Source organism: Stenotrophomonas rhizophila, assembly GCF_007667275.1.
Classification (GTDB): Bacteria; Pseudomonadota; Gammaproteobacteria; order Xanthomonadales; family Xanthomonadaceae; genus Stenotrophomonas; species Stenotrophomonas maltophilia_AE.
This window is the reverse complement of record NZ_VDQT01000003.1, coordinates 395543-453213: the sequence shown is the minus strand read 5'-3', so window position 1 is coordinate 453213 and position 57671 is coordinate 395543. Positions and strand designations below refer to the sequence as shown.

45 protein-coding genes and 2 tRNA genes (2 of these 47 running past the window's edge) are annotated in these 57671 nt (G+C 66.9%); 25 read left to right on the top strand and 22 right to left on the bottom strand.

Annotation, left to right across the window (positions count from 1 at the left end; genetic code table 11):
• From FSZ13_RS12615 to FSZ13_RS12595, 5 genes are all read right to left on the bottom strand, one after another.
• A protein-coding gene (locus tag FSZ13_RS12615) for a DUF1592 domain-containing protein (protein ID WP_145480171.1) crosses the window boundary here: on the bottom strand, window positions 1-497 show its beginning. 3634 nt of this gene lie to the left of the window's left edge; 497 of the gene's 4131 nt are visible here — the first part of the coding sequence; the start codon lies at window positions 495-497; its stop codon lies beyond the left edge, outside the window.
• A 74-nt stretch (window positions 498-571) separates the two neighbouring features.
• Entirely contained in the window at window positions 572-2050 is a 1479-nt protein-coding gene (locus FSZ13_RS12610; protein ID WP_145480169.1) for a DUF1552 domain-containing protein, read from the bottom strand.
• Window positions 2047-6192, bottom strand: coding sequence for a DUF1592 domain-containing protein (locus FSZ13_RS12605; protein WP_145480167.1), 4146 nt, complete (start codon window positions 6190-6192; stop codon window positions 2047-2049). Before FSZ13_RS12605 ends, FSZ13_RS12610 begins: the two co-directional genes overlap by 4 nt.
• A gap of 115 nt (window positions 6193-6307) precedes the next feature.
• Window positions 6308-7138: an amidohydrolase gene (locus FSZ13_RS12600; protein WP_145480165.1), complete on the bottom strand. Its 831-nt coding sequence runs from the start codon at window positions 7136-7138 to the stop codon at window positions 6308-6310.
• Entirely contained in the window at window positions 7138-8286 is a 1149-nt protein-coding gene (locus FSZ13_RS12595; RefSeq protein ID WP_145480163.1) for a pyridoxal phosphate-dependent aminotransferase, read from the bottom strand. Before FSZ13_RS12595 ends, FSZ13_RS12600 begins: the two co-directional genes overlap by 1 nt.
• A gap of 53 nt (window positions 8287-8339) precedes the next feature.
• On the opposite strand from FSZ13_RS12595, the gene ccmA reads away from it, so the two are divergent.
• The 9 genes from ccmA to FSZ13_RS12550 all read left to right on the top strand — a co-directional run bounded on the left by ccmA (window position 8340) and on the right by FSZ13_RS12550 (window position 15207).
• Window positions 8340-9014: a heme ABC exporter ATP-binding protein CcmA gene (ccmA, locus tag FSZ13_RS12590; protein ID WP_145480161.1), complete on the top strand. Its 675-nt coding sequence runs from the start codon at window positions 8340-8342 to the stop codon at window positions 9012-9014.
• On the top strand, window positions 9011-9706 hold the full coding sequence (gene ccmB, locus FSZ13_RS12585; protein WP_145480159.1) for a heme exporter protein CcmB: 696 nt from the start codon (window positions 9011-9013) through the stop codon (window positions 9704-9706). The genes ccmA and ccmB overlap by 4 nt, the downstream gene beginning before the upstream one ends.
• Before the next feature lie 84 nt (window positions 9707-9790).
• Complete coding sequence (ccmC, locus tag FSZ13_RS12580; RefSeq protein WP_145480157.1) at window positions 9791-10567, top strand: heme ABC transporter permease CcmC; 777 nt, start codon at window positions 9791-9793, stop codon at window positions 10565-10567.
• Complete coding sequence (gene ccmD, locus FSZ13_RS12575; protein WP_145480155.1) at window positions 10564-10749, top strand: heme exporter protein CcmD; 186 nt, start codon at window positions 10564-10566, stop codon at window positions 10747-10749. Before ccmC ends, ccmD begins: the two co-directional genes overlap by 4 nt.
• Window positions 10746-11207: a cytochrome c maturation protein CcmE gene (gene ccmE, locus FSZ13_RS12570; RefSeq protein WP_145480153.1), complete on the top strand. Its 462-nt coding sequence runs from the start codon at window positions 10746-10748 to the stop codon at window positions 11205-11207. The genes ccmD and ccmE overlap by 4 nt, the downstream gene beginning before the upstream one ends.
• A complete protein-coding gene (locus tag FSZ13_RS12565) occupies window positions 11208-13127 on the top strand; it encodes a heme lyase CcmF/NrfE family subunit (protein ID WP_145480151.1) in 1920 nt (639 codons plus the stop codon).
• Window positions 13128-13131: 4 nt separating this feature from the next.
• The gene (locus FSZ13_RS12560; protein WP_145480149.1) at window positions 13132-13737 is read left to right on the top strand and encodes a DsbE family thiol:disulfide interchange protein; all 606 of its coding nucleotides are present in this window, start codon (window positions 13132-13134) and stop codon (window positions 13735-13737) included.
• A 67-nt stretch (window positions 13738-13804) separates the two neighbouring features.
• Window positions 13805-14209, top strand: coding sequence for a cytochrome c-type biogenesis protein (locus FSZ13_RS12555; RefSeq protein ID WP_145480371.1), 405 nt, complete (start codon window positions 13805-13807; stop codon window positions 14207-14209).
• A complete protein-coding gene (locus tag FSZ13_RS12550) occupies window positions 14203-15207 on the top strand; it encodes a tetratricopeptide repeat protein (protein ID WP_145480373.1) in 1005 nt (334 codons plus the stop codon). The genes FSZ13_RS12555 and FSZ13_RS12550 overlap by 7 nt, the downstream gene beginning before the upstream one ends.
• Before the next feature lie 68 nt (window positions 15208-15275).
• On the opposite strand, the gene FSZ13_RS18820 is transcribed toward FSZ13_RS12550, so the two are convergent.
• A complete protein-coding gene (locus FSZ13_RS18820; protein ID WP_145480147.1) occupies window positions 15276-22175 on the bottom strand; it encodes a calcium-binding protein in 6900 nt (2299 codons plus the stop codon).
• Between the two features lie 48 nt (window positions 22176-22223).
• Complete coding sequence (locus FSZ13_RS12540; protein ID WP_145480145.1) at window positions 22224-22958, bottom strand: hypothetical protein; 735 nt, start codon at window positions 22956-22958, stop codon at window positions 22224-22226.
• A 550-nt stretch (window positions 22959-23508) separates the two neighbouring features.
• On the opposite strand from FSZ13_RS12540, the gene metX reads away from it, so the two are divergent.
• Both metX and FSZ13_RS12525 read left to right on the top strand, forming a co-directional pair.
• Window positions 23509-24621 carry a homoserine O-acetyltransferase MetX gene (gene metX, locus FSZ13_RS12530; protein WP_145480141.1) on the top strand — a complete coding sequence of 371 codons (1113 nt, stop codon included), beginning with the start codon at window positions 23509-23511 and terminating at the stop codon, window positions 24619-24621.
• Between the two features lie 3 nt (window positions 24622-24624).
• Window positions 24625-25239: a DUF1294 domain-containing protein gene (locus tag FSZ13_RS12525; protein WP_145480138.1), complete on the top strand. Its 615-nt coding sequence runs from the start codon at window positions 24625-24627 to the stop codon at window positions 25237-25239.
• A 41-nt stretch (window positions 25240-25280) separates the two neighbouring features.
• Here FSZ13_RS12525 and FSZ13_RS12520 read toward each other — a convergent pair whose 3' ends face one another.
• The 4 genes from FSZ13_RS12520 to cydD form a co-directional block, all read right to left on the bottom strand.
• Window positions 25281-26843: an arylsulfatase gene (locus tag FSZ13_RS12520; protein ID WP_145480136.1), complete on the bottom strand. Its 1563-nt coding sequence runs from the start codon at window positions 26841-26843 to the stop codon at window positions 25281-25283.
• Window positions 26844-26961: 118 nt separating this feature from the next.
• A complete protein-coding gene (locus FSZ13_RS12515) occupies window positions 26962-28032 on the bottom strand; it encodes an outer membrane protein assembly factor (RefSeq protein ID WP_260844170.1) in 1071 nt (356 codons plus the stop codon).
• Between the two features lie 248 nt (window positions 28033-28280).
• Window positions 28281-29951: a thiol reductant ABC exporter subunit CydC gene (cydC, locus tag FSZ13_RS12510; RefSeq protein ID WP_145480132.1), complete on the bottom strand. Its 1671-nt coding sequence runs from the start codon at window positions 29949-29951 to the stop codon at window positions 28281-28283.
• Window positions 29948-31678, bottom strand: a complete 1731-nt coding sequence (gene cydD / locus FSZ13_RS12505; protein WP_145480130.1) for a thiol reductant ABC exporter subunit CydD — start codon at window positions 31676-31678, stop codon at window positions 29948-29950. The genes cydC and cydD overlap by 4 nt, the downstream gene beginning before the upstream one ends.
• Before the next feature lie 228 nt (window positions 31679-31906).
• Between cydD and FSZ13_RS12500 the strand changes: the two genes are divergently transcribed.
• From FSZ13_RS12500 to FSZ13_RS12450, 11 genes are all read left to right on the top strand, one after another.
• Window positions 31907-33496, top strand: a complete 1590-nt coding sequence (locus FSZ13_RS12500) for a cytochrome ubiquinol oxidase subunit I (RefSeq protein ID WP_145480128.1) — start codon at window positions 31907-31909, stop codon at window positions 33494-33496.
• A gap of 15 nt (window positions 33497-33511) precedes the next feature.
• Window positions 33512-34666 (top strand): cytochrome d ubiquinol oxidase subunit II, encoded by a 1155-nt coding sequence (gene cydB / locus FSZ13_RS12495; RefSeq protein WP_145480126.1) that lies wholly within the window; start codon window positions 33512-33514, stop codon window positions 34664-34666.
• 93 nt (window positions 34667-34759) lie between these two features.
• Window positions 34760-34873: a cytochrome bd-I oxidase subunit CydX gene (gene cydX, locus FSZ13_RS12490; RefSeq protein WP_145480124.1), complete on the top strand. Its 114-nt coding sequence runs from the start codon at window positions 34760-34762 to the stop codon at window positions 34871-34873.
• Between the two features lie 79 nt (window positions 34874-34952).
• Window positions 34953-35029 (top strand) — tRNA-Pro (locus tag FSZ13_RS12485).
• 139 nt (window positions 35030-35168) lie between these two features.
• Window positions 35169-35245 (top strand) — tRNA-Pro (locus FSZ13_RS12480).
• 194 nt (window positions 35246-35439) lie between these two features.
• Entirely contained in the window at window positions 35440-36648 is a 1209-nt protein-coding gene (locus tag FSZ13_RS12475; RefSeq protein ID WP_145480121.1) for a CynX/NimT family MFS transporter, read from the top strand.
• A gap of 369 nt (window positions 36649-37017) precedes the next feature.
• On the top strand, window positions 37018-39054 hold the full coding sequence (pgaA, locus tag FSZ13_RS12470; RefSeq protein WP_145480119.1) for a poly-beta-1,6 N-acetyl-D-glucosamine export porin PgaA: 2037 nt from the start codon (window positions 37018-37020) through the stop codon (window positions 39052-39054).
• Between the two features lie 10 nt (window positions 39055-39064).
• Window positions 39065-40954 carry a poly-beta-1,6-N-acetyl-D-glucosamine N-deacetylase PgaB gene (gene pgaB, locus FSZ13_RS12465; RefSeq protein ID WP_145480117.1) on the top strand — a complete coding sequence of 630 codons (1890 nt, stop codon included), beginning with the start codon at window positions 39065-39067 and terminating at the stop codon, window positions 40952-40954.
• 7 nt (window positions 40955-40961) lie between these two features.
• Window positions 40962-42209 carry a poly-beta-1,6-N-acetyl-D-glucosamine synthase gene (gene pgaC, locus FSZ13_RS12460; RefSeq protein WP_145480115.1) on the top strand — a complete coding sequence of 416 codons (1248 nt, stop codon included), beginning with the start codon at window positions 40962-40964 and terminating at the stop codon, window positions 42207-42209.
• Window positions 42206-42679, top strand: coding sequence for a poly-beta-1,6-N-acetyl-D-glucosamine biosynthesis protein PgaD (gene pgaD, locus FSZ13_RS12455; protein ID WP_145480113.1), 474 nt, complete (start codon window positions 42206-42208; stop codon window positions 42677-42679). Before pgaC ends, pgaD begins: the two co-directional genes overlap by 4 nt.
• Window positions 42680-42767: 88 nt before the next feature.
• Window positions 42768-44057: an OmpA family protein gene (locus FSZ13_RS12450; protein WP_145480111.1), complete on the top strand. Its 1290-nt coding sequence runs from the start codon at window positions 42768-42770 to the stop codon at window positions 44055-44057.
• Window positions 44058-44093: 36 nt separating this feature from the next.
• On the opposite strand, the gene FSZ13_RS12445 is transcribed toward FSZ13_RS12450, so the two are convergent.
• The 11 genes from FSZ13_RS12445 to FSZ13_RS12395 form a co-directional block, all read right to left on the bottom strand.
• Window positions 44094-45338 carry a glutamate-5-semialdehyde dehydrogenase gene (locus FSZ13_RS12445; RefSeq protein WP_145480109.1) on the bottom strand — a complete coding sequence of 415 codons (1245 nt, stop codon included), beginning with the start codon at window positions 45336-45338 and terminating at the stop codon, window positions 44094-44096.
• Window positions 45339-45466: 128 nt separating this feature from the next.
• Window positions 45467-46618: a glutamate 5-kinase gene (gene proB, locus FSZ13_RS12440; RefSeq protein ID WP_145480107.1), complete on the bottom strand. Its 1152-nt coding sequence runs from the start codon at window positions 46616-46618 to the stop codon at window positions 45467-45469.
• A gap of 13 nt (window positions 46619-46631) precedes the next feature.
• Window positions 46632-46892 (bottom strand): YciI family protein, encoded by a 261-nt coding sequence (locus FSZ13_RS12435; RefSeq protein WP_145480105.1) that lies wholly within the window; start codon window positions 46890-46892, stop codon window positions 46632-46634.
• Window positions 46893-46951: 59 nt separating this feature from the next.
• On the bottom strand, window positions 46952-48247 hold the full coding sequence (gene argH / locus FSZ13_RS12430) for an argininosuccinate lyase (protein WP_145480103.1): 1296 nt from the start codon (window positions 48245-48247) through the stop codon (window positions 46952-46954).
• Window positions 48248-48259: 12 nt separating this feature from the next.
• A complete protein-coding gene (gene argC / locus FSZ13_RS12425) occupies window positions 48260-49228 on the bottom strand; it encodes an N-acetyl-gamma-glutamyl-phosphate reductase (RefSeq protein WP_145480101.1) in 969 nt (322 codons plus the stop codon).
• A complete protein-coding gene (locus FSZ13_RS12420; RefSeq protein ID WP_145480100.1) occupies window positions 49225-49824 on the bottom strand; it encodes a GNAT family N-acetyltransferase in 600 nt (199 codons plus the stop codon). Before FSZ13_RS12420 ends, argC begins: the two co-directional genes overlap by 4 nt.
• Window positions 49825-49828: 4 nt before the next feature.
• Window positions 49829-51157, bottom strand: a complete 1329-nt coding sequence (locus FSZ13_RS12415; protein ID WP_145480098.1) for an acetylglutamate kinase — start codon at window positions 51155-51157, stop codon at window positions 49829-49831.
• Between the two features lie 72 nt (window positions 51158-51229).
• Window positions 51230-52318, bottom strand: coding sequence for an acetylornithine deacetylase (locus FSZ13_RS12410; protein WP_145480096.1), 1089 nt, complete (start codon window positions 52316-52318; stop codon window positions 51230-51232).
• A gap of 84 nt (window positions 52319-52402) precedes the next feature.
• The gene (locus FSZ13_RS12405; protein WP_145480094.1) at window positions 52403-53596 is read right to left on the bottom strand and encodes an argininosuccinate synthase; all 1194 of its coding nucleotides are present in this window, start codon (window positions 53594-53596) and stop codon (window positions 52403-52405) included.
• Between the two features lie 90 nt (window positions 53597-53686).
• Window positions 53687-54697: an N-acetylornithine carbamoyltransferase gene (locus FSZ13_RS12400; protein WP_145480092.1), complete on the bottom strand. Its 1011-nt coding sequence runs from the start codon at window positions 54695-54697 to the stop codon at window positions 53687-53689.
• 327 nt (window positions 54698-55024) lie between these two features.
• Window positions 55025-55585, bottom strand: a complete 561-nt coding sequence (locus FSZ13_RS12395; RefSeq protein ID WP_145480090.1) for a hypothetical protein — start codon at window positions 55583-55585, stop codon at window positions 55025-55027.
• Window positions 55586-55780: 195 nt separating this feature from the next.
• Here FSZ13_RS12395 and cysS point away from each other — a divergent pair, with 195 nt between their 5' ends.
• The 3 genes from cysS to FSZ13_RS12380 form a co-directional block, all read left to right on the top strand.
• The gene (gene cysS, locus FSZ13_RS12390) at window positions 55781-57151 is read left to right on the top strand and encodes a cysteine--tRNA ligase (RefSeq protein WP_145480088.1); all 1371 of its coding nucleotides are present in this window, start codon (window positions 55781-55783) and stop codon (window positions 57149-57151) included.
• A 73-nt stretch (window positions 57152-57224) separates the two neighbouring features.
• Complete coding sequence (locus FSZ13_RS12385; protein ID WP_145480086.1) at window positions 57225-57668, top strand: SufE family protein; 444 nt, start codon at window positions 57225-57227, stop codon at window positions 57666-57668.
• Window positions 57665-57671, top strand: the 5' portion of a protein-coding gene (locus tag FSZ13_RS12380) for an MFS transporter (RefSeq protein ID WP_145480084.1). 1247 nt of this gene lie beyond the right edge of the window; 7 of the gene's 1254 nt are visible here — the first part of the coding sequence; it begins with the start codon at window positions 57665-57667; the stop codon falls past the right edge of the window. Before FSZ13_RS12385 ends, FSZ13_RS12380 begins: the two co-directional genes overlap by 4 nt.

Genomic DNA, 57671 nt, shown 5'->3' with positions numbered 1-57671 from the left:
TCCATCGGCGCGCCGACGCTGTTGCTGTCCAGGATCAGCACATAGTTGCACTGCTTCAGTTCGTCGACGACGACAGTCTGCCCCCAGCTGCCCTTGATCGGGTGGACATCGGCGCCGCACTGGAGCTTGCCGGTGATCTCGCCAGTGGCCTCGCCGCTGCCGTACTCGATGTTGGACGGCAGCTCCAGGGTAATGCGGTTCTCCTGCGGATCGGGATCGGGGCCCATGCAGGCGCCAAGGTGCGTCCAGGTGGTATCCCAGAATGGGTTCTGCCCATCCGGCTCGTAATCATCCTGGTTGCACCAGGCAGCGTGCCCGTGGCACTCGTAGCGCTGCCCCAGGTTCTGCACCGTATCGCCGATGACGTAGCCGCTGTCCGGCGCCCACTGTGGGTCATCACAGGCCATCTGGACCGGACCGGACCCGCCATCTTCCCGGCGGCAACCACCCAACGCGAGCGCCAGCATGAGCGCCGCCACCGCTAACCAGGATTTCATGGTATTCCCCACCCGTCGAATTCGACCCCCGTTGAATTCATGCCTCATGCCGCACCCGCGCTGCGTCAGGCGATTCAGCCGATCCCCCTGAAAATCCCGCTGACCGGGGGAAGGCTGTAACCCGAGGCCACCCCCATCGACTGCGCGACCGTCGTCCAGATCCGCTCCAGGCTGACGTGCTCGCCCAGCCAGTCGCTTCGGTCACCCTGGTCGCCGATATGGATGAAGCGGCCGTTGTTGCTGTTGCCGACGTTCAGCCCGTGCGACCGGGTGCCGCCGATCATCACCAAGGGCATGTCCAGGCTCGTCTCCGGTCGGCCGTCAGACAGCTCGCTGGTGACAACGACCAGGGTGTGGTCCAGCAATGAATCCTCCGGTACGTCCGGATCCGGGTGCCGGGCCAGGTCATCCAGCAGCGTCTTGAGTCGGTTGACGTACCACACTCGCGACTGCTGCCACATGATGCGCTTTTCGTCCGGACCGCTGCCGCGGTTATGGTGGGCAGCCTCGTGCGCATTGTCGGTGAACGTCGGCCCGCTGCCGTCACCGTAGGGATCGAAATAGATCGCCTGGTTCTCCGAACTGGCGCCGACCTGGAAGGTGGCCACCCGGGTCGCACCGCAGGCCAGTGCGGTCGCCAGTACGCTCGACGTGGCAGCCAGCACATCCGCCCTGCGCTTGTGGTCTTCGAGCCACGACTGCTCGAACTCCGGCAGCGTGGGGTCGCAGCCGGGGCCCGGCTCCACCGGGCCGCCGTCCAGGTCGTTCTGCACCTGCTCGATGGCGTCCAGGTGCGACTCCAGCTTCTGCCGCTCGCGCGGCGACATGCCTTCCTTGAGCTCGCGCAGGTCGGCCAGGGCCGGGTCGAACACGTGCTTGCCACCACTCCGGCTGCGCCCGGCCTGGTCGGGGAACAAGCTTGCAAACAGGCGGTGCGGGTTGCTCTGCATGTCCCGGATCGCCGTGCCTCCTCCGGAATAGGACACCCGAAAGTTTGGGTTGTGGGTAATGTGGCCACAGAACACAGCCTTCTGCGTGGCTGCATAGTTCGACAGCTTCTGCCCGATGATGTGGTCGATGCTGGCATGCGCCTTGTTGTTGTCACGCAGGCATGACGTCCATCCGCTATGCGCTTCGTAGTTTGTCCCCAGGGAGGTGCCACGGATGTAGAGCGACCGCGAGCGGTAAGGCTCCAGCTCACTGCTCAGCATCGCCAGCAGGGGGCCCTCCACATCCAGCCCCAGCGATCGATAACTGTTGTTGCCCACTTCCCCATCCCACGGATGCCAGATCTGGCGATCGTTCGGGTTGCTGGGCGCTTCCTGGTCCGGCGTGGTGTTGTTGAGATTCAGGGTCCCCAATCCATCGGCCAGGATTACGAACACCACCTTGGGCTTGCCGCCCTGCAGCGCACCCTTCAACTCGCGCCCGTCCACCGCCCAGCGGGCCAGCGACGTGCGGTTGAGGTAGTACGCCCCTGCACCGAGGGCGCCCAGTCCGCCCGCAGCGGCCAGACCCAGCAGCAATCTACGGCGGGACACTGAAATGCTCATTTCGCGTTCTCCTGGTCCTTGCGGCGGTTCATCGTTTCAGCGGTCAACAGCGTGGTCGCCAGCCTGCGCACGTCGCCGTCCTGCAACAGCGTGTCGCGCGCACGGGTGATGGTCCCCAGGCTGTTCCTGTCCGGCCGGGCACCCATCGCGTAGCGGTAAAAACCGCTCGCCAGGCACAGCATGGCCTCTTTGTTGCCTGGGACGTGCTCGGCGATGTCGCGGACGTCATCGATGCGGTCGATCCAGTTGCCGCCGGCGTTGTCGATGAACGGGCCGGAGGCATCGATGGGCACGTGCTGGTCGGTATACCCCTCGTTGATGGCCAGTTCCGTCTCGCGCAGCTTTGCGGTCTGGTCGTAGTTCTCCATCGATGCGCCCGTGTCGTTGAAGAACTTGTGGCAGCCCCAGCAGGTGCCGTGCGACGCAGTCGGGCCGGTGTTGATCTGCCACTTCTCGCGCTCGCCGATCGGCCGTTCCGGGTACGGATCGGGATCCGGGCGCAGGGCATTGGCAGCGAACGACTGGCAGAACAGGCTCTGCCGGATGGTGAAGCCACGCATGACCAGCGAGGTGGAGTGGTTGTTGGCGTACTTGACCGGGAACAGCCCCGCGTTCAGCACGCCGCCGCGCCAGCGCGCATGTTCGTGAGAGAGCACCACCTTTTTCAGCGCGCTGCCGGTGACCCCACCGATGGCGTAGTGGCTGGCCAGTTCGGCATTGAGGAACGTATAGCCGGGATTGAACGCCTCGCGCACCGTGCCGGAACCGGTGTGGAAATTCTCTTCCAGGGTCATCCGGAACTCATCACGCATTGCCGCGATCATTGGCGCGTCCAGGCCTGGCCGCGGGGAAATGGGAACGCCCGGGGCCAGGCCGGCGTAGTACGACACGAACCGGGTCAGTTGCTGCGCCGCGCGTGGGTCGAGCAGCATGTTGGAGATGACCCGCTGCACCTGCCCTTCGGTTTCCAGCTCGCCATTCTCCGCCGCAGCCAGCAGCGCGTCATCGGGCGTGGTGCCAAGCAACGTGAACGACAAGGCGGTGGCACGCTCGAACGGGCTCAGCGTGAACAGGTCGCCTTCCGCATCCTTCACCCCCATCTCCGAGCGATACAGGAAAAAAGGCGAGGCCAGCATGGCCAGTGCAACGCTGCGCACGCCGCGCGCGCCCCCGGCCGAGGGCTGGTTGTACACCTCCAGGTAGCGAAGCTTCTCGCTGTCCGACAGCGGACGCCGGAACATCTTCCGGCCCAGCGCCGAAACGAAAGCGTCGGCCCGGCTGCCGAAGCGTGCGGCCAGCGCCTGCTCGTCGATGGCGTCATGCACCATCAGCGACACGTCGTAGTACCGGCGCACGTCCTCGGCGGTAAACGTGCTCGCGATGCCCTCGACCGGATAGATGAAGTCCGGTCCGTCGGCCTTGTCTTCGGGGAGCGCTTGCAGATCGACCCTTACGCCCAGTACATCGTCAACTGCGTTTGCATACTCGGTGCGCGCCAGCATGCGAAGCTGTCGTGGCCCCGCCTGCAGGCCGGGCCTGCTGTATTCGCGCCAGGTCGTGTCGACAAGGTAGCGCGCCACTTCGGACGCGCAGACCCCGTCACAATGCGTGCCGTTGGCGGTCATGTTGCCGGTCATGCCGGCGACCTTTTCCTCGAGCGCGTCGATGTTGTTGACCCAGCGGTTCGCCTTCAGCGGATCGTCCCAGCTCTCCTCGGAGTGGCATGCCACGCAGCTGTTTCCATCCTTCAGCAGGACCTGCTCACCCAGGTCGGCCACGGCCTTGTACGCGGCCGTACGGGTGAGTGGCGGGGTGTCATGGTCCACCTGGAAGCGCTCGCGCATCGGCTCCGGATAGGCCTTCTCGGTGTACGGGTTGTGCAGGACGTAGTCGCCCGTTTCCAGCTGGACCTTCGACTCGCCCGCCCAGGGTACAGCGACGGGGAGCCAGGCCTGGTTGCCCTTGCGCAGCATCACCGTCCAGTGCTGGGCCAGCGCGCCGGCCGGCCTGGCCGGGGCGACGAGGGTCAGCTCGACCTTGACGTCGGGTTTCTCGACGTACTTCGCGGCGATCTCGGCCTCGCCTGACTCGCCAAGCGTGGCGCTCATCTCGCGCTGTTCGGGCACCCACTCATCGAACGGCTTCCACTCCACCCTGTAGTCGCCGGGCGGCATGCCGTCGAGCACCAGCTTCCCGCCCCAGGCGACGCTGAAGTCGCGACGCTCCCCATCCGGGCCGGTCAGGAACCCGACCACCGGCAGGTGCCCGATATCCGGCGAGGGCGCTGCGGGCGCAGTCAAGGTCAACGTCGTGTCGGGCAGCGCGTTGTCGTCATGGCTGACGCGATAGATGACACCGGCCACATCGTCGGACACCAACACCGAGCCGTCGGGCATCTCGTAGAACTCGACCGGGCTGCCCAGGCAACCGTTTTCCTGCATGCAGCCCGACGGCGTGGTCGGTCCGGAGCCCCGCCACCCCTGCACCAGCGGAATGGACGATTCGACCGTGTCGCCCGCCAAAGCAAGCAGGGTGATGTTCATGCCCGGGCGCTCATCGGTGCCCTTGCTGTGCACCGCTACCAGCATGTGTTCCCTGCCTGCGCGCGGCGGGTAGCCATTCCAGAAGCGCACGCCCAGTGGCGCGAAATTGCTGCCGAACGCGTACGCCGGCGGCGTGTAGTCGCCCGGCCTGATCTCCGACGGCGCCTTGTCACTGAGGATGGCGCCCTGCGGAATCCGCAGCGCGTCCAGGTCTTCCCGGCGCTCCCACTCCGATTCGGTTATGCCGATGGTGTCCGGGCCGAACACATAGGGCGCACCAAAATGCTTCGGTTCCGAGGCGGCATCGATGACGTTCAACTCATCGTCGTTGTCGAAGCCATCGCGATTGTTGTCGCCAAACCAGAGCTTCCCGGTCGCCGGATTCCAGTCCAGCCCGCCCGCATTGCGTACACCGCGCGCAAGCACGTCGGCCTTGCCGGTCGCCGGGTCGACCCGCATCACCGTGCCGTAGCGCGGATCCTTGATGGTCACGCAGACATTGCAGGGAATGCCGACTGCCGTGTACAGGTGCGCGTCGGCCGGGTCCATCGAATTGAAGTACAGCGGATGCTTCTGGTGGTACCACCGCCACGGCGGCACATCCGGCATCGGGAACGGCGTGTCGCTGGCGGGGAAGCGCCAGAGCTCCTCGCCCTGCAGCACGCCATCGCGGTACTTGCTGTCGATACCGGCCACGCGGCGCAGGCTGCCGGTGGTCGCGTAGTACAGCGCGCCGTTGCGATACGCGACCCCATGCGGCTCTTCCAGCCCGGTGGCAATCACGTAGGTGGCCGTCGCCCGGGTCTTCTCGGGGTTCAACTCCAGCGCGTACAAGGTTTCCGCACGCCGATTGGCGGTGTTGCCCTCGCCCACGGGCTGGTCGGCCCAGTGCGGAATGGAACTGCTGCCCACGTAGAGCACGGTCCGGTCGTCGTTGAGCGCCATCTGCCGCGGCTGGTCCAGCCCGGACGCGAACAGCTCGACCTTCACGCCGGGCAGCCCCTTCAGCCGGGCCGGATCCGGCAGCCGGCGGAAGCGCGGCTTGAACAGGATGTTCTGGCCCCGCTGCTCGGTCACCCGGATGACCCGGCCGGTATCCATCGATGCGCCGATGGCGTTGCTGTCCATGATCAGCACGTAGTCGCACTGCTTCAGGTCATCGATGACAACGGTCTGGCCCCAGCTGCCCTTGACCGGATGGACGTCGGTGCCGCACTGGAGCTTGCCGGTGATGTCGCCGCTGGCCTCGCCGGTGCCGAATTCGATGTTGGTCGGCAACTGCAGCGTGATGCGGTTGCCCGGCGGATCGGGATCGGGCCCGCCCGTGCACGCGCCCAGGTGCGTCCAGGTTTCTTCCCAGAACGGGTTCTCGCCATCGGGCTCGTAGGGCGCCTGGTTGCACCAGCCGGCGTGGCCGAAGCACTCGTAGCGCTGGCCCAGGTTCTGCACCGTGCTGCCGATGACGTAGCCGCTGTCCGGCGCCCACTGCGGGTCGCTGCAGCTGGGCTCGAACGCGTCGGACTCATCGTTCTTTCGGCAGCCACCCCATACCAGCACGAGCGCCAACAACAGCGCGATCAACGCCATCCAGGCCTTCATCGGAGGTCCCCGGCTCTTGAATTCGACCCCCGTTGAATTCAGATTCCACGGCCTGTCTAGGGCGCACTGGAATTGGGCGCAACCATGCACCCCGTCCTATTAAGACGGGGTGAAGTCAGCCCTGCTGGACCGGTCCGCCCAAGGTAAATGCATCGGCGTCGAGCATCGCCGGGAAGCGCGCACGGTGCGCGGCCAGCGCGGCGGCGGAGACCGTGGTGGTCACCACCTGCTCGCAGCTGCGGGTTTCCACCTGCGGCTGCCCGAGGAAGTCGATCACGGCGCTGTCGCCGTCGTACTGCAGCGCGTTGCCATCCACGCCGACGCGGTTGACCGCCGCCACGTAGCACAGGTTTTCGATCGCGCGTGCGCGCAGCAGGGTCCGCCAGGGATAGGCGCGTGCCGCCGGCCAGTTGGCCACGAAGATCTGCAGGTCGAAGTCCAGGTCGTCGGCCCGCTCGACGTTGTAGCGGTTGCGGCAGAACACCGGGAAACGCAGGTCGTAGCAGACCAGTGGATTGATCCGCCAGCCTTTCCATTCCACCGTCAGGCGCGCGTCGCCGGCCGCATAGCGCAGGTGTTCGTCGCCGTAGCGGAACAGGTGGCGCTTGTCGTAGTACTGCAGGCCGCCGTCCGGCGTGGCCCACAGCAGGCGGTTGTACACGCCCTCGCCCACCCGCAGCTGCACGCTGCCGGTGACCGCCGCGTCCAGCCGCGATGCCTGCTCGCGGATCCAGGCCACGGTGGGACCGTCCATCCCTTCGGCGCGGAAGATCGCGTCGTTGGAGAAGCCGCTGGTGAAGGTTTCCGGCAGGATCACCAGGTCGGTCTGCCCGGCCAGCGGTGCCAGCAGTTCGCCATAGTGGGCGCGGTTGCCCTCCGGGTCGTGCCAGCGGGTGTCGCCCTGTACCAGGCTGATCCGCAGGTCGAGACGCTGCGCGGCCGCCATCACAGCGCTTCCAGCCGTGCGATGGCCGCATCCAGGGTCGCGTCGTTCTTGGCGAAGCACAAGCGCACGATGCGCTGGCCCTGCGGCGGGGTTTCATAGAACGGCGACAACGGAATGGCAGCCACGCCCTTTTCGACGGTCAGCCATTTCACGAATTCATGGTCCGGCAGGTCGCTGATCGCCGAGTAGTCCACCAGTTGGAAGTAACCGCCCGGCACCGGCAGCGGCTGCAGCCGCGTGCCGAGCAGCTGTTCGCGGAAGCGGTCGCGCTTGGCCTGGTAGAACGCGCCCAGTTCCAGGTGGTGTTCCGGCTCGTCGCGGATCATCGCGGCAAAGCCGTACTGGGCCGGGCCGAAGCTGGTGAAGGTGTTGTACTGATGGACTTTGCGGAATTCCGCGCTCAGCGCCGGGGGCGCCACCGCATAACCGATCTTCCAGCCGGTGCAATGGTAGGTCTTGCCGAAGCTGGAAATGACGAACGTGCGCTCGCGCAGCTCCGGGTAACGCAGCGCCGATTCGTGGCGGCGACCGTCGTAGATGATGTGCTCGTACACTTCGTCGGAAATCAGGTAGATGCCGGTGCCGCGCAGCACGTCGATCAGGGCCTGCATGTCCGCGGCATCGAACATCGCGCCGGACGGGTTATGCGGCGTGTTGACCATCAGCAGGCGGGTCTTCGGCGTGATCGCCGCGCGCACCCGGTCCCAGTCGACGCGGAAGCTCTGCGGGTCCAGCGGCACGTGCACGGCGCGCGCGCCGGCCAGCTCGATGGCCGGCTCGTAGCAGTCATAGGCCGGGTCCAGCACGATCACTTCCTCGCCGGGGCGCACCACCGCATGGATGGCGTTGAAGATCGCCTCGGTGGCACCGCTGGTGACGGTGACCTCGCTGTCCGGATCCACCTGCGCGCCGTACAGGTCCAGCGACTTCTGCGCGATGGCCTGGCGCAGCGGCGCCACCCCGGTCATCGGCGGGTACTGGTTGAGCCCGCCGTGCATGGCCTTGATCGTCTCATCAATGAGCCGCTGCGGCGCGGAAAAGTCCGGGAAGCCCTGCCCCAGGTTCACGGCGCCGTGCTCGGCGGCCAGCTGGGACATCACGGTGAAGATGGTGGTGCCCACCTTGGGCAGCTTGGTCTGGGGGTTCATCGGCAACCGGAAATCAAAGGCGGAGCAAAAGTGTAAACCGGTACACTCCCTGCATGCAGATCTCCCCGAACACCCCGCCGCTGCTGTCCGCCACGGGCCTGGCCTTCCACCGCAACGATGAACCCGTGTTCGGGCCCCTTGATCTGCAGGTCGACGCAGGTGAGGCGCTGCTGGTCCAGGGCGACAATGGCGCCGGCAAGACCACGCTGCTGCGGGTGCTGGCCGGGCTTCTGCGGGCCGGCAGCGGGACCATCCAGATCGATGGGCGCCCGGCCGGGCACCGCGAGCGCGCGCAGTTCGTGGCCTACCTGAGCCACCTGCCTGGACTGAAGCCGGACCTGGACACGCTGGAGAACCTGAATTTCCTGTGCGGCCTGCACGGTCGCCGCGCGCGCCAGATGCCCGGCAACGCGCTGGCCATCGTCGGCCTGGCCGGCCATGAGGGGACCTTGGTGCGCCAGCTCTCCGCCGGCCAGAAGCGACGGCTGGCGCTGGCCCGGATCTGGCTCTCGCCGGCACCGTTGTGGTTGCTGGACGAGCCGTACGCCAACCTGGACCTGGACGGGATCAACCTGGTGAACCGGATGATTACCGCACACCTGCGCGGCGGTGGTGCGGCCCTGGTGACCACGCACGGGGCCTATGCCGCGCCGCCGGTACGGACGCGGCTGGTAACCCTGTCTGCGGCCGGGCAGCCGTCGCAGGCCGCAGCGGGAGAGCTGGCATGATCGCGCCGGGGACCCAGCCGGGACTGTGGCAGACCGCGCGGGCGCTGGCCGGGCGCGACCTGCGCCTGCTCTGGCGACGCCGCGGCGATGCCCTGCAGCCGCTGCTGTTCGCGCTGCTGGTCGTGGTGCTGTTCGCACTGGCGCTGGGCCGCGATCCGCCATTGATGGCCAAGGTCGCTGCCGCCGTGCTGTGGCTGGCGGTGCTGCTGGCCGGCCAACTCTCGCTGGACAGCCTGTTCCGCAGCGATGCCGAGGACGGATCGCTGGAACAATGGCTGCTGGCCCCGGTCCCGTTGGCGTGGCTGGTGCTGGTACGGGTGCTGGTGCACTGGGCGACCACCGCGCTGCCGATGATCGCGGTCACCCCGCTTCTTGCCGAAATGCTGCATCTGCCACATGACCAACTGCCGATACTGCTGGCATCGTTACTGCTCGGCACCCCGTTGCTCAGCCTGATCGGCGGCGTGGTGGCGGCGCTGACGGTGAGCATTCGACGCTCTGGTATTCTCGTTGCGCTGCTGGCGTTGCCGCTGTTCGTGCCGGTGCTGGTGTTTGGTGCAGGCAGCGTGGCGGCCGCCGCGCGCGGGCAGGATCCGGTCGGCGCGTTGCTGCTGCTCGGCGCCGGGCTGGTGGTGGCACTGGTGCTGGCGCCGCTGGCTACCGCTGCCGCGATCCGGATTTCATTGAGTTGAGTGGTTGGCTTGCGTTTCACCGTTTTTCAGGACACGCCTGGCGTGTCGCTACGTTCTCGTCCCCTGCTGGATAGCTATCGCCGCATGCAGCCCATCGTCCGCTGGTTCCATCAACTGGGTTCGCCGCCCACCTTCGACCGCTTCGCGTCGCGCTGGTCGCGGGTGTTCTATCTGGCCGCCCTGCCGGTACTGCTGGTCGGCATCTGGCAGGGCCTGTTCGTGGTGCCCGCCGAGCAGAACCAGAACGACGCTTTCCGCATCATCTACATCCATGTGCCCAGCGCCTGGATGAGCCTGTTCGTGTTCGCGCTGATGGCGCTGTATTCAGCCATCGCGCTGGTCTGGCGGATCAAGATCTGCGAGATCCTGGCGATGGCGTGCGCGCCGATGGGCGCCGGCTTCACCCTGGTCACCCTGCTCACCGGCAGCATCTGGGGCAAGGGCACCTGGGGCACCTGGTGGGACTGGGACCCGCGCATGACCAGCGAGCTGATCCTGCTGTTCCTGTACCTGGGCGTGATCGGCCTGTACCACGCCATCGAAGACCGTCGCAGCGCGGCGCGCGCGGCTGGCCTGCTCGCCATCGTCGGGGTCGGCCTGCTGCCGATCATCCGCTACTCGGTGGACTGGTGGGGAGGCCTGCACCAGCGCCAGTCGATCAATGTGTTCGGCGACAACGCGGTCCGCGCCGAGCTGATCGCCCCGCTGTGGTGGATGGTGGTGGCCACCAAACTATGGTTCGTCGGTTCGCTGCTGGCCAAGGCACGCGCCGACAACCTGGGCCGCGAGGCCGGCAAGGCCTGGGTGGCCGAGCGCCTGGGCCCCGCCGGCGGCAGCGCACAGGAGCACCCGACCCGATGACCCATGTTCCCTTCCTCGTGGCCGCGTACGCTGTGTTCGTGCTGGTGCTGGCGGCCGACGCACTGGGCTCGCGGCTGCGGCTGCGCGCCGCGCGCCGCCAGGCGTTGCAGCGCCAGCAGCGGCAGCGCGCACGCGAGGCCGGCACCAACGCCTCCGCGCTGGGCACGGAACTGAGCCGATGACGCCGGTACAGCGACGCCGGCTGGTGTGGGTACTGCTGGTGCTGCTGGCCTCCGGGCTGGCCACCACGCTGGTGGCGTTCGCGCTCCAGCGCAACATCGCCTACCTGTACACGCCCTCGGAGGTGCTGCGCGGTGAGCACGGCACGCAGTCGAATTTCCGCCTCGGCGGCATGGTGGTCAAGGGCTCGTTCCAGCGTGCCGAGGGTTCGCTGGACGCCCACTTCGTGGTCACCGATGGCGATGCCACCCTGCCGGTGACGACCTCGCGGATCCTGCCCGACATGTTCCGCGAAGACTCGGCCGTGGTGGCGATGGGGCGCCTGCAGGACGGGGTGTTCGTCGCCGACGAAGTGCTGGCCAAGCACGACGAGAACTACATTCCCAAGGAAGTCGCCGACAAGATGGGCAAGGCGCACAGCAAGCACGACGTGCCCATGCCCGCCGTGGAGACACGCTGAGTGCTGCCGGAACTGGGGCAGGTCCTGCTGTTGTGCGCGCTGCTGGCGGCCCTGCTGCAGGCGCTGCTGCCGCTGTGGGGCGCGCAGCGTGGGCAGGTCGCGTGGATGGCGGTGGCCCGTCCGGCCGCGTTCGCCCAGCTGGCGCTGGTCGCCGGCGCCTTCGCGCTGCTTACCGTTGCGTTCGTGCAGCAGGATTTTTCGGTGGCCTACGTGGCCGAGAACTCCAACAGCCTGCTGCCGCTGGCCTACCGGTATTCGGCGGTATGGGGCGCGCATGAAGGCTCGCTGCTGCTGTGGGTACTGGTGCTGGCGCTGTGGGGCGCCGCGGTGGCGCTGTGGTCCAGGCGCCTGCCCGACACCGTGCGCGCACGCGTGCTGGGGGTGATGGGGATCATCAGCCTGGGCTTCCTGGCCTTCCTCTTTTTCACCTCCAACCCGTTCGCACGCCTGCTGCCGGCGCCGCTGGAAGGCCGCGACCTCAATCCGCTGCTGCAGGACCCGGGGCTGATCATCCACCCGCCGATGTTGTACGTGGGCTATGTGGGCTTCGCGGTGCCGTTCGCGTTCGCCATCGCCGCGCTGCTCGACGGCCGCGTCGATGCGCGCTGGCTGCGCTGGACCCGTCCGTGGACCAATGTGGCGTGGGGCTTCCTTACCCTCGGCATCGCGCTCGGCAGCTGGTGGGCATATTACGAACTGGGTTGGGGCGGCTGGTGGTTCTGGGACCCGGTCGAAAATGCGAGCTTCATGCCGTGGCTGGCCGGCGCCGCCCTGATCCATTCGCAGGCAGTGACCGAGAAGCGCGGCAGTTTCGCCAGCTGGACCCTGCTGCTGGCGATCGCCGCGTTCGCGCTGTCGCTGCTGGGGGCGTTCCTGGTGCGTTCGGGGGTGCTGACCAGCGTGCATTCGTTCGCCGCCGATCCCTCGCGCGGCGCCTTCATCCTGGTGTTCCTGGCCCTGGTGGTCGGCGCAGCGCTGGTGCTGTATGCGCTGCGCGCTGGCGCGCTGGGCAACGACGATCCGCGCCGCGGCTTCATGCCGACCTCGCGCGAGACCCTGCTGCTGGCCAACAACCTGCTGCTGGCCGGGGCCTGCGCGATGGTGCTGCTGGGCACCCTGTATCCGCTGCTGGCCGACGCGCTGGGGCTGGGCAAGGTGTCGGTCGGGCCACCGTATTTCGGCACCCTGTTCATCGTCCTGATGGCGCCGCTGGTGGCGCTGCTGCCGTTCGGGCCGCTGGTCAGCTGGCAGCGCGACCAGGCATCGCGGCGACTGGCCTTGCTGGCGCCGTGGGCCGGCCTGGCCCTGCTGCTGGGCGTCGTTGCATGGTTCATGGCACCGCAGGGCAAGCTGAAGGCGGCTGCCGGCGTTGCTGCCGCAGCGTGGGTGGCACTGGGTACGGCCCGCTTCGCCTGGACCCGCCTGCGCGGCAACGGCCGCTTCAATGCGGAAATGGTCGGCATGCTGCTGGCCCACGGTGGCGTGGCGGTGTTCCTGGTCGGCGCGTTGCTGGTGGAAGCGCTGAACGTGCAGCGCGAGGTCGCGCTCACCCCCGGCCAGAGCCTGGACGTGAGTGGCTACACCCTGCGCTTCGAGGGCGTGGACCACCAGCAGGGGCCCAATTACGTCTCCGACCGCGGCCACGTGCGCGTGCTGCAGGGTGATCGCGAGCTGGCCCTGCTGCACCCGGAGAAGCGCGCCTACGCCAGCGGCGGGCAGATGATGACCGAAGCCGGCATCCATGCGCGCGTGCGCGGCGATGTGTACGTGGCGCTGGGCGAGCCGCTGGGCAACAATGCATGGGCCGTGCGCGTGCATGTCAAACCCTTCGTGCGCTGGGTCTGGTTCGGCGCCGTGCTGATGGCGCTGGGTGGCTTCGTCACCGCCGCCGACCGCCGCTTCCGCCGTTTCCAGGAGTAGTTCCGTGTCCGATCCCCGCCCCGCCTCCCGCCCGCTGCCGCCCGTGGCCATCGTCATCGGCGTGCTGTTCTTCTTCGGGTTGCTGGGGCTGATGATCTACGGGGTGATGAAATCCGGCGCGCCGGACCGCGACATCCTGCCCTCGGCGTTGATCGGCAAACCGGCGCCGGCCTTCGCGCTGCCGGTCCTGCACGACCCGTCGATCACGGTGAACAGCAGCGAGCTGCGCGGCGCGCCGTACGTGCTCAACGTCTGGGGCAGCTGGTGCGCCGCGTGCCGCGAGGAACATCCGATCCTGACCCGGTTCGCCGAAACCAAGCGCGTGCGCGTGATCGGCTACAACTGGAAGGACGAGCCGACCGATGCGCTGCGCTGGCTGGAGCAGCTGGGCAATCCGTTCGTGCTGGTGCTGACCGACATCGAGGGCCGTACCGCGATCGACTGGGGCATCACCGCCGCGCCGGAAACCTTCCTGGTGGACGCCAGCGGCGTGGTGCGCTGGAAGTACAGTGGCGCGCTCAGCCAGCGCGTGATCGACACCCAGCTGATTCCGGAACTTGAAAAACTGGAACGTGACCATGCGAAACCGCGTGCTACGCCTGCGGAGTGAGTCCGGCGCCGCGAGCCGCACGACTGACAGGCGTGCGCTACCGGTGTGGGTTCTCGCATTCGCGTTGATGCTGCCTGCGCTGACGCTGGCACAGGCGGTGTCCGACCCTACCCCGCTGCAGTACCGCGACGCCGCCGAGGAAGCGCGCTTCCATGCGCTGGCCGCCGAGCTGCGCTGCGTGCAGTGCCAGAACCAGTCGCTGGCCGATTCCAATGCGCAGATCGCGCATGACCTGCGCCGCGAAGTGCTCACCCTGATGCAGCAGGGCCGCACCGATGCGCAGATCAAGCAGTTCCTGGTCGACCGCTACGGCGAGTTCGTGCTGTATCGACCGGTGATGGACACCCGCAACAGTGTCTTGTGGTTCGGCCCCGTGGCGCTGGTGCTGGGCGGTGCCGGCGTGCTGGCGTGGGTGGTGCGCCGGCGCAGCCGCCAGGTGCAACCGATGGGCGACAGCGAGGAACGCTGGTGAGCGCCTGGATGCAGGCGATTGCCGGGTTGTGTGCTGCGCTGGTGGCCATGGTGGTGCTGTGGCCGCTGCGCCGCGACGGACGGCGCGCGCCGTTCCTGGCGGCGGTGGTCGCCATCGGCGTGGCCGGCGTGGCCCTGTACATGCTGGTGGGCACGCCCAAGGCCGTCGATGCCGTGGCCGAGGCCGAGCCCGGACCGGCGTCGCTGGAACAGGGGGTCCGCGCACTGGAAGCGGCGCTTGCACGCGAACCGCAGCGCGCCGATGGCTGGGCCCTGCTGGGTCGCTCGGAGCTGGCGCTGGGCAACCTGGACAAGGCCAACCAGGCGTTCGCGCGCGCGGTCGGCCTGGCCCCGGATGAAGTGCCGCTGCTGGTCGAAGCCGCACAGGCGCGTGCCCAGGCCGATCCTGCCAAGCGCTTCGATGACACCGCCCTGCAATGGCTGCGCCACGCCCAGCAGGTCGACCCGGCCAGCGAACGCGCCGGGTGGTTGATCGGCATCGCGCAGCGTCAGCGCGGGCAGGACGCGGAAGCGGCGGCGACGTGGCAAGCGCTGCTGCCGCGACTGGAACCGGCGGCCGCCAGCGCGCTCCGCGAGCAGATTGCGATTGCACGCAGCAAGGCCGGTGTTCCCGCCGCGCCCGCAGCTGACGACGCGGCCGGGGGCGGCGTGAAGGTCTCGGTGGCGCTCGGCCCGGACCTCGACACCGCCGCGCTCCCGGCGGACGCTTCGGTATTCGTCATCGCGCGCATGCCGGGCGGCCCGCCGATGCCGGTCGCGGTACAGAAGCATCGGCTCGCCGACCTGCCCCTGCAGATCACCCTGGACGACAGCAACAGTCCGATGCCGACCGCGAAGCTGTCCTCGTTGGACAAGGTGGAAGTATTCGCCCGCATTTCAGCCAGTGGACAGGCGAATCGCCAGGACGGAGATATTGATTCGCCGGTGGTGCAGGTGCAGCTGCCGTCCAAGGGCACGGTAACCCTCACCCTGCGGTAGCGCCGCACCGTGTGGCTCAACGGTGCCGGTGCTCCGGGGGGACATTGCCCCCCCGGATGGCTTGCAGGCTACATCGCGGCCAGCAGCACGCCGGAAACATGCTCGCGGGGGGCATGCCCGCCGGAGAAGCCCGGCCCCGACGTGGTGCCCGAACAGGCAAGGGCCGCCACCAGCTGATCGACCTCGCGCTTCCCATCCGCCGCGGCAACCGTGCCCCGCGCGCCACCGGCAAGCGTTTCCACGTCGTCGGCACTCAACCACTGCTCGAAGCCGATGCTCACACCGTCCAGGCGCCGGTTCGGATCGGCGTACCAGCCTTCCACCGTGATGCGGCCCATGCCATCGCCGATCAGCATCTCCAGGCTGTCGCCGACACGCTGGAACTGGACCGTCTCGTTGTCATAGAGCCGCAGGCTCAGCTCGTCCCAGCCGCCGGCATCAAGGTTGTCGATCACATCATGGCCGTCGCCCGGCAGGAACACGTAGGTGTCGTTCCCCTCGCCTCCCACCAGGCGGTCATCGCCGGACCCTCCATCGAGGCTGTCGTCGCCCTCACCGCCCAGCAGCACATCGTTGCCCGCATCGCCGTACAGGCTGTCATGGCCCTCCAGGCCAGAGAGCTGGTTGTCCAGCGCGTTGCCGTCAAGGGTGTTGTCCTGCGCGTTGCCCGTAGCGAGGGTGGCCTGATCGACCAGTACCAGCGACTCGACGTTGTCCCCCAGCGTGTAGTTCACGGACGAGATCACCTTGTCGTCGTAGCGTTCCGGGTGCTCGCCCTCGCTGGGCACGGATGCCATGCGGGACTCACCCCAGCCACCATCCTCCTGCTCCTCAAGGACGACGTCGCCAAGGTTATCTACGTAGTACAGGTCCGCGCCGAATCCACCCATCATCACATCCGCACCGCTACCGCCGATCAGCGTATCGCGCCCCGAGCTGCCAACCAGGAGGTCGTTACCCGCGCCGCCGTCGAACCAGTCGGCGTCCCAGCTCTCGACGCCGTCGGGCGTGCCATACAGCGTGTCGTCACCGGCACTGCCAATGAGCACGTTGGAACGGTCGCTGCCACGCCCCACCAGTCCCGCCCTGTCCAGGATCAACCTGTGGAGCTGCTCACCCAGGGTGAAGTCGACGCTGGCAATGACCGTGTTGGTCTCCGGGATTCCGAACCACTCCGGGCCGGCGTCGATCACCACGTCACCGATGTTGTCCACGATGTAGGTATCGTCACCGAGGCCGCCATCCATGATGTCGGCGCCTTCGCCGCCGTCCAGCAGGTCGGCACGCGCGCCGCCGTACAGCACGTCGTTTCCACCAAGCCCGCGCAGCACATCCAATCCTTCGCCGCCGCTCAGCACATCGTCAGCGCCTGTGCCGATCAACACCCGATCACCCACCACGACGCGCTGGGCGATATCCGTACCGCTCCAGTGGCTGCCATCAGCGAACACCAGCGTTTCCACCATATTGCTGCCGGCGAAGTAGTCGGCTACGCCAAGATCATCGCCCGGTCCCAGGCGGATCACCAGGTCGTTGCCGAAGCGCAGCAGCTGCACGTCGGTCGCGGCAACGTCACCGGAGAAGCGCAGGGTATCGATGCCACCCGCGTCGGTGAGGTGCATCGGCCCGTAACCCTTGCCGTACACATACGTGTCGCTGGCGTAGGACCCCTTCATCGCGGCATCGAATCGTCCCACGTGGTGGGGGTCGGGCACGCCCGGGTCGAAATACCCGGCAGTGCCTTCGGAGCCTTCGTACAGCCCCCAGTTCGCCTGCGAGCCGATCATGTAGGCGAATTCTCCCTGCTGGTCGGTGTAGGGGATGCCGTCGTAGTTCACCGAGATCAGCGGCAGATCCGGCCCCAGCCTCGCCAGGATGTCCTCGCTGTTCCAGACCGTCCCGTCGGCGAAATGCAGCGCCTGGATCGGCCCGCCAAGGGCGCCTCCCACGTCAGCGAAGTGGTTGAGCACCATGAGTCGATCACCCGTACCCTGCAGGGTCAGCACCAGCGCGTCGCCTGAGCGCGCCAGCACCAGATTCTGCGACCCGATGCCGGCGCCCAGTTCGATCACGTCGTGATCGCCCGCGTCGCCCGGCGCATTCACCACGAAGTCCAAGCCGGAGTCGATGCCGAAGCGGTAGACATCGCTACCCGCACCGCCGAGCAGCAGATCGCTGTCGCCCCCCCCTTCGATGATGTCGTCGCCGGCGCCACCGGCTATGACGTCATTGCCGGTACCGCCCAGCAGGGTGTCATCGGTCTGCAGGGCCCGGATCTCGTCGTTGCCCGCACCGCCGTCGATCAAATTGCCCGGAGCGGCCATGTCGATGATGTTGTCGTGATGAGCAGTGCCCGTTGCTGCCATGCGGTACAGGTCCTGCCCGGTCCACACGGTACCGTCGGCGAACTCGACGCGCTCGATCCGGTCATAGATGGTCCCCTGTACCTGGGTGAAGTACTCGGTGATGACGATGCGGTCGCCACTGGCCGTATTGACGATGTGCAGGTCCTCGTTCTCGCTGCTCTCGCGCACCAGCACCAGTTCTGAAGCGCTTACCGTGGCATCGAACACGATGCGATCGGTATCAATGTCGATCTGCTTCTCGGTAACGTAATCCACGCCATGGCCACGACTGAACAGGTAGGTGTCGTCATCGCCGCCGCCCCAGAGATCGTCGTTGCCGGTGCCACCCACGATGATGTCACTGCCCCAACCACCGAAGATGTAGTCGTTGCCCTCGTCACCGTACACGAGGTCGTCGCCGCCGCTCGAGTAAATGGAATCGTCGCCCGCACCGCCGTAGATCCGGTCCTTGCCCGAGCTGGGATGTTCCATGCTGCTGATCGTCACCCGGATGTCTCCGTAGATCAGGTCGTTGCCGCTACCGCCATGGATGATGTCGTCGCCGAGTTCGGCAATGATTTCGTCATCGCCCTCATCGCCATACAGCAGGTCGTCGCCATAGCCGGCCCAGATCCAGTCATTGCCACCATAGCCATGCACGACCAGGTCGTCGTAGGTGGGATAGAACAACCGGTTATGCCCACCCAGCAGTTCCGCGGTGGACAGTTCGCGGCCGTCTGCCCAATGAATCTTCACCGGCACGCTGCCACCGCCGGTGTACTTTTCAACGGTCAGCGTGTCCTGGTCATTGAACGTGATCACCAGCGTGCCGTTCTCGATGTTGAACAGCGCGTCTTCCGCGCTATTGAGCCCGACGAGGTTGACGATGCGGGTTTCGCCCGGGTCGGAGCTACGGATCACGTCGCGTCCGGATCCCAGCGCGTAGCGGTAAACATTGGTGCCCGCCCCGCCGTCCAGCACGTCATTGCCACCGGCGCCGTCCAGCACGTCGTTGCCTGCGCCACCGTAGAGCTGGTCGTTGCCGTCGCCGCCAAGCAGGGTGTCGTCGCCGTCCTCGCCGTACAACGCGTCGTCACCGCCCTCGCCTTCCAGCACGTCGTTGCCCTGTGCGCCGTGCAGTTCGTCACGCCCGTTGCCGCCAACCAGGTGGTCGGGTCCGGACGTGGCCGAGCCGACCAGCGCCAGCACCGACGCGCGGTCGAGCACGCTGCCATCGGCAAACTCGATGCGATGCCTTGCACTGGTGTCGGCCAGGAAGCCCTGCAGGGTTACCGACTGGTCCGGACCCAGGTCGATGACCAGCGTATCGCCGTGGCGCTGGAACAGGACCGTCGCCGGGCTGCCGGTGAGCAGGCGGATGATGTCGTCGCCGGCATCGACACTGCCGAGCTCGCCCACGACGTCGTGGTCCTCGCCCGCACCGATCACGATCAGGTCGTTGCCCAGTCCCCCGATCAGCATGTCGTTCCCGCTGCCACCGTGCAGTTCATCATTGCCGGCGCCGCCGTGGATCCAGTCGCTGCCTGCACCGCCGTAAAGCAGATCGTTGCCGGTAAAGGCTCCAAGTTCATCGTCGCCGTAGAGACTGTCGTCACCCTCCCCGCCAGCCAGCACGTCATCGCCGCCCATGCCCAGCACCACATCGTTGCCGTCGCCCGCATCGATGGTGTCGCGACCGTGGTCGGACGCTGCATCCTCGGTACTGTCGCCGTATATGAGGTCGTAGCCCGTTCCACCGGCGATGACGTCATTGCCGGCACCGCCGATCAGGGTATCGGCGGCGTCGCCACCGTCGATATGGTCGTTGCCGCCCTGCCCATCGATGAAGTCCATGCCACGCCCGCCAGTGATCCGGTCGTCGCCGTGGTGCTGAAGCGCCAGCTGGTCGGTGACGAAGTCGCCGTAGATCACATCCTCACCGTCGTCGCCCTCGATCAGGTCATTGCCGGCGCCGCCCCAGATCTGGTCGTGGCCATCACCGCCGTAGATCGCGTCGGCGCCCTGGCGGGACGCCTCCAGTGCCACTTCATCGCCGATCAGGATATCGTCGCCGCGACCGCCCCAGATCTGGTCGGAGCCTCCATCGCCATAGATTTCGTCATCACCGTCGCCGCCGTCGATCTGGTCGTTGCCGTCGTGGACCGCGCGCGACGACAGATTGGCGAACTGGTCCTGCGCCAGCACCCCGCCCACAAGATCACCGCGGAGCAGGTCGTCGCCCTCACCTCCCATGAGCAGATCGTTGTCATGGCCGCCGAACAGTACGTCATTACCGGTGCCGCCCTGGACGATATCGTCGCCCTCACCGCTCATCACGATGTCCGAGCCGGCGCCCGCGTCGATGATGTCGCCGCCGTCGGCGTACAACTCGGCATCGGGGAGTGAAATACCGCCGGGGAGCGTTGGACTGCTCAGGAAGCTTGTACTCAGCTTGATGTCCGCGTAATAGGTGCGCGCGTCGTTCGCGTCGCCACTCATCAGGTGCACCATGAAGCCCACGCCACGCGCAAGCTCCACACCCTCAAGCTCGGGACCCGTCCAGTACACCGGCCTGCGCACCGTTCGGGCAACTTCGACAATGAAATCGTTGCCATCGCCCGCCTCGATGGTATCGCTGCCAGATCCGCCGTTGATCAGGTCGATGCCGGCGCCTGCGCGGATCACATCATTGCCGAAGCCGGTGTAGTACGCGCGTGGCGCATCGTTACCCTGGAACACGCCATTGACCGGCACGCTGCCATCGGGCGTCACCTCCCCGTCCCACATCGACGTGGTGTTGGCCGGGCCCGGGTTGTACGCCTCACCCATGCCCTCCAGGATCATGCCCAGCGCACCTTGCTGCCAGCCCTGTATATCGGCGGTATTGCCGGTTTGGGTGTCGATCACGGTCAACGTGACCAGGCCCGCCTTGATGCTGCGCAGGGCGCGGAAGCGGGCGTCAGCTGACTGCCAAGCATCGGCGCCGACCCGTCCCATCGCCCCCACCACAACGCCCGAGAGGACAAGTTCGCCGCTGCCGTCCAGATCCTTGAGGGTGTCGTGCTGGTTGCCGAGCTGACCGCTGCCGCCAATCTCGTAACGGTCAAAGCCGAGACCGCCTTCCATGTGGTCGTTGCCGTTGCCACCCACCAGGATGTCGTCGCCGCCCAGGCCGATCAGTGTGTCCGCGTCATCACCACCATTGAGCAGATCGCCTCCGGTGCCGCCTTCCAGGTAGTCTTCGCCCTTGCCGCCAGCCAGGGAATCGTCGCCGCCTTCACCGAACAGGCGGTCATCGCCGTCTCCCCCGAGCAGAAGGTCGCCAGCGCCGGCGCCGAAGAACATGCGCCGGGCCTCCAAAAGTCCGGCATCGATGCGGTCGACGCGAAGATCCAGGTCGGTGCCGTTGCCGCGCGCTTTGAACAGGATATCGCCGCCGACAGAGATCGAACCCGAGTAAGGGGAGGTTTGATCCACTACCCCGTCGCTGTCGCGGGCGTCGCGGTACATGTTGAGCCAGGTCAGGAACTCGCTGCGCGACTGGATCCATTCTGCGGTGACTGCTCCATCACCGGTCTGGGCGTTGTACAGCGCCAGTTCCGCGGCGCGCGCGTCGAGAGGCTCCACTGCGAACACCGACAAGCTTGCAAGCGCGTTGCGCACGCGAAGGTCCCCGGCGCCCAACTGCTGGAGTTCGACGGCGGTCTTGCCGCCGATGTAATCCACCTGCAGGATTTGGGTCTGGGCGGGCGTCAGGGCACCGAAGAACGCAGTGAACGAGGCGGTGTAGTTCTGCTCGTTGACTTCACTGGTGGGGTAGCCAAGGAAAGCGCTGAGCAGCATGTTCAGTGTGCTTTCCCTACCATACTGGCCCATCAGGGAGAACGCTGGACCCAATGGCGTGTCCTGGAACAGTCTCGCCAGACGCGGGCCGAGTTCGTGGTCACTGGGGGTGATTACATTGGTGGCGACATCGACGATCACGTCGAGCCATGAGGAATCCGGCAGCTGATTGAAGATCAGTGCACCATCGACATAGCCCATCCAACCTGAACCGACCGCTTTGATGGCATGGGAAAAGGCGTCGAATGCAATCAGGGCATTCTTCCAGTCGTCGAGCGTGTCGAGCGTCTGAGCCTCCCCGGTACTGAATAGGCGGCCGGTCTCATTGCCGCCGAGCAGGCTGAACAGCAGCGAGCCCGACCATGCGGCGTTCTGAGTATAAGCCGTGTCCTCCCCAAGACCCTTGAACACCACCTCGCCGACCGCAGATGCGTCGTTGTTTGCGATTTCAGCGAGTGTGAGTTCGTTTTGCTCCAGAAGATCGTTGATCACCTTGATGGCGACGGCATTCGATGCCTCCTGCATCAATGCATCAGTCACCGTTACGCCGCGAAGTTCGGCCTGGCGCAGTGTGTAGGCGCGAATGATGTCGGAGAACGGCCCGTACCCACCGTTGGCCTGCTCGGCTCCCAGAAACCACAGCCGAACCTCCTTGGCACTCTCGTTACCCTCCAGCCAATCCGCAATCTGGCCGTAGATATAGCTATAGTTGTTGTTGATCGGCCCCTCACTCAGCAGCTGCTCCAGGGTACTGATCTGTTCGATGTTCAGCAAAGGCATGCGTTTACGCTCCGTGTGAATGCATTACTCGCAAATACTGGAATTGGACTATCTGTTGGGGCAGCGCACCGTTGAGGGCGCGACACCTTCCATCACTGACCGTACGACCTCGTCTACCTCCCTCCACGGCCGGATGGAGCGTGTCAGGTAGCTGTAGCCAACCGCCAGTCGCTCCTTTTGATATGCGACCTTGCAGCGCTCTATCTCCCGAGGCGTGTTCCGGCTGCCACAGGAGGCCTGGAACGGAAACTCACCTGCCCGATACTGCAAGGACGGCAACGCCGCGTAGTAGACAGCAACGTTCATCCGCCCGCCCGGATCCCCTTGCAGTCTCACCACGCCATATTCGGGCAGCTCATCGCGCACAGCCCAGTCGCGCTTGGCAAGATCGGTCCAGATCGGGGCATCGGTTCGGTTGCAGCTCAGCAGGACGTCGATCTGCGACTCCACGTCATCGTCAAAGCAGCTCTGCCGGAAAGGGTCGACACTGGAAATGGACAGGCTGACCTGGGCAGCATCCGTCGAGGGGATGGATCTGATTGCCATCTGAAGACCGTTGGCTGATATCTGGCGCTCGCTTGAGTACATAGGCCGCCCCCAGTCCATGCGGATCTTCTGGCCACAGTACGACAGGATCCCGTTGACGAGTTCCCCGTCGGACTGCTGCTTGATTCTGGTTCGCAGCGCTTCCTGCCTGGCCGTGCGGGTGCTGCACGTGTGCGATAGAAGGGCTATGGCGCCCAACAGGCACACCGATAGAACGATCCTGGTCGTACGATTCATCTTCCCTGCCCCTAAGCGAACTGTTTCCCTTGACGCCGGCTGGACACGCATGGCGTGTCCCTACGCAGGCTGGATCCTTTCGCCCCTGATCGGGACTGCGCTGCTGCATCCGCGCATCGCACGCAGCCATGTCAATGCTTCCGGCAGCGCCCAGGCGCTGCCGATTTCGATCACGATCCGCTCGCTGCAGCGCGAAGCCATAGTGCCGAACTTCCCGGACATATCATTCCCTTTGTGCAGCGCTTACAGCACGTGCACCCCGCCACGAGCATGTGGCTGCGCCCGGGAGGTTGTCAATAAGTGAACTGGGCTGGCCATCTCAAAATGCGCCGTTTTTAATCGGTCACCTTGCCGGGCAGCGCGAGGTCGACGGTGCGTGGCCTTCCATTACCGCCAGTCCCCCCATCGTCGACTTCCCGCCAGGGGCGCATGGGCCCGGTGAGACAGGTATAGCTGACCGCCAACGTTCCCTTGCGATAGGACCTGGGCCGATACGAACCGTCCCGGCGACGGCACGGGCATCCCCACCCTGCCCGGGTAGAATGCCCGCATGACTGAATTCATTCCCCCAGGCACCCGCTACCACGCCCTGCCCTCGCCATTCGCGTTCAAGCGCGGCGGTGAACTGCGCGGTGCCCAGGTCGCGTTCGAGACCTGGGGCACGCTGAACGCTGACGCCAGCAATGCCATCCTGATCGTCACCGGCCTCTCGCCCGACGCCCATGCCGCGGCCAACGCAGCCAACCCCGCGCCCGGCTGGTGGGAAGGCATGCTCGGCCCGGGCAAGCCGATCGATACCGACCGCTGGTTCGTGGTGTGCGTGAACTCACTGGGCAGCTGCAAAGGTTCCACCGGGCCGGCGAGCGTGGATCCGGCAAGCGGCGAACTGTACCGGCTGGGTTTTCCCGAGCTGTCCATTGAAGACGGTGCGCGCGCCGCCGTGGAGGTGGTGAAGGCGCTTGGGATCAGCAAGCTCGCCTGCGTGATCGGCAACTCGATGGGCGGCATGACCGCGCTGGCGGTGTTGTTGCTGCATCCCGGCATCGCGCGCAGCCACATCAATATTTCCGGCAGCGCCCAGGCGTTGCCGTTCTCCATCGCGATCCGCTCGCTGCAGCGCGAGGCGATCCGGCTGGACCCGCAATGGAATGGTGGCCGGTACACCGACCAGCAGTATCCGGAATCGGGCATGCGCATGGCACGCAAGCTCGGCGTGATCACCTACCGTTCCGCGCTGGAGTGGGACGGCCGCTTCGGCCGCGTGCGGCTGGATTCGGACCAGGCCGATGATGATCCGTTCGGGCTGGAGTTCCAGGTCGAAAGCTACCTGGAAGGCCATGCGCGCAGGTTCGTGCGCTTCTTCGATCCGAACTGCTATCTGTACCTCAGCCGCTCCATGGACTGGTTCGACCTGGCCGAATACGCCGGGGGCGACGTCATGGCCGGCCTCGCGAAGATACAGGTGGAGAAGGCGCTGGCGATCGGCGCCAACACCGACATCCTGTTCCCGGTGCAGCAACAGCAGCAGATCGCCGACGGCCTGCGCGCGGGCGGTGCCGATGCGCAGTTCATCGGCCTGGATTCGCCGCAGGGCCACGATGCGTTCCTGGTCGATTTCGACCGCTTCGGGCCGGCGGTGCGCACCTTCCTGGATGCGCTTTGAGCCATGCGCCAGCAGGGCAGGCTCAGCGAGTGGAATGATGCACGCGGCTTCGGCTTCGTCCAGCCGCATGGCGGTGGCAAGCGCTGCTTCGTGCACATCGGTGCGTTCGCCGGGCGCGACCGGCGCCCTGCGCTGGGGGATGTGATCACGTACGAGGTGCAGCGTGATGGCAAGGGTCGCCTCAACGCAACCCAGGTACGTTTCGCGCTGCAGGGTAATGGGCGCCGGGCAACCACTGCGACCGCGGGCAGCGCAGGGCGCGACTGGTTGCCGAGGCGCGCCATCGCAGTGCTCTTCCTGGCGGGCGTGGCGGCCGCGGCATGGCTCGGGCGTTGCCCGCCGTGGATTGCCGCAGCGTATGCCGGCCTGAGCGCACTCACCTTCCTGTTCTACTGGCACGACAAGAGTGCCGCCCGGCACGGCCGTCGGCGCACGCCTGAGAGCACCCTGCAGGTGATGGCGTTGCTGGGGGGATGGCCGGGTGCATTGCTGGCGCAGGGCATGCTGCGCCACAAGAATCGCAAGGCTTCGTTCCAGACGACGTTTTGGGGTGCCGTGGTGATCAACCTGGTGGCGCTGGCGTGGATCGCCGGCGGTGGATGGTCCACCGCCGGGTGAGATCGCCAGGGCCGGCCAACGGCCGGCGCTACCGGGGCCGACTACTTTCCGGCGACGGCGTCGTTCAACTTTTCGATCGCCTGGTCGGCGGTGAACGTGTTGGGCTTCTGGATCTTGGGGAAATCCTTGAAGGTCTCGTTGAACTTCGTCAGCAGCGCGATGGCGCCGTATACGATGTAGACGTGGTTGATGTACCAGTCCCAGTAGGTGTTCGAGGTGACATCGGCGAACTCGTACGGATCGGTGCGCAGGTTGTAGATCTTGGGGATGCGCATGGGGGTGAACGGTTCGCCCCAGACCGCCATGGTTCCCTTGCAGCGCTGCTCGATGAAGGTCACCTTCCAGTTGTCATAGCGGATTCCCAACGTGTCCCCATCGTCGGAGATGTAGACGAACAGCTTGCGCGGCGAGTGCTCGGTCTTGCCGGTCAGGTAGGGCCACAGGCTTACGCCGTCGATGTGGTTCTTGTAGGTGCGCCCTATCGCCTTGACGCCTTTCTTCAGGTCGTCCACCACCGTCCTGTTTCCCGCCGCCTCCAGGAAAGTGGGCAGCCAGTCGTGGTGCTGCACGATTTCAGTGGAGATGGTGCCCGGCTTGATCTTTCCGGGGAAGCGCGCCACCAGCGGGATGCGGAATGCGCCCTCCCAGTTGGTGTCCTTCTCGCTGCGGAACGGGGTCATGCCACCGTCCGGCCACGAATTGCGGTGCGGGCCATTGTCGGTGGAGTACACCACCAGCGTGTCGTCGGCGATGCCCAGCTCGTCCAGGTAATCCAGCAGCGAACCCACGTTCTTGTCGTGGTCGATCATGGTGTCGTGGTAGGGCGACTGCCAACGACCGGCCTGGCCCAGGCTCTCCGGTTTGGTGTGGGTGATCAGGTGCATGTGGGTGAAATTCACCCAGGCAAAGAATGGGGTGTCGTCGTCGGTGGCCTGCTTGATGAAGCCCTTCGCACGCTCTGCGAAGTCGTCGTCGCAGGTGACCATGCGCTCGCGGTTGAGCGGCCCGGTATCTTTGATCTTCTGCTTCCCCACCCTGCCCCAGCGCGGCTGTTCGGTGGCGTCGTCCTTGTTGGTGGCAAAGCTGTGTATCACCCCGCGCGGTTTCACCGTGGCGATGAAATCACCGAACTCATCTTCCGGGAAGTAGTCGTACATCTCCGGTTCTTCTTCGGCATTGAGGTGGTACAGGTTGCCGTAGAACTCATCGAAGCCATGGTTGGTCGGCAGCATGTGGTTCAGGTCGCCGAGGTGGTTCTTGCCGAACTGGCCGGTGGTATAGCCCTCGTTCTTCAGCAGCGCGGCGATGGTGACGATCTTCTCGTTCATGCCGATCGGTGCACCCGGAATGCCCACCTTCGACAGACCGGTGCGCAGCACGCTCTGCCCGGTGATGAACGAGGAGCGCCCGGCGGTGCAGGATTGTTCACCGTAGGAGTCGGTGAACATGATGCCTTCGCGGGCGATGCGGTCGATGTTCGGGGTCTGGTACCCCATCAACCCGTGCGAGTAGCAGCTCAGGTTGGAAATGCCGATGTCATCGCCCCAGATGACCAGGATGTTGGGCTTCTTGTCGGTCTTTTTCTTCTTGGCGGCGGTGGCCATCGGGTGCTCCAGGAGTGCTGCGGCGGGTCCATGGATGATCCCTGCGCCAGCGGGGGGGCGACCACCGTGTTTCTACTTACGCTGGCTAAGTAATTCTGTCCCGTTGGTCCGTACGGCGTCAGCGCCAGGCGCTGCCTACCTGCACGTAGACGGTGTCGTCCTCGGGACCGAATGCGTAATCCAGGCCCACGTAAAGCCCCAGCTGGCGCGCGATCAGGTAGCGACCGCCGACGCCCTTGGCCACCTGGCTGGTGGCAGCGGAGAAGCTGCCGTGCTCGCCCCAGGTGCGCCCCGCGCCCACGAAGCCAATGGCGGCCCAGCGCGGTGTGAGGTTCCAGCGCAGTTCGGTTTCGACCGTGGCAGCGCGCGTATGCTGGTAACGGGCCGAGCCGATGCCGCGCAGGTCGATGTACGGCAGCCGGTAGAACGGCACGTCGCCGCCTACCCAACGCACATCCACCCTACCGCCGAGGACGAAGCGCTTGTCGCCCAGCGGAAGGTAGCCGAACGCATGCGCGCGGTAGCTCTGGAAGTCGTTGTCGCTGCCGATGGCGTCATCGTAGAAATTGCCCTCCAGCATGCCCAGCCATCCGCTGTTGGGGGTGAATGAATTGTCGCGCTGGTCGTACTGCAGCGACAGCCCCAGGCCGGACGTCCTGCGGTTCAGCTCGTGCGGCTTGAAATACTGGCGGTCCGAATCCACGTCGAAGCCGATGTCCAGGTCCATGTAAATCCACTGCAGGCCCAGGAACAGCGACTGGTCGCCCAGGCGCCGGGCAATCTTCTGGAACGCCATGTAGCCGTCGGAGCTGTAGCCGATACCCACTTCCGGCAGCACGTTGCCCGGCGTGTAGAAGTCCAGGTTGAACGAGGATTTGGCAACCCCACCGGTGTAGCGCCAGCGGTCGTCCTTGAAGTGCAGCATGGCGCCCGCCCCGTAGGCCGTGCTGCCGTTCTCGGTCTTCATCCCGGCAACGCCGTAGATGTTCGGCGGGATCATCTGCTTCCGCCCGTCGGCAGCTGTGCGTTCGAGCGCTGCGCCCTCCGGCCGGTGGAAGAACGCCAGGGCCACGCCGCCGCCGTAGCCCACGGCCGGGTCGCTGATGATCACCGGCACCGGCAGGAAACCCTTGCGCTCGAGCAACCAGCGCGACATGTCGAAATGGCCATCCTGCGCGTCCTTGAACATGGAGTGGCTGGGGGCTGCCGGGGCCGGCACTGTGGTGTCCGATGCCGTCCCCTGCGCAGGTGCAGGCGCGGCCAGCGCACAGTGAAGGACCATGGCTGCCGCCAAACCTGCCTTCCATCCACGCATGTCGTGCTCCCGGATGCCTCATCGTGTCCCGGACACACTGACAGACCCCGCTGCCCCCCAGCCACGGCCGTTATACGTAGCCGACCTAAGTACAATTACCTAAGCGGATGCGTCGCCCCAGGTCATGACAGCGTGCCGTCGCGCAGGTGGTAGCTGCGGTGCACGATGCCTTCGGGCAGTTCGTCGTGGGTGATCATCACCAGGCTGCGCCCGTCCAGGGCGGACACCAGGTCATGCAGCAACGCATGCGCGGTATCCACGTCCAGGCCTTCTGTCGGCTCATCCAGCAGCAGGATCGGTGAGCCCCGCAGCAACGCACGTGCCAGTGCCAGCCGGCGCGCCTGCCCGGCCGACATGGTGGCGCCGTTCTCGCCCACCCAGGCCTGCAACCCGCCCAGCCGCTCGGCCCACGCCTGCAGGCGCACGTCGGCCAGCACCTGCCACAGCCGGGTGTCGCTCGCGCCCGGATCGCCCAGCCGCAGGTTGTCGGCAATGCTGCCGGCAAACACCGGCGCATGTTGTGGCAGCCACGCGATCTGCGCGTGCCAGTCGGCCTGGGACAGGCTGCGGATGTCCTGGCCGCCATACAGCACGCGCCCGCCATCCGGGTCCCACAACCGCAGCAGCAACGACGACAGGGTGGTCTTGCCACTGCCGCTGTCGCCGCGGATGGCGATGCGCTCGCCGGGCGCGAGGCGCAGCTGCACGTCGTCCAACAGCGCGCGCGCCTGCCCGGGCCAGCGGAAACCCACCTGGTCAAGCTGCAGGACGGCCGGCTGTGCGGGCAGGGGCAGCGGCGCGTCGATATCGGTCACGCCGGCGGGCTGGTCGACGATGGCGTCCAGCCGCGCGGCCGCCACGCGCCCGGACAACCACGACTGCCATGCCAGGCCAATGCCTGCCCACAGCTCGATCAGCGCGACGGTCAGGAACACCAGCGCTGCCGCCATCGCCGCGTCGATCGCGCCACGTTCGAACCCGCGCAGCGCCAGCCACAGCATGCCGACCAGGCCCACCGCCGCGCATACGCCATGCAGTGCATTGCCGGCCACCAGCCGCCAGCGGCGGCGCCGATCGCGGGAACGCACGTGTTTGGCGGCGACCAGCACGCGCAGCTTCCAGTGCTCGCGCGCCTGCAGGGCGGTCAGGTCGGCGGCGCCTTCCAGTCCTTCGAAGGCCTGCGTCCGCAACTGCGCGCGATGCAGCGCGCGGTCGCGCTCCTGCCCCGCCGCGCCACGCACCGTCGCCCACGGCACCGCCACGCCGATCACCACGGCCAGCACGGCCAGCAGCAGCGCGGCGGGCGGATGGATGAGCGCGGCCGACAGCACCGCCACCAGCGACACTCCGCCCAGCGCCAGCAGTGGGCCGATGGCGCGCACCAGCAGCCCGTCCACTTCGCCGATGTCGGACATCAGCCGCGCCAGCAGTTCGCCGGTGCGCACCCCGCCCAGCCGCGCCGGGGCCAACGGCAGCGCGCGGCGGAAGAACCACACGCGCAGGTCGCGGGCGATGCGCAGGGTGACGTCATGGCCGACCAGCTTCTCGAAGTAGCGCGAGACGATGCGGGCCATGGTCAGGCCGCGGATGCCGGCCGACGGCGAGAAGAAATTGAAGCCGCTGCCCAGCCCGGCCGCGCCGGCCAGCGCGGCGGCGGTGAGGAAGCCACCCGACAGGCCCAGCAGGGCGGTGCCGGCCAGCATCGTGCTCCACAGCAGCAGCACGGTCAGCAGCAGCCGGCCGCGATGGCGGGCGAACACCTGCTTCAGGGACTCGTCGCGCCCGCGGTTCATGCCGGTTCCTCCGTGGCCTGCGCCTGGCCCGAGGCGGTCAGCACCAGCCGGGTATCGGCCCAGCGCATGGCCGCTTCGCTGTGAGTGGCGATCACCACCGCGCGGTCGCGCGCGAATGCGGCCAGGGTCTGCAGCAATGCTTCTTCGGTGCCTGGATCGAGGAACGCGGTCGGCTCGTCCAACAGCAGCAGCTGCGGGTCGCGCAACAGCAGCCGGGCCAGCCCGATCCGCCGCGCTTCACCGCCGGACAGGCCGAATCCGCGTTCGCCGATCAATGTGTCCAGGCCTTGCGGCAGGTGTGCGGCAAAGCGCATCACCTGTGCTGCTTCCGCGACCGCGAGCAGGCGCGCGTCGCTCACGCCGGGATCGGCCAGGCGCAGGTTGTCGGCGATGCTGCCGTGGAACAGGTACGGGCGCTGCCCGGCATAACCGACCTCCAGCCCCGGACGCAGCACGATGCTGCCCGAGCGCGGCGGCAACCAGCCGGCCAGCGCTTCCAGCAGCGTGCTCTTGCCGCTGCCGCTGGGGCCGACCAGGGCCAGCCGCTGCCCGGCCTCGATCTGGAACGAGAGCTGCTGCACCACATCGTGCGAGGCCCCCAGCGGGCGCAGCACCAGGTCGCGCACCACCACCGGCGCTGCATGCTGTTCCAGCAGTTCGGGGGCGCGCGGGGGTGCGCCCGCGACCTCCTCCGGCATCGCCTGCGCCGGCAATGCGCCCAGCAGGCGTTCGACTTCCGCCGCCGCGGCCAGCGCATTGGCGCGGTCGTGGTAATGCGCGGCCAGGCGGCGCAGCGGTGCATAGAACTCCGGCGCCAGCAGCAGGCAGAACATGCCCGCGCCCAAGGTGGGCACCGCCGCATGCAGCGACATCAGCCCGAGATAGCTCAAGCCGAGGTACAGCGCCACCATCGCCACGCTGACCGAGGCGAAGAACTCCAGCACCGTCGAGGACAGGAACGCGATCCGCAGCACCTTCATGGTGCGCTCGCGCACCCCTTCGGCAGCGGCGGCCACGCCTTCCAGTTCGGCCTCGCCACGGCCGTACAGGCGCAGCAGGCCCAGGCCCTTGATGCGGTCGGCGAAATGCCCGCTCATGCGCGCCAGCTCGCCCAGCTGGGCGCGACCGGCGGCTTCCGCGCCCCAGCCGACCAGCATCATGAAGAACGGCACCAGCGGCGCGGTGAACAGCAGGATCAGCGCCACCACCCAGTCCACGTACGCCACCGCCAGCAGGATCAGCAGCGGCACCACCACCACTTCGATGCGCACCGGCTGGTAGCCGGCGTAGTAGCTCTCCACCGCGTCGGCATGGGCCAGCATCAACTCACCCAGTTCGCCGCTGCGCTGCTGGCGCAGCCACAGCGGGCCCTGCCCCAGCAGGCGCGCGTAGATCCGTTCGCGCAGGGCCAGGCGGGCGCTGTCGGCCACGTCACCGGCCATGGCCTGGGTAAAACTACTGAGCAACGCGCGGACGATCAGGACTAGCATGAGGGCCAGCAGTACCCCGGTCGCCTCTGCCAACGGACGGCGCGCCACCAGCACGGCCTGGATGAGCCAGGCAATGGCGGCGGCCTGCCCGATCAGCAGGGCACCGGAACTGCAGATGGACAGTACGGCCAGGCGTTGGCGACCGCGGGCGCCCGCGGCCAGGCTGTCCAGCCAGCGCAGGCGCTGGCGGCGCAGGTCGGGGGTTTCAATGGCAGGCACGTCCGGGGGCTGGCTCAAGAGGAATCACTGGCGGCCGCAGAAGAGATGCCTGACATTGTAATGGCTGCCGGCGTACCCTTCCGGTGCGGCGCACGGTCGCAGGGGGAGGCTCTACGATGCCGCCCGCCACCGTCGCCTACATTGATCTGAATCAAGGCTGTTTGAAGTTGCTGGTCACAGAATCCATCCCGTAGACCCCCCCTTCCCGCCACCTGATACGCCAGAACCCCACGAGGTAGCCAGGCCATGATCGATTCGACAGTCGTAGAACTGTCGCGGCTGCAGTTCGCTTTGACCGCGATGTACCACTTCCTGTTTGTCCCCCTCACGCTCGGCCTGTCGTTCCTGGTCGCCATCATGGAAAGCGTGTATGTCATGACCCGCAAGCCTGTGTGGCGGCAGATGACCCTGTTCTGGGGCACGCTGTTCGGCATCAACTTCGCCATTGGCGTAGCCACCGGCCTGGTGATGGAGTTCCAGTTCGGGATGAACTGGTCGTATTACAGCCACTACGTGGGCGACATCTTCGGTGCGCCGCTGGCGATCGAAGGACTGATGGCGTTCTTCCTGGAAGCCACCCTGATCGGCCTGTTCTTCTTCGGCTGGAAGCGGCTCAGCCCGGTCAAGCACCTGGCGGTGACCTGGTTCATGGCGCTGGGCACGAACCTGTCGGCAGTGTGGATCCTGATCGCCAATGGCTGGATGCAGAACCCCACCGGCGCGGTGTTCAACCCGGACACGATGCGCATGGAGGTGGTGGATTTCGCCGCGGTGCTGTTCAACCCGGTGGCGCAGGCCAAGTTCGTGCATACGGTCAGCGCGGGCTACGTCACCGGCGCGATCTTCGTGATGGGCATCAGCGCGTTCTACCTGCTGCGCAACAAGCACCAGGACGTGGCGCGGCGTTCGTTCGCGGTGGCGGCGGCCTTTGGCCTGCTGTCGTCGCTGTCGGTGGTGGTGCTGGGCGACGAGAGCGGGTACGCCGCCAGCGAGCACCAGAAGATGAAGCTGGCCGCCATCGAGGCGATGTGGGAGACCGAGCGTGCCCCGGCCGATTTCACCGCCTTCGGCATTCCCAACCAGACGACCCAGCAGAACGATTTCGCCATCAGGATTCCGTACCTGATGGGCCTGATCGCCACGCGTTCGGTCAACCAGCCGATCCCGGGCATCCTGGAGCTGGTGGAACGGGCCGAACACCGCATCAAAGGTGGGCAGCTTGCCTACGGCGCGCTGGAACGCGTGCGCAGGGACAAGAACGATGTCGAGGCGCGCGAGATGTTCGACCGCCACTGGCAGGACCTGGGCCACGGGCTGCTGCTGAAGCGCTACCGCGACGACATCCTCAACGCCACCCCGGATGAGATTTCCAGGGCGGCCATGGATACCGTGCCGCGCGTCGCGCCGCTGTTCTGGACCTTCCGCATCATGGCCGGGCTGGGCTTCTACCTGATCGCGTTCTTCGCGATGGCCTTCTACTTCTCCTGCCGCAACACCTTCCATGAGAAGCGCTGGTTCCTGCGGCTGGCGGTGTGGTCGATACCGGCCCCGTGGATCGCGATCGAATGCGGCTGGTTCGTGGCCGAATACGGCCGCCAGCCGTGGGCGGTGGACGGCGTGCTGCCGACCTTCTACGCCGCATCGGGCCTGGCCCTGCATGAAATCCTGACCACGCTGGCCGTGTTCACCGCCACCTACACGGTGCTGCTGGTGATCGAGGTCAAGCTGATGCTCAAGGCGATCCGCACCGGCCCGGCCGACATCCTTCCGTCGCTGCAGCCCGCGCGTACGCCGCTTCCCCACAATGCCGCCGTGCCGGCTCCCGGCCAGGCCTGAGGCAGGAGAAACTCCATGGAAATTCTAGGACTCGATTACACCACGCTGCGCCTGGTCTGGTGGCTGCTGCTGGGCATCCTGCTGGTCGGCTGGGCAGTGATGGACGGCTTCGACCTGGGCGTGGGCACCCTGCTCCCGTTCGTGGCCAGGACCGATGAGGAACGCCGCACGGTGATCAACACAGTCGGCCCGGTGTGGGAAGGCAACCAGGTGTGGCTGGTGCTGGGTGGCGGTGCGATCTTCGCCGCCTGGCCGCCGCTGTACGCCGTCAGCTTCTCCGGCTTCTACCTGGCGATTTTCGCCATGCTGTTCGGGCTGATCCTGCGCCCGGTCGGTTTCAAGTACCGCAGCAAGATGCCCAGCAAGCGCTGGCGCACCACGTGGGACTGGGTGTTGTTCGTGGGCGGGCTGCTGCCGGCGCTGATCTCCAGCGTGGCGGTGGGCAACGTGCTGCTCGGCGTGCCGTACCACTTCGATGACAGCATGCGCATCTTCTACACCGGCTCGTTCTTCGGCCTGCTCACCCCGTTCGCGCTGCTGGCGGGGTTGGTCGGCGTGGCGATGATGGTGTCGCACGGTGCGGCGATGCTGGTGCTGAAGACCGACGGCGCTGTCGCCGACCGTGCCGCCCGCTATGGCAGCATCGCGGCGCTGCTCAGCTTCGTGCTGTTCGCTGCAGGCGGTGCCTGGGTCGCGTTCGGCCTGCCCGGCTACCAGATCACCTCGCAGGTGGTCACCGACGGCCCGACCAATCCGCTGCTGAAGACCGCCGAGATCGGCGCGGCCGCCGGTGGCTGGCTGCGCAACTACAGCAGCATGCCGCTCACGCTGGTGTTCCCGCTGCTGGGCCTGGCCGGTGCACTGGCCAGCGCGGTGCTGCTGCGCGCCCGCCGTGGGTTGGCTGCGTTCCTGGCCTCGGGCGCGTCCATCGCCGGCATCATCCTGACCGTGGGCTTTGCGATCTTCCCGTTCCTGCTGCCTTCGTCCAGCCAGCCCAGCGGCAGCCTGACCGTGTGGGACGCCTCGTCCAGCCAGCTCACGCTGTTCATCATGCTGGTGGCCACGGTGATCTTCCTGCCGATCATCCTGGCCTACACCAGCTGGGTGTACCGGGTGATGCGCGGCAAGACCACGGCCGAAGACATGGCCGACAACCCGAACGCGTATTGATATTGCCCAGCGTGCCGACCAACGGTCGGCACCTACCTAAATGTTGCCGACCAACGGTCGGCACCTACCGAACGTGATATTGGAGGTTTTGCCATGTGGTATTTCGCCTGGATCCTCGGCACCGGCCTGGCCTCGGCCGCCGCCATCCTCAACGGCATGTGGTTCGAAGCGCGTGAGGTCGGCGAAGCCGACCACCAAGCGCGGTAGCACACGACCGTTGGTCGTGTGACCTTCCAAAAAAAAGGTTGCCGATAATCCCTTCACACCGTATCCTTGTCGGCTCCTTCGGGGTGTAGCTCAGTCTGGTAGAGCGCTACGTTCGGGACGTAGAGGTCGCAGGTTCGAATCCTGTCTCCCCGACCACTCCGGTGGTCGCATTGAAGCCTGGAAACACGGTTTCCAGGCTTTTTTGTCAAGGTCGTGGCAACACGGCATCCGAAGGTGAACAACACGGTCCCCCTTGCCGCCGAAGGGCGGGATCGATACAATAGGCGGCTCCTTACGGGGTGTAGCTCAGTCTGGTAGAGCGCTACGTTCGGGACGTAGAGGTCGCAGGTTCGAATCCTGTCTCCCCGACCATACAAGTGGTCACATTGAAGCCTGGAAGACACATGTCCTCCGGGCTTTTTTGTATTTGTCGTTCGGAAGCAGCCACGCAGGGCGTGGCTCTACCGCGCGTACAATGCGGCAGCGTTTGTCCTTCACGGCCTGCGCCGAGCGCCCGCACTCCGCTGCACCCCCACGTGCCGCGCCACCTGCAAGAGATTCCTGCCATGACCCCCGACCCCCACTCCACTTCCCTGCTGCGCGGACGCGTGCTGGCGTTTTCGGCCATCCTGCTGGCGGCGCTGAACCTGCGCACCGCGGTGACCTCGATCACCCCGCTGCTCGACCAGCTGGGCCAGACCTTCGGCTTCGGTACCACCATGACCGGCGTGCTGGGCATGCTGCCGACCGCCTCGTTCGCGCTGTTCGGGGTGACCACCCCGATGGTGGCCCGCCGCATCGGGCTGGAGCGCACCGCGCTGCTGGCCATGGTGCTGGCGGCGGTGGGCCTGCTGCTGCGCTCGATGGCCGGTGGCGTGGGCAGCCTGCTGTTCGGCTCGGTGGTGGCGCTGGCCGGCATGGGCATCGGCAACGTGGTGGTGCCGCCGCTGGTGAAGCGTTACTTCGCCAACCGCGTGGGCACGGTGAGCACGCTTTACATCACCGTGCTGCAGCTGGGCACGATGGTGCCCGCGCTGATGGCAGTGCCGCTGGCCGAACAGGCCGGCTGGCGCGTGTCGCTGGGCATCTGGTCGATCTTCGCGGTGGCCGCTGCCCTGCCCTGGATCGCGCTGGCCCGCCGCCGCCCGCACCCGGACCCGCTGGACACCGCCGCCGACCCGGCAGCGCAGCCGCACGGCAAGGTCTGGCGCACGCCGCTGGCGTGGGGCATGGCGCTGATGTTCGGCATGACCTCGCTGATGACCTATTCGATGTTCACCTGGCTGCCGCGCATCGTGGTGGAAGCCGGTGCCACGCCGGCCTTCGGCGGCATCATGGTGGCGATCTTCGCCGCACTCGGGCTGGTACCGTCGCTCACCATGCCCGCCCTGGCGGTGCGCCTGCGCAACCCGTTCCCGCTGGTGATTGTCGGGTTCAGCGCGTTTTTGATCGCCTTCGCCGGCCTGCTGTTCGCGCCAATGCAGGCGCCGTGGCTGTGGGCCGTGCTGCTGGGCATCGGCCCCTCGACCTTCCCGCTGGCGTTGACCCTGATCAACCTGCGCACCCGCACCCCGGCCGGTTCGGCGGCGCTGTCGGGCTTCATGCAGGGCGTGGGCTATGCCTTCAGCTGCCTGGGGCCGTTCCTGTTCGGCTGGCTGCACGCGATCAGCGGCGCCTGGTACCTGCCGTTCGGCTTCCTGCTGGTGTGCGCGCTGGTGCTGCTGTGCGCATCGTGGGTGGCGTGCAAGCCGCAGAAGCTGGAAGACGTCTGGTGACGTACACCGGGGAGCGTGCGTTTTCGTCGCACGCATCACGGATTCTGCGCACCTTGTGACGTAGCGTGTCGGAAACTGACCCGCCTGGCGGCTGGGACGGCTGACCGGGATTCCGGGCGCAGCGCGACCCGGGGCCCGATGAACGGTTTCAGTTTATCCAGACCCCGGGAACAGCGCCGTGGCGGCGGCCGGATGGTCTTGTCAATCAACAACTTGCAGTGCCCATTACGCCTGTTTTCACAGTTGCGGAGGCCGTATTGCGCTTTAACAATTTGTATACAAACACTCGATCGTGCACGATTGGCATGTGATGTGCGTCACATTTCCACGCACAAGTAGATTCTCTGAAGGGATGCTCCCGGGGGTTCCATGTACAAGCATCGGCCGCTGGCGCTCTGCGTCGGTTTGGTATGCGCCGCACTCTGCCTGACCGCTCCGCCCGCCTGGGCGGCCACCTCACGGGCAGAACACCTGGCGGAAATCAGCACCTATCGTGACCAGGCGCGCTGGCTTGACGCGCTTGGCGCGATCGAGCGTGCCCGGGTGGATGCGCCCGACGACGAGCTGCTGTATCGCCTGCAGGTGCTGACCCTGTCGGACATCGGCAATGCCCACCGCGCGTGGCAGCTGTACCAGGCCCGCCCGGACCTGTTCGACGACGCGCAGAAGCAGCGTTTCGAAGCCAACTACCTGGCCAAGCGGGTCGGCTGGAGCCTGGCCTACGGGGCCAGCGAAGACACCCGCCTGGACGAGGCCGAAGCCGCGCTGGCGCAGATGGAGCAGTACATAAAGCGCGATGGCCTGACCGTGCAGACCGCACCGCTGCGCATCCGCTACGACCGGCTCATCCTGCTCAACCGGCTGGGCCGCCACGAACAGCTGCGCGACGAATACCGCGCCCTGCTCGCCGAAGGCCATGAGGTGCCGAACTACCTGATGGCGGCGGTCGGCGATTCGCTGATGGCCAGCCAGCACCCCGACGAAGCCATTCCGGTGCTGGAAGCGGCACTCAAGGCCGACCCGGGCCGCTCCGAAGTGCATTCGGAGCTCGCTTACGCGCACCTGGAGAGCGAGCGCGCCGATACCGCCATCAACGTGCTCACCCAGTGGCAGGCGCAGGAGCCGGCGTGGCGCTGGGCCAAGGGCGCACGCGCCCCGTACGCCAACTGGCCACGATATGAGGCCGACCTCAACCTGTCGATGATCCGCGCCTACAGCGGTGACCTTCCCACCGCCCAGCACGATCTGGAAAAGATGGTGGAACTGGCGCCGGCCAACGGCGGCACGCAGTCGTCGCTGGGCAACGTCTACATGATGCGCGGCTGGCCGCGGCGGGCGCTGGAGCGCTACAGCATCGCCAACACGCTGGACCCGCGCGACGTCTCGGCGCGCCTGGGCCAATACGACGCCTACGTGCAGCTGCAGCGCGATGACCTGGCCCGGCCGATCCACGATTCCCTGCTCGAACGCTACCCGAACCAGTCCTCGGTGCAGCGCATGGACCGCAGCTGGAAGGCCCACCGCGGCTGGCAGCTGCATGCGTACGCCGAGGGCGGTCGCAGCGAAGGCGGCGGTGGCACCTCGCCGCTGGGCAACGACGATGCGCGTTACGGCGTGGAACTGCAGTCGCCGGTGATCGACGACCGCTGGCGCGTGGTGACCTTCGCCGACCGCCGCAGCGTGGATTTCCAGGACCAGACCATCCGCCCGCTGTGGGTGGGGCTGGGCACGCGCTACCGGTTCGGCCAGGTCGATGCCGAAGTCTTCGTCAACCGCGCCAACGACGACATCGGCGAGACCGGCCTGAGCGGGGCCTTCGGCTGGCAGTTCAACGACCGCTGGCACGCCGGGGTGACCGCCGCGCGCAACGCCGCCGACGCCTCGCTGCAGGCACGCATTTCCGGCATCACTGCCGACAGCGTGGCGCTGGCGGTGGACTACCGCCGCAACGAGCTCACCCACTGGAGCGCGGGCGCCAGCCAGTTCCGCTACGACGACGGCAATCGCCGCGACACCCTCAGCACCAGCATCGAACAGCGCCTGCTGACCCGTCCCACCCTGCTGCTGGATGGCCTGGGCAGCCTGTACGCCAGTCGCGGCAGCCGCGACGACGTGCCCTACTTCAATCCGTCCGAAGACCGTTCGGCGGAAATCGGCCTGCGCGTGGACCAGCAGTTGTGGCGCCACTACGAGCGGCATTTCCGCCACCGCCTGACCGTGTCGCTGGGCAATTACTGGCAGCAGGGTTTTGGCAGTGCGCTGGTGCCGTCGGCCGAGTATCGCCACGAGTGGCAGCTGGCCGATGGCCGGATCTTCGAATACGGCATCAGCTGGTCACGGCCGGTCTACGACGGCAACCGTGAACGACACATCGGCCTTGATGCCGGCCTGCGCTGGGGACAATGAGATGCGACACATGGACTTGAAGCGTTTTACCACCTGGCTGCTGCTGGCCCTGCTGGCCGCGTGCGGCAGCGTGCAGGCCGCACCGCCGATCCTGGACTCGGCCGACAACGGCCTGCTGGTGCTCAGCTACCACGACATCCGCGATGACGTGGCCACCAAGGGCGACCCGGACGCGTACTCGGTGAGCACGCAGAACTTCGCCGCGCACCTGGACTGGCTGTCGGCGCACGGCTACCACCCGGTGTCGCTGTCGCAGCTGATCACCGCCTCGCAGGGCGGCACGCCGCTGCCCCCGAAGCCGGTGCTGCTGACCTTCGATGACGGCCTGCGCAGCGTGTACAGCAAGGTGTTCCCGCTGCTGCGCGCCTACAACTATCCGGCGCTGGTAGCGGTGATCACCGACTACGTTGACATGCCCGCCGGCCGCCAGATCGACTACGGCTACCGCCCGTTCACCCGCGACGACTTCCTGACCTGGGAACAGCTGCGCGAGATGCAGCGCAGCGGCCTGGTCGAACTGGCCAGCCACACCGACAACCTGCATCACGGCGTGCAGTCCAACCCGCAGGGCAATTCGACCCCGGCGGTGATCACCCGCACCTACAACCCGGCCACGCAGCGCTACGAAACCGAAGCCGAGTACCAGGCACGGCTGCGTGCCGACCTGGGCCTGAGCGTGAAGCGCATCCAGGACAACGTAGGGGTGAGTCCGAAGGCGATCGTGTGGCCGTATGCGGCCTACAACGCGATGAGCAACCGCATCGCCGAAGAACTGGGCATGCCGGTGTCCTTCGACCTGGAAGGCCGCAGCACGCCGGTCACCCGCGACCTGCACGGCCTGGCCCGCCTGCTGGTGACCGGCAACCCGCCGGTGACCCAGCTGGCCTATGAGCTGCGCCGCGACGTCGAACGCGACGGCATGCGCGCCCTGCAGATCGACCTGGACGCGGTGTACGACACCAACCCGGTGCAGCAGGCGAAGAACCTCGACGCGCTGCTCGAACGGGTCAAGAAGATCGGCCCGACCCACGTGTTCCTGCAGGCCTTCGCCGACCCGGACGGCAACGGTTCGGCCGATGCGCTGTACTTCCCCAACCGGCACCTGCCGATGCGCGCGGACCTGTTCAACCGCGTGGCCTGGCAGCTCAAGACCCGCGCCGGGGTGAAGGTATACGCGTGGCTGCCGGTGCTGGGCTATGAACTCAAGGATCCGGCGATCCGCAAGGCGCTGGCGATCGAGAGCCCGGAAAGCGACGGCATCTTCCGCCTGGACTTCACCAACCCCCGGGTGCGTCACATCATCGACGACATCTACGAAGACCTGGCGATCAACTCGTACTTCGAGGGCCTGCTGTTCCACGACGACGCCTACCTGCGCGACACCGAACTGGCCAACCTGCCGCAGGAAGGCGACGATGGCGCGCGCACCCAGGCGCTCATCGACTTCACCCTGGAACTGCGCGGCGCCGCGCAGCGCTGGCGCCCGAAGCTGGCCACGGTGCGCAACCTGTACGCGCAGCCGGTGCTGGAGCCGCAGAGCGCGAGCTGGTTCGCCCAGCGCCTGGACCTGTTCAACAAGGCCTACGACCACACCGCGCTGATGGCGATGCCGTGGATGGAAGGCAGCCGCAACCCGGAGAAGTGGCTGGACCGGCTGGTGGTGGCCGTGCGCGAGCACGACCCCGGCCTGTCGCAGACGATGTTCGAACTGCAGACGGTGGACTGGCGCACGCAGACGCCGATTTCCGGCACCCGCCTGCGCGCCCAGATCCGGCGCCTGCAGGCGCAGGGCGTGCGCCATTTCGCCTGGTACCCGGACGACTTCATTGCCGGTAAGCCGTCCACCTACGATGCGCGCGCGGCCATGTCGGCACGCACCTTCCCGTACGAGGAAAAGTGAGGCCGCCATGCATCCGCTCCTCTACCTGCTGTTCCAGTTCGCCTTCTTCTACCCGATGGTGATGGCGTTCTTCTGGATGTCCGGAGGGCTGTATTACTTCTTCCGTCGCGAGCGCAAGGCACGGCTGCGCGACGACCCGCCGCCGATGGACAGCTACCCGTTCGCGTCGATCCTGATCCCGTGCCACAACGAGGCCGACAACCTGGCCGACACGCTGGGCGCGGCGCTGGCGCAGAACTATCCGGATTTCGAGGTGATCGCGATCAACGATGGCAGTCGCGACGACACCGGGGCACGCCTGGATGCGATGGCCGCCGAGCACCCGCGGCTGCGCGTGGTGCACCTGGACCGCAACCTGGGCAAGGCCAATGCGCTGCGCATGGGCGCGCTGGCGGCGCGTTCGGAATACCTGGTATGCATCGATGGCGATGCGATGCTTGAAGAGCACGCCACCCACTGGATGGTCTGGCACCTGACCTCGGGCCCGCGCGTGGGCGCGGTGACCGGCAACCCACGCATCCGCAACCGCTCCACCCTGCTGGGGCGGCTGCAGGTGGCCGAGTTCTCCTCGATCATCGGCATGATCAAGCGCGCGCAGCGCGTGTACGGGCGCATCTTCACCATTTCCGGGGTGATCGCCGGCTTCCGCCGCACCGCGCTGCACCGCATCGGCTACTGGGCCGATGACATGATCACCGAAGACATCGACATCAGCTGGCGGCTGCAGATCGACCATTGGGACATCCGCTACGAGCCGAACGCGCTGTGCTTCATCCTGATGCCGGAAACACTGAAGGGGCTGTGGCGGCAGCGCCTGCGCTGGGCGCAGGGCGGCGTGGAAGTGCTGTTGCGGCACGGTCGCTCGCTGTTCGACTGGCGCAAGCGGCGCATGTGGGGTGTGCTGCTGGAATACATGTTCAGCGTGCTGTGGGCGTACACGATGCTGGCGATCATCGTGCTGTGGGCGCTGGGCAAGTTCATCCCGCTGCCGCAGGACCTGTACATCGCCACGCTGCTGCCGCAATGGCACGGCGTGATCCTGGCGCTGGTGTGCCTGCTGCAGTTCGCGAGCAGCCTGATCATCGACCGCCGTTACGAAACGCATATTGGACGTAATTACTTCTGGGTGATCTGGTACCCGATGGCGTACTGGCTCATCAGTCTGTTCACGACCCTGGTGGCACTGCCCAAGACGCTGTTGAAGCGTCGTGGCAAGCGCGCGATCTGGGTCAGTCCTGACCGGGGTATACGATGAACGCTTCCAAGCCGACCCGCCGCTACGACTCCCGCCTGATCCGCAAGACGCGCCAGCAGCCGCGGCTGCAGCGCACCGCGTGGGGGTTTGTCACCATCGCGTTCTGGGGGTTCTATTTCTACCTCTGGGCGCCGCTGATCACCGCCATTTCCTGGCTGCTCGGCGGGCGGCTGGCATGGCTGCAGCTGTACGAATACAAGCAGAGCGTGGACCCGTTCATCGTCATCGCGCTGCCGGTGATGCTGGTGTGCTGTTCGGTGCTGCTGATCGCGTGGGCCGAATACAACCGCATGCGGTTTGCCGGGAAGGACCGGCGCAATGCGCGCGCGGATGTGTCGCTGGAAGAAATCGCCCACAACCTGGGCGCGAGCCCGGCACTGGCAGCGCAGCTGAGCGCAGGCAAGTCGGTGACCCTGCACATGGACGACATGGCCCGACCGGTGGGGTTGACCGAACAACGCCTGGGGTGATGTGTAGATTTCTTCACATCACTGACCCCGCCCGGGCGTACGCTCCGCCTCGGAGACATCCCGCACATTCAATGTGAGGGGATACATCATGTCGTCTATCGAAACTCTGGTCGATGAAGTCGCCCGCGCGACCGGCCTTGGCTCGAATTCCCGCCGCTTCATCGGGGTGGTGGCCAGTTACATTTTCAAGCAGCCCGGGGGCATTTCCGGCCTGGTAGGCAGGTTCGAGCAGGCGAGCCTGGGCGATATCGCCAAGAGCTGGCTGTCCGGCTCGCCGAGCATGCGCGCCATCGACTCCGGCCAGGTCCGCAGGGCGCTGGGCGAGAATGACCTGCAGGAACTCGGGGAAAAATCCGGCGTCGGTGCGAAAACGATCGCTCCGCTGCTGGCCACCGCACTGCCGCTGGTCCTGCGTACGATCACCTCCGGCGGTGCCATGCCGGCGTCGCTGCCGGCCAACTTTGCCGGCCTGGCCAGCGCGCCCCCCTCGCGCAGGAAACCGTTCCGCCTCTGGCGCTGGCTGCTGCCGCTGCTGGCCCTGCTGGCGCTGGCCTACTGCGGCTGGCAGTCACGCCGCGTGCTGGAAACGCCAGCGCCTGCCACCCCGACCAGCAACCTGGCCGCCACGGTCAGCGCACCGACCCTGTCGTTCAGCAACGCCGGCGGCAAGGTCGACCTCAAGGGCACGGTCGCCACCGTCGCGGAAAAAGCCGGGCTGCTGGGGGCGGCAGCGGGGGCATATGGGCAGAAGAACGTGACCGCCAACATCGGGGTGGATCCCGGCATTCCGGCGGCCTCGTGGCTGGATCCGCTCAAGGCGATGCTGGCGGCGCCCGCGCTCAAGGCCGACGGATTGAAGTTCGACCTCAAGGGTGACGCGCTCACACTGGACACGTCGGCATTGCCGATCGACATGCGCGCCGAGGTCAGCCAGTTGTTCCAGTCGCGGCTGGGCAACGTGCAGATCGACGGCCTGTACGACAAGGGCATCGCGGCGCTGGACAACCTCAAGCCCGGCTATGGCGCCACCGACCTGGCCGCCGCGTTGAATCGCACCTCGCTCACCTTCGACAACAACTCCGCCCAGCTCACCACCAGCAGTCTGTCGACCATCGACCGGGCGGCGACCGCGATCCTGGGTGCACCGGCAAGCATGAAGGTGGAAATCGTCGGCCACACCGACAACACCGGCGACCCTGCGCTCAACCAGAAACTGAGCGAGCAGCGTGCGCAGGCGGTGTCCACCGCACTGGTGAAGAAGGGCGTGCCGGCCAGCCAGCTGGCGGCGCGCGGCGTCGGCGCGGACGAGCCGGTCGCCGACAACAGTACCGAAGAAGGACGCGCGAAGAACCGCCGGATCGCCTACGCGGCGTACTGACGGACTCCGGGGTTCACGTATGGGAGGTGCGGCAGGTCACTGCCGCACCTGCCCTTCGCCATGCACCACGAAGCGCTCCACGGTCAGCGCTTCCAGCCCCATCGGGCCGTAGGCGTGCAGCCGCGTGGTGGAAATGCCGATTTCCGCGCCCAGGCCCAGTTCGCCACCGTCGGAGAAGCGCGAAGACGCGTTGACCATCACCACCGCCGAGCGCAGCGCCTGCACGAAACGCGCTGCGGCCGCCGGATCGTCGCTTGCGATCACCTCGGTGTGGTCCGAGCTGTAGCGCTGGATGTGGGCCAGCGCCTGCTCCAGGTCATCGACCACGCGCACCGCCAGGATCAGGTCGAGGTATTCAGCGGCGTAGTCGTCTGCCGTGGCGGCCGTGGCATCCGGCAGCCACTGCCGCGCGCGGTCATCGGCGCGCAGTTCGACGCCGCGATCGCGCAGCGCGGCCGCGGCCCGGGGCAGGAATGCGGCGGCGACGTCGGCGTGGACCAGCAGCGTTTCCAGCGAATTGCAGGCCGACGGGCGGCTGCACTTGCCGTCCACCAGCAACCCGATGGCCTTGTCCAGGTCGGCGGCACGGTCCACGTACAGGTGGCACACCCCCTTGTAATGTTTGATCACCGGCACGCGGGCGTGCTCGGCGACGAAGCGGATCAAGCCTTCCCCACCGCGCGGAATGGCCAGATCGACGATGTCGTTGAGCTGCAGCAACGCCAGCATGGTTTCACGGCGCAGGTCGTCGACCAGGGTCAGCGCGGCATCGGGCAGCCCGGCCTCGCGCAGGGCGCGCTTGAGTGCTGCGGCAATCGCGGTGTTGGAATGCAGGGCTTCGGAACCGCCCCGCAGGATCACCCCGTTGCCGGCCTTGATGCACAGCGCGGCGGCGTCGGCGGTCACGTTCGGACGCGCTTCGTAGATCATCGCGATCACGCCCAGCGGCACCCGCACTTTCTGCACGCGGATGCCATTGGGGCGCACATCGTCGCGGGTGACGATGCCGACCGGATCGGGCAGTGCGGCCACCTCACGCAGCGCGGCGCTGATTCCGGCCAGGCGCGCGGGGTTCAGTGCCAGGCGATCGAGCATGGCGCTGCCGGTGCCCTTCTCGGTGGCGGCGGAAAGGTCGCGTGCGTTGGCGGCCAGGATGGCGTCGGCGTCGGCGTCCAGCGCGTCGGCCATGGCCGTCAGCAGCGCGGCCTTGGCCTCGGACGACAGCTGCGCCAGGACCTGCGCGGCGGCGCGGCAAGCGAGTGCTTGCGTGCGGATATCCATTGTGGGGCTGGCAACCATCCTGACCTCCTCATCATATTCGGCGTAGAGCCACGCCCTGCGTGGCTGCGCGGTGCAGCGGCTTCGTCCGGCAGTGCAGCCACGCAGGGCGTGGCTCTACGGGACGTCGGTCAGATCAAGACCAGATCATCGCGGTGGATGACGTTGCCACCGTAGTTGTAGCCCAACACGCCCTCGATGTCGCGCGAATGCCGCCCGGCGACGCGGCGGATGTCGCTGGCCGAATACTGGCTGACGCCACGCGCCAGGGTCACCTCGCCACGGGCGGTGCGCAACCGCACCTGCACCATGTCGCCGCGACGGAAGTCACCTTCCGCACCGGTCACGCCGCCCGGCAGCAGCGAAGCGCCCTTGTCGCGCAGCGCGGCCGCCGCTCCTTCGTCGACCACGATCGCGCCGGCTTCCAGCGGCGCATGCCGCAGCCAGTACTTGCGGGCGGCGTCGCGGCTCTGCCCGGCATGGATGCGGGTGCCGAACAGCCGGCCCTGCGACAGCGCACGCACCACGTCGGCGTCGCGGCCATTGAACAGGCAGGTGTCGATGCCCACGCGGCCGGCCTTGGCCGCCGCTTCCAGCTTGGTGTGCATGCCGCCGGTGCCGGCACCGCTGCCCGCACCGCCGGCCATGGCCAGCACCGCGGTGGTGAGTTCGGGCACGTCGTGGACCGGCTGCGCCTGCGGGTCGCGGCGTGGGTCGGCGCTGTACAGGCCGTCGATGTCGGTGGCGATGAACAGGATATCGGCGTCGATCAGCGCGGCCACGGTGGCGGCCAGGTTGTCGTTGTCGCCGAGTTTGAGCTCGTCCACCGAGACCGTGTCGTTCTCGTTCACCACCGGCAACGTGCCCAGCCGCAGCAGTTCGTTGAGCGTGGCGCGCGCATTGAGGTAACGGCGGCGGTTGCGCAGGTCGTCGTGGGTGAGCAGCACCTGCGCCACCGGGCGTTCGAAGAAGCGCTGCCACAGCCCGATCAGCTGCGCCTGGCCGAGGGCGGCCAGCGCCTGCCGCGCGGCCATCGCCGCACCGGCTTCCAGCGCCCGCGGCACGATCGCGCGCCCCGCCGCCACCGCGCCGGACGACACGATCACCACCTCGCGCCCCGCCAGTACGTTGGCGGAAACGAACTGCGCCAGGCCCAGCGCGTGCCGGGGCGACAGCCCACCGCCATCAGCGGCCAGCAGGCTGCTGCCGACTTTGAGTACGGCGCGCTTCCAGCCGGGCACCGGCTGTTCGGGGAACGGGGACTGCACGGGCGTGGGGCGCATCGCGGGGGCTCCCTCAGCGGGTGGACCATTCGTGGACGGTGGCGGTGGCGCTGCCCAGGGTCATCAGCGGATCCGCGTCGACGATGGCCTGCGCGGCGGCGCGGTCGGCCACGTTGTGCAGCACGTAAGCGCCGCCGGTCTTGTCGGTAAACCCGCCGGTGATGAGCAGCTGGTCGCGGGCGCGCACCTCATCGAGAAAACGTGCGTGTTCGGCACCCGCTTCATCGCGGAACGCAGGCGTGCGGGTAACCAATACGAGGTAGCAGATCTTCATGCGGAACTCCGTTGATTCATGCCAATACAGGAACGGCGGCCAGTGGCCGCCGTCCTGCGTTACGCCAGTGCTGCCCAGCGGGCGCGCAGTTCGTCGAGCCGCAGGTCCGCGGCCGCGCCGGGCGACACGCGCGCGGCCAGGCTGCCTTCCGGAGTACGTCCCTGCCCGGCGGTATCCGAGGACGCAGCCGCCGCCTTGTAGGCCTCGCGGAACGGGACGCCGGCCACGGCCGCTTCCACGGCCACGTCGGTGGCGTACATGCCCGAATCGATGGCAACGCGCAGCTTGTCTTCGCGCCATTCCAGGTTGGCCAGCAGCGCCGGCAGCAGTTCCAGCGCGGCCAGGCCACGACCGAAGCCGTGGAAGATGGCGCCCTTGCTGCCCTGCAGGTCGCGGTGGTAACCGGACGGCAGCGACAGCAGCTGCTCGATCTCGGTACGCGCCGCAGCCACGCTGGCATGGGTGGCGCGCATCAGTTCGATCACGTCCGGATTGCGCTTGTTGGGCATGATCGAGCTGCCGGTGGTGTACTGCGCCGGCAGCGCGACGAAGCCGTACTCACCGCTGGTGAACAGCGACAGGTCCCACGCCAGGCGGCGCAGGTCCAGAGTGGCACCGCCGAGCGCTTCCAGTGCGGCCAGCTCGAACTTGCCGCGAGACAGCTGCGCGTAGATCGGCGAGATCTGCATGCGCGCAAAGCCGAGGGCCTGGGTGGTGTGGGCGCGGTCCAGCGGCAGGTTCACGCCGTAACCGGCCGCCGTGCCCAGCGGATTGGCATCGACCAGCGCGAAGGTGTCGTGCGCGCGCACCGCGTTGTCGATGAAGGCTTCGGCCCAGCCGGCCCACCACATGCCCGCCGAGGACACCACGGCGCGCTGGATGTGGGTGTAGCCCGGCACCGGCAGGTCTTTCTCGGCTTCGGCGCGATCCAGGGCGACCTTGGCAACTTCGCGGCTCAGCGCGGAAACCTGCAGCAGCTTGTCCTTCAGCCACAGGCGGGTGGCGACCAGGATCTGGTCGTTGCGGCTGCGGCCGGTGTGGATCTTGCGGCCGGCATCGCCCAGGCGTTCCGTCAGGCGCGCTTCGATCGCCGAATGGCAATCCTCGAAGCGCTCGTCGAGCACGAACGCGCCGCTGCGGAAATCGTCTGCCAGCACGTCCAGCTCGCGCTGCAGATCGCCGCGCTCGGTGGCGGTGAGGATGCCGATGTTCTCCAGGCCCTGCGCGTGCGCCTTGCTGGCCTGCACGTCGTACAGGAAGAACTCGCGGTCGAGGATGACGTCATCGCCGGCGAGGAAGGTCTGGATTTTCGCATCCACCGCTACGCCGGGCTTCTGCCAGAGAAGGTCTGCCATGTCTTGCTCCAATCAATGCGGAATCGAGGTCAGTTCATCCAGGCCCAGGGCCAGGTTGAGGTTCTGCATGGCCTGGGTGGCCGCGCCCTTGAGTAGGTTGTCCAGCGTCGCCACCACCACCACGCGCTTGCCGCCCGGGGCCACGGTGAAGCCACCGATCTGCACGCCGTGGCGGCCGGCGATGCGGCTCACCCACGGCGCTTCGTCGATGACCTCGACCAGCGCTTCATCGGCGTAGAAGCGCCGGTAGGCGTCGACGATCTGCTCGCGGCCCAGCGGCTGCTGCAGCCACAGGTTGACGGTCATGGTGATGCCACGGAAGTGCGGGGCCACGTGTGGCATGAACTCCACCGGCACGTGCAGGTGCGCGCTCACTTCGCGTTCGTGCACATGGTTGGTGAGCGCGTACGGCATCAGGTTGTCGCGCAGCAGCTCGGGGTTGTTCTTGTCCGACGGGGTGGTCCCGGCGCCGGAATAGCCGGACACGCCGAAGCACTGCGGCGGACCGGCCAGCTGGTCGAGCAGCGGGCTGATCGCCAGCTGCATCGCGGTGGCGTAGCAGCCCGGGTTGCTGATGTGTTTCTGGCCGCGGTAATCGCCGCGGGTCAGCTCCGGAAGGCCGTAGTACCAGCTGCCTTCGAAGCGGTGGTCGGCCGACAGGTCCACGATCACCGTGTCCGGGCGCGCCGCATCCAGCGCTGCGACGAACGGGGCGGACAGGTCGTTGGGCAGCGCGAGGATCACCGCGTCCGCACCCTTGGCGGCGACGGCGTCGGCGTCCAGGTTCTCGAAGTAGAGCGGAGCCCCGCCCCGCTGATCGACGTCAGGGTAATGCGCGTCCACGCGCTGCCCGGCCAGCTCGCGCGAGGACACGAAGGCCAGCGCCAGCTGCGGGTGCGCGGCGATCAGCTTGATCAGCTCGGCACCGGTATGGCCGCGGGCACCGACGATGCCAATGGTGTACATCTTGGAAATGCTCATGCGTGTGCGTCCAGGCGGTCCTGCAGGTGGCGTTTGACCTCCGGCCACTCCGCGTCGGTGATGGAGAAGATGACGGTATCGCGCGCGCTGCCGTCCGGGTGTCGCTTGTGGTTGCGCAGCACGCCGTCCTGCCGGGCGCCAAGTCGCGCGATCGCCGCGCGCGAGGCCGTGTTGAGGGTGCTGGTTTCCAGTACCACGCTGATGCACTGCAGCCGTTCGAAGGCGTGGCGCAGCAGCATCAGCTTGGCCTCGGTGTTGACCCCGGTGCGCTGCGCGCTGCGTGCATACCAGGTATGCCCGATGCTCAGGCGCGGCACGCTTTCCTCGAGATCGTAATAGCGGGTGGTGCCCACCACCTGGCCGTCGGCATCCAGCACCGCGAACGGCAGCGCCTTGCCTTCGGCCTGCGCCTTCAGCGCCGCCTGCACGTAGGCGGTCATGCCCTTGGCGTCGGGTACGTAGGTGTAGCTGAGCTGCGACAGCGAACCATCGCCCAGCGCGCCGCGCAGGCCGTCGATATGCCCCATCTGCAGCGGCTCGAGGCGGACATGCCGGCCGTCGAGGGTGGGGACGCGGGTCCAGTCGGCGTGGTTCACCGGGTCAACCCTCCAGGCTCGGGGTACGCGCGGCGCAATGGTCGACGTAGGTGCGGATGCGATCGAAGCCGTCGGCGCCGAACCAGAACACCTTCCAGTGGTCCTGCTTGTAGCAACCGTCGGATTCGGCGTAGTAGAAGTGGTTGATCGGGTTGCCGTGGCGCGAACGCCAGAACAGCTGCGGGGTCTCCTCCAGCATCACGTTCCAGACCGCGCGGCCCAGGCCTTCGCCCTGTGCGTCGTCGAGCACGGCGAACTTGTCCAGGTACACGCCTTCGGCCTCGTCGGTGAGGATCACCGCGGCGCGGTAGTTCTCGCTGACATAGGCGCGCAGCAACCGGGTCTTGTCGAAGTAGTCCGGCACCAGCGTGCGGCCGAAGCTGGACTCGATCAGGCCCTTCAGGCGCGGCAGGTCCAGTTCGTCCCAGGCGGTGGCGCGCAGCACCTTCTCGCCCTTGCGCACCAGCGTGCCCGAGCCCTTGTGGGTGAACAGTTCCTTGGCCAGGTCGGCCGGACGCGTGATCGACACCGACGACTCCAGCGGCAAGCGGTCCAGCAGGTCCTTGATCTGTTCGATCTTGACCCGCATGCCACCGTGGATCCACGGCTGCTGCATCAGCTGGTCGTATTCGGTGGAGAGGTTGATCGAGTCGATCACCCTGCCCTCTTCATCCAGCAGGCCGCCGGTGCCGGTGAGGAAGATGATCTTGTACGGCTGCAGCTCCTGCACCAGCTCGTTGGCGGCGAAGTCGGCGTTGACGTTGAGGATCTGGCCGCAGCGGGTTTCACCCAGGCTGGTGATCACCGGGATGGAACCGGCGCGCAGGCTGGCTTCGATCGGCGCCAGGTTGACCTTCTTCACTTCGCCGACCAGGCCGTAGGTGTCCTGGTCCAGGTACTCGGCTTCGAACACGCCACCGGTGATCGAAGTGGCGCGTGCACCGTTCTGCTGCAGCGCTTCGACCAGCTGCAGGTTGGAGGCCTGGAACACCCGGCGCACGATCGCCAGGCCTTCCGGCGAGGTCACGCGCAGTCCGTTGACGGTCTGCTTGACGATGCCGGCGGCGGAAAGCTCGGCATCCAGCTGCGGGCCCGCACCGTGCAGCACGATCGGGGTCAGCCCGACTTCCTGCAGGAACGACAGCGACGACGTCAGCGCGTCGAGGTCGTCACGCAGCACGGCGCCGCCGACCTTGACCACGGCGAAGCGCTTGGCATCGACCTGCGAAAAGCGCTTGAGGTACTGGCTGATCTCCTTCGCGCTGGCCATGCTGGAAAGCAGGCGCACGATGGTCTGGCGGGTCTGGCGGTGGGGCTGGAGGGCAGGAGACATTTCGGTTTCGTCACAGGCGGCGGTCGCCGCGTTGCAGGTCCGCCCGGCAGTGCCGGACGGCATGTTCAAGGGTCAGGCGCCGGCGCTGATGATGCGGTGCACGGCGTCGGTGTAACGCTGCAGCTGCTCCAGCGTCACGAACTCATCGGCGGTGTGGGCCTGGGCGATGTCGCCCGGGCCGTACACCAGGGTGGTGTAACCGCCGGCCGAAAACAGCGAGGCCTCGGTCCAGAAATCCACCGCATTGCCGATCGGCAGGTCCAGCGCATCGGCCACGTCACGCGCGGCCAGGCGGCGGTTCTCCGCTTCGGCAATGTCGCCGGCCGGCAGGCTGGGACCACGAAACGTTTCGGTGAACACCGCCGCTTCCGGTTCGGCGAAGCCGGCGAAGGTGGCCAGCAGTGCGTCGATGTCCATCGACGGCAGCGGTCGGAAGCCGAAGCGCAGCTCGGCCGCCGGGGCGATCATGTTGGCCTTGATGCCGCCTTCGACCCGGCCGATGTTGAAGCGCAGTCCGGTGAGGCCACCGAAGCGGGCATGCGCCAGCGATTCGACGTGGTCCAGCGCGCGGTTGCCCCAGCGCATGGCCTGGTGCAACGCGCTGGCGGCCGCGTCCTGCTTGCCGGAGGCATGCCCGGCACGGCCGGCGAAGTGCATCAGCACCGAGCTGATGCCACGGTGCGCGAGCACCGCTTCGCTCATGGTCGGTTCCGCCACCAGCACCGCTTCATACGGAATGCCACGGGCGAGGAAGGCCGCGATGCAACGCGGATCGTTGGCTTCCTCGTCGCTGGAAAACAGGAACGCCGCGTCGCCGTCGCTGGCATTGGCCGCGGCCACCAGTGCGGCGGCCGCGCCCTTGATGTCGCATACGCCAAGCCCGATCACCCGGTCATCGGCACGCCGCATGACGTGCGGGTCGGCGCTCCAGTGCGGGGAATCGGGCACGGTGTCCAGGTGCACGTTGAACAGGTACTTCGGCGTGCCGCGCACCGCATACAGGCTGACCGCACCGTCGCCGTGGTCGATCACCTCCACGTTGAACCCGGGCAGGTTCGCGCGCAGGTAATCGAAGATACCACCGGTGGTGATCGCACGCGGCGGGTTGCGGGTGTCGAACGACACCAGTGCCTGCAGGTGATGGAGCGTCTGTTCAAGCATGTTTCGGAAATCCCGGTAGTGCCGGGCTCTGCCCGGCAACGACGAAATGCAGCCGGGCAGAGCCCGGCTCTACGGTGAATCGCTTCAGCGATTCACCTGCGCGTAGAGGGTGGAGCTCATGCCGAACAGCTTGATGAAGCCCTCGGCTTCCTCCACGCCCCAGTCGGCCGACTGCGCGTAGGTGGCGCCCTTGGTGTTGAGCAGGTGCGGCGACTTCACCGCCACCGCGTCCACGCGCCCGCCACGGGTTTCCAGCACCACTTCGCCGTTGACCTTGGCCTGCGAGGACTTCAGGAACGCCTCGATGTCGGTCTTCAGCGGGTCGTGGTAGAAGCCTTCGTACACCAGCTCTACCCACTTGCGTGCCACGTCCGGCTTGAAGCGGTTCTGCTGCTTTGTCAGCACCGCGTCTTCCAGCGCGCGGTGCGCCGTCAGCAGCGAGACCAGGCCCGGCGCTTCGAACACGATGCGCCCCTTCAGGCCGATCACGGTGTCGCCTGTGTACACGCCACGGCCCACGCCGTACGGCGCGAACAGCTTGTTGAGCTGGGCCAGGATCTGCTCCCCCGGCAGCGCCTTGCCGTTGAGTTCCACGGCTTCACCTTCGACGAACTTCAGGGTGACGTTCAACGCCGCTTCCGGCCACTCACTGCGCGGTGCGCACCAGCCGCGGGCGCCTTCACCCGGCGCTTCCCAGCGGTCGATCTCGCCGCCGGACATGGTCAGGCCGAGCAGGTTCTCGTTGATGGTGTAAGCCTGCTGCTTGGCGCGCACGCCGAAACCGCGCTCTTCCAGGTACTTCTGCTCGTAGGCGCGGGTCTGGGTGTGCTCCTTCTGGATCTCGCGGATCGGCGCGACGATCTGGTAGTCGCCCAGCGCCTTCACCGCCAGGTCGAAGCGGACCTGGTCGTTGCCCATGCCGGTGCAGCCGTGGGCAATGATGTTGGTGCCCAGTTCGGCGGCGCGCTTCAGCGCGGCATCGACGATCAGGTAGCGGTCCGACACCAGCAGCGGGTACTGGCCCTGGTAGCCTTCACCGGCCCAGACGAACGGCTTGACGAAACCGGCCCAGATGGCCGGGCCGCCGTTCACGGTGACGTGGCTGGTCACGCCGAGTTCGGCGGCGCGCTTCTCGATGAAATCGCGCTCTTCGTCATCCACGCCGCCGGTGTCGGCGAACACGGTGTGCACGTTGTAGCCGCGCTCCTGCAGGTAGGGCACGCAGAAGCTGGTGTCGAGTCCGCCGGAGAAAGCCAGGACGATGTCTTTGTTGGTCATGGGGTGGGATCCGATGTTGGGGGTTCTGTGTTTTTCGTATGGGACCGCGAAGCCACGCAGGGCGTGGCTCTACGTGTGGTGGACCGGGGCTCAGCGGCCAGCTACGGCAGCCATGATCGCCTTCTGCACGTGCAGGCGGTTTTCCGCTTCGTTGATGGCGATGCACTGCGGCGAATCCATCACCGCGTCGGTGGCCTTGACGTTGCGGCGCAGCGGCAGGCAGTGGCTGAACACGCCGTTGTTGGTCATGGCCATCTTTTCTTCGTCGACGATGAAGTGCTTGTACTGGTCGCGGATCGGCTTCTCCGGTTCCCAGTTGCCGAAGAACGGCAGCGCGCCCCAGCTCTTGGCATAGACCACGTCGGCGCCGCTGTAGGCGCTGGCGATGTCATGGCTGATCTTCAGCGAACCGCCGTTCTCGGCCACGTTCTGTTCGGCCCAGCCCATGTAGCGGTCGTCGAGGATGTAGTCGGCGGTCGGGCACAGCAGGGTCACGTCCATGCCCATGCGGGTGGCGATGGTCAGCGCGGAGTTGGCCACAGCGGTGTTCAGCGGCTTGGGATGGTAGGTCCAGGTCAGCACGTACTTCTTGCCGCGCAGGTCCTGGGTGCCGAAGTGTTCCTGCAGTGCCATCACGTGGGCCAGTTCCTGGCACGGGTGGGTGATGGTTTCCATGTTGATCACCGGGACCGGCGAATACTTTGCGAAGCTGTTGAGCACGATGTCCTGGCGGTCGTAGGCCCAGTCCACGAACTTCGGGAAGGCGCGCACGGCGATGATGTCGCAGTAGCGGCCCAGCACCTTGGCCACTTCGGCGATGTGCTCTTCGGTGTCGCCGTCCATCACCGTGCCCAGGTTGAACTCGATCGGCCACGCGTCCTTGCCCGGCTGCAGCACCACCGCGTGCGCGCCCAGCTGGAACGCGCCCAGCTCGAAGCTGGTGCGGGTGCGCATGGACGGGTTGAAGAACACCAGGGCAATGGACTTGCCCTTGAGCTGATCGCCCAGCTTGTTGCGCTTGAACAACGCGGCCTGGGTGAGCAGGGCGTCGAGTTCGGGGCGGCTCCAGTCCTGGGTGTTCAGGAAGTGCTTCAGGGACATCGGGTGATCCTTTGAGGCGGGCGATTGGGGAAAAGGGAAAGGGGAAAAAACCTGCAGATGAAACTTTTCAGAACGTGGAAACGAAAAAACCCAGCCGGGAGGCTGGGTTTTCCGAACAGACAGCACGAAGCTCCGGTTACCCAGCGAAAATGTGGGGTTCCGGTCGGCGGGCACGCGACGTCATGCCCGTAGCCATACGGGCGGCGCTGGTGTCGTGCTGGAAGTCGGTGAGTTTCATGGCCGCCCATCTTTGCATGCGAGGGGGGTGCGCGCAAGCCTGAATCGCGATTCAGGCGGGTAGGTATCGACCGTTGGTCGATACACGCGTCACGGATTGGCCGCGCCGCCCTGCTCCGGCCCGACCCACGGGGTGATCGACACCCGGATCTTGAGCCGGTTGCCCGGGTCTTCCGGCAGGCGGGAACGGTACTTGGTGCCCTTGTAGACGTAATCCACGTCATAGGCGATCGGGCGACGGAACTCGCGGCCGACCGGGATGATCCGGCAGTCGCGGGTCAGCAGCGGCCCGTTGTTGCTGGCCGGGGCCTCGACCACCGGGGCCATCTCCTCGACGCTGCCGTCCTCGCGCTTGAAGATCGAGCGCACCGAGTCCATGAAGCGGCCGAAGCGGCCCTTTTCTTCCTGGGGCTCTTCGCCGGTGACGTTGACCGGAGCCAGGGTCCGGGTCGACACCGGCTCGCAATGCTCCTCGGTGCGGGTCGCGCGCAGGGTCTGGAACACCGGCTCCACGTTGAGGACCTGCGCGTAGTCGAACTTCACGTTCTCCACGATCACCACCCGGTTACGGACCTCGGCTTCCTGGGCGCACGCCATGAAGGCGGCGCTACCCAGCAGGCAGGTCAGCGTCAGCAACGAAGCGGATTTCATTGGCAACTGGTTCGAGGACAAGGGGGATAGTGTAGGCAGTGACAGACACAAGGGGCTGAACATTACCCTTCCACGACGCATCTGCCCATCCCGGAGGGTGCCGTTTCCGACCCATTGGCCGATGCGGGACCGGCGCGTGGCGCCGATGTGATCTAAAATCGGGGGCTTGCCCCTACCCCCCGGCCCTACGCCCCCATGACCCTGCGCCTGCACAACAACCTGACACGCCAGCTCGAACCGTTCACGCCGCTCGATCCGACCTGTCCGACCCTGTATGTGTGCGGTCCCACGGTCTACAACTACGTGCACATCGGCAACGCGCGCGGGCCGGTGGTGTTCGGGGTGCTGGCAGACCTGCTGCGGCGCCGTTTCGGCGGCCTGCGCTACGCCCGCAACATCACCGACGTGGACGACAAGATCAACACCGCCGCGCGCGAGCAGGACGTGCCGATCTCGGCCATCACCGACCGCTTCGCCGCCGCCTACCGTGAAGACATGGCCGCACTGGGCGTGGTGCCGCCGGACATCGAGCCGGAAGCCACCGCTCACATCCCGCAGATCATCGCGATGATCGAGCAGCTGATCGCCGCCGACCACGCCTATGCGGCCGAGGGCCACGTGCTGTTCGCGGTGGCCTCGTTCGCCGGGTACGGCAAGCTGTCCAACCGCGACCCCGAGGAAATGCTGGCAGGCGCGCGCGTGGACGTGGCCCCGTACAAGCGCGACCCGGGCGATTTCGTGCTCTGGAAGCCGTCCAGCGACGACCTGCCCGGCTGGGACTCGCCCTGGGGCCGGGGCCGCCCGGGCTGGCATATCGAATGCTCGGCGATGGCCGCCGCGCACCTGGGCCCGACCATCGACATCCATGCCGGTGGCGTGGACCTGCAGTTCCCGCACCACGAGAACGAGATCGCGCAGAGCGAGTGCGCGCATGGCGGGCAGACCTTCGCCCGGTTCTGGCTGCACAACGGCATGCTCAACTTCGGCGGCGCCAAGATGAGCAAGTCGATCGGCAACATCGAGCGGGTCCACGACCTGGTGCGCCAGCATGCGCCAGAGGCACTGCGCTACGCGCTGCTGTCGGCTCACTACCGGCAGCCGCTGGACTGGTCCGACGCGCTGATCGAGCAGTCGGTGCGGACCCTGGACCGCCTGTACGGCACCCTGCGCGACCTGGCCGACGTGACCGCGACCCCGGCCATCCCGGCCGCGATCGAGGCCGCGCTGGACGATGACCTGAACACCCCGCAGGCGCTGGCCGAGCTGGCCCGGCTGGGTGCGGAAGCCCGTCGCGCCGACCCCGCCGACAAGGCCGGCTGGAAGGCGGCCCTGCTCGGCGCCGGGCAGGCGCTGGGGCTGCTGCAGCAGGACCCGGCCGCGTGGTTCGGCACCGATGGCGGCGATGCCGGCGACGACGCCCGCATCCAGGCGCTGATCGACGAACGCAGCGCGGCCAAGACCGCCCGCGACTTCGCCCGTGCCGACGCCCTGCGCCGGCAGCTGGACGAGGAAGGCATCGTGCTGGAAGACACCGCGCAGGGCGTGCGCTGGTCGCGCAGGCGTTGAAAGGCCGCCCGACCCCCGGTCGGGCGCTACCGTCGGGCTGGCCCGGCGTTCCGTGACAAACGTAGAGAGTGACGTGATCGATTCCCCGTTCCCGATTGAACCCACCGCTGCCGAAGCGCAGGCCGCCATTGCCGACGAATTCGCCTTCTTCGGCGACTGGTCCGAGCGTTACCAGTACCTGATCGACCTGGGCCGCAAGCTGCCCGCGTTCCCGGACGCGTGGAAGACCGAGGAGCATCGGCTGCTCGGCTGCCAGTCGATGGTGTGGATCGTGCCGGAAGGCAACGCGGACACGCTGCGCTTCCATGCGATCAGCGATTCGGCGATCGTCTCCGGGCTGATCTACCTTGCCCTGCGGGTGTACTCCGGACGCTCGGCGGCCGAGATCCTGGCCACCGAGCCGACCTACATCCAGGACATCGGGCTGTCGCGCCACCTGTCGCCGACCCGCAGCAACGGCGTGGCGGCGATGCTGGCCTTCATCCGCGAGACCGCGCAGGCGCAGTCGGCGCCGTGAGTC

Excerpts from the sequence above, each read along its gene's own strand:
- FSZ13_RS12610 (WP_145480169.1), bottom strand. The coding sequence starts at position 2,050 with ATGAGCATTTCAGTGTCCCGCCGTAGATTGCTGCTGGGTCTGGCCGCT.
- FSZ13_RS12605 (WP_145480167.1), bottom strand. The coding sequence starts at position 6,192 with ATGAAGGCCTGGATGGCGTTGATCGCGCTGTTGTTGGCGCTCGTGCTG.
- FSZ13_RS12600 (WP_145480165.1), bottom strand. The coding sequence starts at position 7,138 with ATGGCGGCCGCGCAGCGTCTCGACCTGCGGATCAGCCTGGTACAGGGC.
- FSZ13_RS12595 (WP_145480163.1), bottom strand. The coding sequence starts at position 8,286 with ATGAACCCCCAGACCAAGCTGCCCAAGGTGGGCACCACCATCTTCACC.
- ccmA (WP_145480161.1), top strand. The coding sequence starts at position 8,340 with ATGCAGATCTCCCCGAACACCCCGCCGCTGCTGTCCGCCACGGGCCTG.
- ccmB (WP_145480159.1), top strand. The coding sequence starts at position 9,011 with ATGATCGCGCCGGGGACCCAGCCGGGACTGTGGCAGACCGCGCGGGCG.
- ccmC (WP_145480157.1), top strand. The coding sequence starts at position 9,791 with ATGCAGCCCATCGTCCGCTGGTTCCATCAACTGGGTTCGCCGCCCACC.
- ccmD (WP_145480155.1), top strand. The coding sequence starts at position 10,564 with ATGACCCATGTTCCCTTCCTCGTGGCCGCGTACGCTGTGTTCGTGCTG.
- ccmE (WP_145480153.1), top strand. The coding sequence starts at position 10,746 with ATGACGCCGGTACAGCGACGCCGGCTGGTGTGGGTACTGCTGGTGCTG.
- FSZ13_RS12555 (WP_145480371.1), top strand. The coding sequence starts at position 13,805 with ATGCTGCCTGCGCTGACGCTGGCACAGGCGGTGTCCGACCCTACCCCG.
- FSZ13_RS18820 (WP_145480147.1), bottom strand. The coding sequence starts at position 22,175 with ATGCCTTTGCTGAACATCGAACAGATCAGTACCCTGGAGCAGCTGCTG.
- FSZ13_RS12540 (WP_145480145.1), bottom strand. The coding sequence starts at position 22,958 with ATGAATCGTACGACCAGGATCGTTCTATCGGTGTGCCTGTTGGGCGCC.
- metX (WP_145480141.1), top strand. The coding sequence starts at position 23,509 with ATGACTGAATTCATTCCCCCAGGCACCCGCTACCACGCCCTGCCCTCG.
- FSZ13_RS12525 (WP_145480138.1), top strand. The coding sequence starts at position 24,625 with ATGCGCCAGCAGGGCAGGCTCAGCGAGTGGAATGATGCACGCGGCTTC.
- FSZ13_RS12520 (WP_145480136.1), bottom strand. The coding sequence starts at position 26,843 with ATGGCCACCGCCGCCAAGAAGAAAAAGACCGACAAGAAGCCCAACATC.
- FSZ13_RS12515 (WP_260844170.1), bottom strand. The coding sequence starts at position 28,032 with ATGTTCAAGGACGCGCAGGATGGCCATTTCGACATGTCGCGCTGGTTG.
- cydC (WP_145480132.1), bottom strand. The coding sequence starts at position 29,951 with ATGAACCGCGGGCGCGACGAGTCCCTGAAGCAGGTGTTCGCCCGCCAT.
- FSZ13_RS12500 (WP_145480128.1), top strand. The coding sequence starts at position 31,907 with ATGATCGATTCGACAGTCGTAGAACTGTCGCGGCTGCAGTTCGCTTTG.
- cydB (WP_145480126.1), top strand. The coding sequence starts at position 33,512 with ATGGAAATTCTAGGACTCGATTACACCACGCTGCGCCTGGTCTGGTGG.
- cydX (WP_145480124.1), top strand. The coding sequence starts at position 34,760 with ATGTGGTATTTCGCCTGGATCCTCGGCACCGGCCTGGCCTCGGCCGCC.
- FSZ13_RS12475 (WP_145480121.1), top strand. The coding sequence starts at position 35,440 with ATGACCCCCGACCCCCACTCCACTTCCCTGCTGCGCGGACGCGTGCTG.
- pgaA (WP_145480119.1), top strand. The coding sequence starts at position 37,018 with ATGTACAAGCATCGGCCGCTGGCGCTCTGCGTCGGTTTGGTATGCGCC.
- pgaB (WP_145480117.1), top strand. The coding sequence starts at position 39,065 with ATGGACTTGAAGCGTTTTACCACCTGGCTGCTGCTGGCCCTGCTGGCC.
- pgaC (WP_145480115.1), top strand. The coding sequence starts at position 40,962 with ATGCATCCGCTCCTCTACCTGCTGTTCCAGTTCGCCTTCTTCTACCCG.
- pgaD (WP_145480113.1), top strand. The coding sequence starts at position 42,206 with ATGAACGCTTCCAAGCCGACCCGCCGCTACGACTCCCGCCTGATCCGC.
- FSZ13_RS12450 (WP_145480111.1), top strand. The coding sequence starts at position 42,768 with ATGTCGTCTATCGAAACTCTGGTCGATGAAGTCGCCCGCGCGACCGGC.
- FSZ13_RS12445 (WP_145480109.1), bottom strand. The coding sequence starts at position 45,338 with ATGGATATCCGCACGCAAGCACTCGCTTGCCGCGCCGCCGCGCAGGTC.
- proB (WP_145480107.1), bottom strand. The coding sequence starts at position 46,618 with ATGCGCCCCACGCCCGTGCAGTCCCCGTTCCCCGAACAGCCGGTGCCC.
- FSZ13_RS12435 (WP_145480105.1), bottom strand. The coding sequence starts at position 46,892 with ATGAAGATCTGCTACCTCGTATTGGTTACCCGCACGCCTGCGTTCCGC.
- argH (WP_145480103.1), bottom strand. The coding sequence starts at position 48,247 with ATGGCAGACCTTCTCTGGCAGAAGCCCGGCGTAGCGGTGGATGCGAAA.
- argC (WP_145480101.1), bottom strand. The coding sequence starts at position 49,228 with ATGAGCATTTCCAAGATGTACACCATTGGCATCGTCGGTGCCCGCGGC.
- FSZ13_RS12415 (WP_145480098.1), bottom strand. The coding sequence starts at position 51,157 with ATGTCTCCTGCCCTCCAGCCCCACCGCCAGACCCGCCAGACCATCGTG.
- FSZ13_RS12410 (WP_145480096.1), bottom strand. The coding sequence starts at position 52,318 with ATGCTTGAACAGACGCTCCATCACCTGCAGGCACTGGTGTCGTTCGAC.
- FSZ13_RS12405 (WP_145480094.1), bottom strand. The coding sequence starts at position 53,596 with ATGACCAACAAAGACATCGTCCTGGCTTTCTCCGGCGGACTCGACACC.
- FSZ13_RS12400 (WP_145480092.1), bottom strand. The coding sequence starts at position 54,697 with ATGTCCCTGAAGCACTTCCTGAACACCCAGGACTGGAGCCGCCCCGAA.
- FSZ13_RS12395 (WP_145480090.1), bottom strand. The coding sequence starts at position 55,585 with ATGAAATCCGCTTCGTTGCTGACGCTGACCTGCCTGCTGGGTAGCGCC.
- cysS (WP_145480088.1), top strand. The coding sequence starts at position 55,781 with ATGACCCTGCGCCTGCACAACAACCTGACACGCCAGCTCGAACCGTTC.